Origin of the sequence: Phyllobacterium sp. CCNWLW109, from assembly GCF_037203905.1 — a bacterium.
Classification (GTDB): Bacteria; Pseudomonadota; Alphaproteobacteria; order Rhizobiales; family Rhizobiaceae; genus Phyllobacterium; species Phyllobacterium ifriqiyense.
Window position 1 is genome coordinate 798846 of sequence record NZ_JBBCBK010000002.1, and the last position, 55699, is coordinate 854544.

At 53.0% G+C, this 55699-nt stretch carries 60 protein-coding genes and 3 tRNA genes (2 of these 63 only partly in view); 39 read left to right on the forward strand and 24 right to left on the reverse strand.

The window, feature by feature from the left end; translation table 11 throughout:
- The 5 genes from V9K92_RS09160 to V9K92_RS09180 form a co-directional block, all read left to right on the forward strand.
- On the forward strand, window positions 1-901 hold the 3' portion of the coding sequence (locus V9K92_RS09160; RefSeq protein ID WP_440806483.1) for an AI-2E family transporter. It extends 305 nt beyond the left edge of the window; only the last 901 of its 1206 coding nucleotides appear in the window; its start codon lies beyond the left edge, outside the window; the stop codon is at window positions 899-901.
- A 34-nt stretch (window positions 902-935) separates the two neighbouring features.
- Window positions 936-1628 carry a DnaA regulatory inactivator HdaA gene (hdaA, locus tag V9K92_RS09165; protein WP_337353824.1) on the forward strand — a complete coding sequence of 231 codons (693 nt, stop codon included), beginning with the start codon at window positions 936-938 and terminating at the stop codon, window positions 1626-1628.
- Between the two features lie 124 nt (window positions 1629-1752).
- Window positions 1753-1829: transfer RNA gene (locus tag V9K92_RS09170), tRNA-Pro, on the forward strand.
- 75 nt (window positions 1830-1904) lie between these two features.
- A complete protein-coding gene (locus V9K92_RS09175) occupies window positions 1905-2210 on the forward strand; it encodes an NADH dehydrogenase ubiquinone Fe-S protein 4 (protein ID WP_115051761.1) in 306 nt (101 codons plus the stop codon).
- Between the two features lie 13 nt (window positions 2211-2223).
- Window positions 2224-2300, forward strand: a tRNA-Arg gene (locus tag V9K92_RS09180).
- Window positions 2301-2329: 29 nt separating this feature from the next.
- On the opposite strand, the gene V9K92_RS09185 is transcribed toward V9K92_RS09180, so the two are convergent.
- Both V9K92_RS09185 and V9K92_RS09190 read right to left on the reverse strand, forming a co-directional pair.
- A complete protein-coding gene (locus tag V9K92_RS09185) occupies window positions 2330-2572 on the reverse strand; it encodes a hypothetical protein (protein WP_115051760.1) in 243 nt (80 codons plus the stop codon).
- Window positions 2573-2885: 313 nt separating this feature from the next.
- Window positions 2886-3518, reverse strand: coding sequence for a LysE family translocator (locus V9K92_RS09190; RefSeq protein ID WP_337353949.1), 633 nt, complete (start codon window positions 3516-3518; stop codon window positions 2886-2888).
- On the opposite strand from V9K92_RS09190, the gene V9K92_RS09195 reads away from it, so the two are divergent.
- Window positions 3512-3778: a hypothetical protein gene (locus tag V9K92_RS09195; protein WP_337353825.1), complete on the forward strand. Its 267-nt coding sequence runs from the start codon at window positions 3512-3514 to the stop codon at window positions 3776-3778. The two genes, V9K92_RS09190 and V9K92_RS09195, sit on opposite strands and share 7 nt — an antisense overlap.
- Window positions 3779-3797: 19 nt before the next feature.
- Window positions 3798-4784: an MlaD family protein gene (locus tag V9K92_RS09200; RefSeq protein ID WP_115051758.1), complete on the forward strand. Its 987-nt coding sequence runs from the start codon at window positions 3798-3800 to the stop codon at window positions 4782-4784.
- 8 nt (window positions 4785-4792) lie between these two features.
- Here V9K92_RS09200 and V9K92_RS09205 read toward each other — a convergent pair whose 3' ends face one another.
- On the reverse strand, window positions 4793-4945 hold the full coding sequence (locus tag V9K92_RS09205) for a hypothetical protein (protein WP_162802410.1): 153 nt from the start codon (window positions 4943-4945) through the stop codon (window positions 4793-4795).
- 504 nt (window positions 4946-5449) lie between these two features.
- Window positions 5450-5782 (reverse strand): hypothetical protein, encoded by a 333-nt coding sequence (locus tag V9K92_RS09210; RefSeq protein ID WP_162802409.1) that lies wholly within the window; start codon window positions 5780-5782, stop codon window positions 5450-5452.
- Between the two features lie 499 nt (window positions 5783-6281).
- On the opposite strand from V9K92_RS09210, the gene V9K92_RS09215 reads away from it, so the two are divergent.
- Entirely contained in the window at window positions 6282-6620 is a 339-nt protein-coding gene (locus V9K92_RS09215; RefSeq protein WP_115051756.1) for a hypothetical protein, read from the forward strand.
- A gap of 83 nt (window positions 6621-6703) precedes the next feature.
- On the opposite strand, the gene copM is transcribed toward V9K92_RS09215, so the two are convergent.
- Window positions 6704-7090 (reverse strand): CopM family metallochaperone, encoded by a 387-nt coding sequence (gene copM / locus V9K92_RS09220; protein WP_337353826.1) that lies wholly within the window; start codon window positions 7088-7090, stop codon window positions 6704-6706.
- Between the two features lie 77 nt (window positions 7091-7167).
- Window positions 7168-8337 carry a cystathionine beta-lyase gene (locus V9K92_RS09225; protein WP_337353827.1) on the reverse strand — a complete coding sequence of 390 codons (1170 nt, stop codon included), beginning with the start codon at window positions 8335-8337 and terminating at the stop codon, window positions 7168-7170.
- Window positions 8338-8432: 95 nt separating this feature from the next.
- On the opposite strand from V9K92_RS09225, the gene V9K92_RS09230 reads away from it, so the two are divergent.
- The 5 genes from V9K92_RS09230 to V9K92_RS09250 all read left to right on the forward strand — a co-directional run bounded on the left by V9K92_RS09230 (window position 8433) and on the right by V9K92_RS09250 (window position 13895).
- Window positions 8433-9197 (forward strand): phosphatase PAP2 family protein, encoded by a 765-nt coding sequence (locus V9K92_RS09230; protein ID WP_307284116.1) that lies wholly within the window; start codon window positions 8433-8435, stop codon window positions 9195-9197.
- Window positions 9198-9590: 393 nt separating this feature from the next.
- On the forward strand, window positions 9591-10619 hold the full coding sequence (locus V9K92_RS09235; RefSeq protein WP_115051751.1) for an amino acid ABC transporter substrate-binding protein: 1029 nt from the start codon (window positions 9591-9593) through the stop codon (window positions 10617-10619).
- A gap of 106 nt (window positions 10620-10725) precedes the next feature.
- Window positions 10726-11919 carry an amino acid ABC transporter permease gene (locus V9K92_RS09240; protein ID WP_307284121.1) on the forward strand — a complete coding sequence of 398 codons (1194 nt, stop codon included), beginning with the start codon at window positions 10726-10728 and terminating at the stop codon, window positions 11917-11919.
- A 2-nt stretch (window positions 11920-11921) separates the two neighbouring features.
- Window positions 11922-13079 carry an amino acid ABC transporter permease gene (locus V9K92_RS09245; protein WP_115051749.1) on the forward strand — a complete coding sequence of 386 codons (1158 nt, stop codon included), beginning with the start codon at window positions 11922-11924 and terminating at the stop codon, window positions 13077-13079.
- Between the two features lie 12 nt (window positions 13080-13091).
- Entirely contained in the window at window positions 13092-13895 is an 804-nt protein-coding gene (locus V9K92_RS09250; RefSeq protein WP_115051748.1) for an amino acid ABC transporter ATP-binding protein, read from the forward strand.
- A 133-nt stretch (window positions 13896-14028) separates the two neighbouring features.
- Here the strand turns inward: V9K92_RS09250 and V9K92_RS09255 are convergent, their stop codons facing one another.
- Window positions 14029-15291: an FAD-dependent monooxygenase gene (locus V9K92_RS09255; protein WP_337353828.1), complete on the reverse strand. Its 1263-nt coding sequence runs from the start codon at window positions 15289-15291 to the stop codon at window positions 14029-14031.
- The gene (locus V9K92_RS09260) at window positions 15288-15533 is read right to left on the reverse strand and encodes a zinc-finger domain-containing protein (protein WP_115051746.1); all 246 of its coding nucleotides are present in this window, start codon (window positions 15531-15533) and stop codon (window positions 15288-15290) included. The genes V9K92_RS09255 and V9K92_RS09260 overlap by 4 nt, the downstream gene beginning before the upstream one ends.
- A 181-nt stretch (window positions 15534-15714) precedes the next feature.
- Here V9K92_RS09260 and V9K92_RS09265 point away from each other — a divergent pair, with 181 nt between their 5' ends.
- Window positions 15715-17907, forward strand: coding sequence for an RNA degradosome polyphosphate kinase (locus tag V9K92_RS09265; protein ID WP_115051745.1), 2193 nt, complete (start codon window positions 15715-15717; stop codon window positions 17905-17907).
- Window positions 17908-17965: 58 nt separating this feature from the next.
- A complete protein-coding gene (gene ppx, locus V9K92_RS09270; RefSeq protein ID WP_115051744.1) occupies window positions 17966-19477 on the forward strand; it encodes an exopolyphosphatase in 1512 nt (503 codons plus the stop codon).
- Between the two features lie 52 nt (window positions 19478-19529).
- Here ppx and V9K92_RS09275 read toward each other — a convergent pair whose 3' ends face one another.
- Window positions 19530-20723, reverse strand: a complete 1194-nt coding sequence (locus V9K92_RS09275; RefSeq protein ID WP_337353829.1) for a TCR/Tet family MFS transporter — start codon at window positions 20721-20723, stop codon at window positions 19530-19532.
- Between the two features lie 106 nt (window positions 20724-20829).
- Between V9K92_RS09275 and V9K92_RS09280 the strand changes: the two genes are divergently transcribed.
- Window positions 20830-21480 (forward strand): TetR family transcriptional regulator, encoded by a 651-nt coding sequence (locus V9K92_RS09280; RefSeq protein ID WP_336441898.1) that lies wholly within the window; start codon window positions 20830-20832, stop codon window positions 21478-21480.
- A gap of 90 nt (window positions 21481-21570) precedes the next feature.
- Window positions 21571-22632 (forward strand): serine hydrolase domain-containing protein, encoded by a 1062-nt coding sequence (locus V9K92_RS09285; RefSeq protein ID WP_337353830.1) that lies wholly within the window; start codon window positions 21571-21573, stop codon window positions 22630-22632.
- On the opposite strand, the gene V9K92_RS09290 is transcribed toward V9K92_RS09285, so the two are convergent.
- A complete protein-coding gene (locus V9K92_RS09290) occupies window positions 22633-23547 on the reverse strand; it encodes a DMT family transporter (protein ID WP_337353831.1) in 915 nt (304 codons plus the stop codon).
- A 217-nt stretch (window positions 23548-23764) separates the two neighbouring features.
- Entirely contained in the window at window positions 23765-24925 is a 1161-nt protein-coding gene (gene rnd / locus V9K92_RS09295; protein WP_115051740.1) for a ribonuclease D, read from the reverse strand.
- Window positions 24926-25066: 141 nt separating this feature from the next.
- Here rnd and aspS point away from each other — a divergent pair, with 141 nt between their 5' ends.
- On the forward strand, window positions 25067-26857 hold the full coding sequence (gene aspS / locus V9K92_RS09300; RefSeq protein ID WP_115051739.1) for an aspartate--tRNA ligase: 1791 nt from the start codon (window positions 25067-25069) through the stop codon (window positions 26855-26857).
- 76 nt (window positions 26858-26933) lie between these two features.
- On the opposite strand, the gene V9K92_RS09305 is transcribed toward aspS, so the two are convergent.
- Window positions 26934-28130, reverse strand: a complete 1197-nt coding sequence (locus V9K92_RS09305) for a hypothetical protein (protein ID WP_337353832.1) — start codon at window positions 28128-28130, stop codon at window positions 26934-26936.
- Window positions 28131-28356: 226 nt separating this feature from the next.
- Here V9K92_RS09305 and parC point away from each other — a divergent pair, with 226 nt between their 5' ends.
- A complete protein-coding gene (gene parC, locus V9K92_RS09310; RefSeq protein WP_307284148.1) occupies window positions 28357-30672 on the forward strand; it encodes a DNA topoisomerase IV subunit A in 2316 nt (771 codons plus the stop codon).
- An 8-nt stretch (window positions 30673-30680) separates the two neighbouring features.
- On the opposite strand, the gene V9K92_RS09315 is transcribed toward parC, so the two are convergent.
- From V9K92_RS09315 to hemB, 5 genes are all read right to left on the reverse strand, one after another.
- Window positions 30681-31580 carry a DMT family transporter gene (locus V9K92_RS09315; protein ID WP_337353833.1) on the reverse strand — a complete coding sequence of 300 codons (900 nt, stop codon included), beginning with the start codon at window positions 31578-31580 and terminating at the stop codon, window positions 30681-30683.
- Window positions 31581-31659: 79 nt separating this feature from the next.
- Window positions 31660-32409 carry an arginyltransferase gene (locus tag V9K92_RS09320; protein ID WP_307284154.1) on the reverse strand — a complete coding sequence of 250 codons (750 nt, stop codon included), beginning with the start codon at window positions 32407-32409 and terminating at the stop codon, window positions 31660-31662.
- 102 nt (window positions 32410-32511) lie between these two features.
- A complete protein-coding gene (locus tag V9K92_RS09325) occupies window positions 32512-32928 on the reverse strand; it encodes a hypothetical protein (protein WP_162802406.1) in 417 nt (138 codons plus the stop codon).
- Window positions 32929-32973: 45 nt separating this feature from the next.
- Window positions 32974-33444 (reverse strand): RDD family protein, encoded by a 471-nt coding sequence (locus V9K92_RS09330; RefSeq protein WP_115051733.1) that lies wholly within the window; start codon window positions 33442-33444, stop codon window positions 32974-32976.
- A gap of 69 nt (window positions 33445-33513) precedes the next feature.
- Window positions 33514-34551: a porphobilinogen synthase gene (gene hemB / locus V9K92_RS09335; protein WP_115051732.1), complete on the reverse strand. Its 1038-nt coding sequence runs from the start codon at window positions 34549-34551 to the stop codon at window positions 33514-33516.
- A gap of 183 nt (window positions 34552-34734) precedes the next feature.
- On the opposite strand from hemB, the gene V9K92_RS09340 reads away from it, so the two are divergent.
- The 10 genes from V9K92_RS09340 (at window position 34735) to nusB (ending at window position 43467) form a co-directional block, all read left to right on the forward strand.
- On the forward strand, window positions 34735-35790 hold the full coding sequence (locus V9K92_RS09340) for an enoyl-CoA hydratase/isomerase family protein (RefSeq protein ID WP_115051731.1): 1056 nt from the start codon (window positions 34735-34737) through the stop codon (window positions 35788-35790).
- Window positions 35787-36215: a DUF6163 family protein gene (locus V9K92_RS09345; protein WP_115051730.1), complete on the forward strand. Its 429-nt coding sequence runs from the start codon at window positions 35787-35789 to the stop codon at window positions 36213-36215. Before V9K92_RS09340 ends, V9K92_RS09345 begins: the two co-directional genes overlap by 4 nt.
- Window positions 36216-36376: 161 nt before the next feature.
- Entirely contained in the window at window positions 36377-36892 is a 516-nt protein-coding gene (ldtR, locus tag V9K92_RS09350) for a transcriptional regulator LdtR (RefSeq protein ID WP_115051729.1), read from the forward strand.
- Window positions 36893-37264: 372 nt separating this feature from the next.
- Window positions 37265-38557: a L,D-transpeptidase family protein gene (locus tag V9K92_RS09355; RefSeq protein WP_370878863.1), complete on the forward strand. Its 1293-nt coding sequence runs from the start codon at window positions 37265-37267 to the stop codon at window positions 38555-38557.
- Window positions 38558-38701: 144 nt separating this feature from the next.
- Window positions 38702-40021, forward strand: a complete 1320-nt coding sequence (gene glyA, locus V9K92_RS09360; protein WP_307284166.1) for a serine hydroxymethyltransferase — start codon at window positions 38702-38704, stop codon at window positions 40019-40021.
- Window positions 40022-40142: 121 nt separating this feature from the next.
- Window positions 40143-40625, forward strand: coding sequence for a transcriptional regulator NrdR (gene nrdR / locus V9K92_RS09365; protein WP_115051727.1), 483 nt, complete (start codon window positions 40143-40145; stop codon window positions 40623-40625).
- Window positions 40626-40630: 5 nt separating this feature from the next.
- The gene (gene ribD / locus V9K92_RS09370; RefSeq protein WP_115051726.1) at window positions 40631-41725 is read left to right on the forward strand and encodes a bifunctional diaminohydroxyphosphoribosylaminopyrimidine deaminase/5-amino-6-(5-phosphoribosylamino)uracil reductase RibD; all 1095 of its coding nucleotides are present in this window, start codon (window positions 40631-40633) and stop codon (window positions 41723-41725) included.
- A 10-nt stretch (window positions 41726-41735) separates the two neighbouring features.
- On the forward strand, window positions 41736-42350 hold the full coding sequence (locus V9K92_RS09375) for a riboflavin synthase (protein WP_115051725.1): 615 nt from the start codon (window positions 41736-41738) through the stop codon (window positions 42348-42350).
- Between the two features lie 145 nt (window positions 42351-42495).
- Entirely contained in the window at window positions 42496-42957 is a 462-nt protein-coding gene (gene ribH / locus V9K92_RS09380) for a 6,7-dimethyl-8-ribityllumazine synthase (protein ID WP_115051724.1), read from the forward strand.
- A 3-nt stretch (window positions 42958-42960) separates the two neighbouring features.
- On the forward strand, window positions 42961-43467 hold the full coding sequence (gene nusB, locus V9K92_RS09385; RefSeq protein WP_307284173.1) for a transcription antitermination factor NusB: 507 nt from the start codon (window positions 42961-42963) through the stop codon (window positions 43465-43467).
- Here nusB and V9K92_RS09390 read toward each other — a convergent pair whose 3' ends face one another.
- On the reverse strand, window positions 43468-43800 hold the full coding sequence (locus V9K92_RS09390; RefSeq protein ID WP_337353834.1) for a hypothetical protein: 333 nt from the start codon (window positions 43798-43800) through the stop codon (window positions 43468-43470).
- A 234-nt stretch (window positions 43801-44034) separates the two neighbouring features.
- Between V9K92_RS09390 and V9K92_RS09395 the strand changes: the two genes are divergently transcribed.
- The gene (locus V9K92_RS09395) at window positions 44035-46191 is read left to right on the forward strand and encodes a sodium-translocating pyrophosphatase (RefSeq protein ID WP_115051721.1); all 2157 of its coding nucleotides are present in this window, start codon (window positions 44035-44037) and stop codon (window positions 46189-46191) included.
- A gap of 82 nt (window positions 46192-46273) precedes the next feature.
- On the opposite strand, the gene V9K92_RS09400 is transcribed toward V9K92_RS09395, so the two are convergent.
- Window positions 46274-46780, reverse strand: a complete 507-nt coding sequence (locus tag V9K92_RS09400; RefSeq protein ID WP_370878817.1) for an outer membrane protein assembly factor BamE — start codon at window positions 46778-46780, stop codon at window positions 46274-46276.
- Window positions 46781-46904: 124 nt separating this feature from the next.
- On the opposite strand from V9K92_RS09400, the gene V9K92_RS09405 reads away from it, so the two are divergent.
- From V9K92_RS09405 to V9K92_RS09430, 6 genes are all read left to right on the forward strand, one after another.
- Complete coding sequence (locus tag V9K92_RS09405; protein ID WP_337353835.1) at window positions 46905-47468, forward strand: ubiquinol-cytochrome C chaperone family protein; 564 nt, start codon at window positions 46905-46907, stop codon at window positions 47466-47468.
- 10 nt (window positions 47469-47478) lie between these two features.
- Window positions 47479-48045 (forward strand): YceD family protein, encoded by a 567-nt coding sequence (locus V9K92_RS09410; RefSeq protein WP_337353836.1) that lies wholly within the window; start codon window positions 47479-47481, stop codon window positions 48043-48045.
- Between the two features lie 189 nt (window positions 48046-48234).
- Window positions 48235-49323, forward strand: coding sequence for a phosphate acyltransferase PlsX (gene plsX, locus V9K92_RS09415; protein ID WP_115051717.1), 1089 nt, complete (start codon window positions 48235-48237; stop codon window positions 49321-49323).
- Window positions 49320-50291 (forward strand): beta-ketoacyl-ACP synthase III, encoded by a 972-nt coding sequence (locus tag V9K92_RS09420; protein WP_115051716.1) that lies wholly within the window; start codon window positions 49320-49322, stop codon window positions 50289-50291. The genes plsX and V9K92_RS09420 overlap by 4 nt, the downstream gene beginning before the upstream one ends.
- Window positions 50292-50414: 123 nt before the next feature.
- Window positions 50415-50735 carry an integration host factor subunit alpha gene (locus V9K92_RS09425; protein WP_008128366.1) on the forward strand — a complete coding sequence of 107 codons (321 nt, stop codon included), beginning with the start codon at window positions 50415-50417 and terminating at the stop codon, window positions 50733-50735.
- 261 nt (window positions 50736-50996) lie between these two features.
- A complete protein-coding gene (locus tag V9K92_RS09430; protein ID WP_115052180.1) occupies window positions 50997-51554 on the forward strand; it encodes a MerR family transcriptional regulator in 558 nt (185 codons plus the stop codon).
- A gap of 26 nt (window positions 51555-51580) precedes the next feature.
- Here the strand turns inward: V9K92_RS09430 and V9K92_RS09435 are convergent, their stop codons facing one another.
- From V9K92_RS09435 to V9K92_RS09445, 3 genes are all read right to left on the reverse strand, one after another.
- Window positions 51581-51910: a hypothetical protein gene (locus V9K92_RS09435; RefSeq protein ID WP_307284201.1), complete on the reverse strand. Its 330-nt coding sequence runs from the start codon at window positions 51908-51910 to the stop codon at window positions 51581-51583.
- A 17-nt stretch (window positions 51911-51927) separates the two neighbouring features.
- On the reverse strand, window positions 51928-52179 hold the full coding sequence (locus V9K92_RS09440; RefSeq protein ID WP_337353837.1) for a hypothetical protein: 252 nt from the start codon (window positions 52177-52179) through the stop codon (window positions 51928-51930).
- Between the two features lie 152 nt (window positions 52180-52331).
- Window positions 52332-53036 (reverse strand): DUF899 family protein, encoded by a 705-nt coding sequence (locus V9K92_RS09445; protein WP_337353838.1) that lies wholly within the window; start codon window positions 53034-53036, stop codon window positions 52332-52334.
- Between the two features lie 167 nt (window positions 53037-53203).
- Between V9K92_RS09445 and V9K92_RS09450 the strand changes: the two genes are divergently transcribed.
- From V9K92_RS09450 to V9K92_RS09460, 3 genes are all read left to right on the forward strand, one after another.
- Complete coding sequence (locus tag V9K92_RS09450) at window positions 53204-53683, forward strand: DUF982 domain-containing protein (protein WP_337353839.1); 480 nt, start codon at window positions 53204-53206, stop codon at window positions 53681-53683.
- A 180-nt stretch (window positions 53684-53863) separates the two neighbouring features.
- A tRNA-Pro gene (locus V9K92_RS09455) sits at window positions 53864-53940 on the forward strand.
- Window positions 53941-54095: 155 nt separating this feature from the next.
- Complete coding sequence (locus V9K92_RS09460) at window positions 54096-54818, forward strand: pentapeptide repeat-containing protein (RefSeq protein WP_337353840.1); 723 nt, start codon at window positions 54096-54098, stop codon at window positions 54816-54818.
- An 11-nt stretch (window positions 54819-54829) separates the two neighbouring features.
- On the opposite strand, the gene V9K92_RS09465 is transcribed toward V9K92_RS09460, so the two are convergent.
- Both V9K92_RS09465 and V9K92_RS09470 read right to left on the reverse strand, forming a co-directional pair.
- Window positions 54830-55012: a hypothetical protein gene (locus tag V9K92_RS09465; RefSeq protein ID WP_307284217.1), complete on the reverse strand. Its 183-nt coding sequence runs from the start codon at window positions 55010-55012 to the stop codon at window positions 54830-54832.
- 213 nt (window positions 55013-55225) lie between these two features.
- Window positions 55226-55699, reverse strand: partial view of an O-antigen ligase family protein gene (locus V9K92_RS09470; RefSeq protein WP_337353841.1) — the end only. The gene runs 768 nt beyond the window's last position; only the last 474 of its 1242 coding nucleotides appear in the window; its start codon lies beyond the right edge, outside the window; it ends in the stop codon at window positions 55226-55228.

Genomic DNA, 55699 nt, shown 5'->3' on the forward strand with positions numbered 1-55699 from the left:
CCTCTTCATTGTCACGTTCACGGTATTGCTGATCATTCTCGTTCCGGTCCTGGCATCGCAGATGAGCGATTTCATCGCTCGGCTGCCAAGTTATGTCTCGCGGCTCCAGGAGCTGATCGCCAGCCGGGATTCGCAGTGGCTCAAGGATTTCATAGGCGTTGATGCTTCCGTTATTCGCAACAGCCTCGATTCGCTGCTTCAGCAGGGTGCTGGCTTCCTCACTACCTTGCTGCAATCGATCTGGAGTTCGGGCAAGACGCTCATTGATGTTGTTGCACTCTTCGTGGTGACGCCTGTGGTGGCCTTTTATATGCTGCTTGACTGGGATCGCATGGTTTCGAAGATCGACCAGCTGGTGCCCCGCGATCACCTCTATACAGTGCGCGGCATCGCTACTGACATGAACAAGGCTATTGCCGGTTTTGTGCGCGGGCAGGGCACCGTCTGTCTGTTGCTCGGGATGATTTACGCAGTCGGCCTTACTGTTGTTGGTCTTAATTTCGGCCTGCTCATCGGGCTTTTCGCAGGCCTCATCAGCTTCATACCCTATGTTGGATCGCTGGTTGGTCTGGTATTGGCCCTCTGCGTGGCCTTGGTGCAGTTCTGGCCGGAATGGGGTGGTATCGTCGGTGTCGCGATCGCATTTGGTATCGGCCAGTTCATCGAAGGCAATATCCTGCAGCCAAAGCTGGTTGGTCAGTCTGTTGGTTTGCATCCTGTCTGGCTGATGTTTGCGCTTTTTGCCTTCGGCTCGCTCATGGGGTTCACAGGCATGCTGATTGCCGTGCCAACTGCCGCCGCTATTGGTGTGCTGGTGCGGTTTGTCATCAATCGTTATCAGCAATCCCCGCTCTACACAGGCGATTTCCGCAAAACCGACGAGACAAAACAAATCAGGTGACAGTGCGCCGAGCTAGGTTGTATTTGTTCGCGCCATGAATGACACGACAAAGCCCCGCCAACTGCCGCTGGACCTTGGTCACGAGCCTGGCTACTCCCGCGACGATCTCATTGTTTCCGGCACCAACATGGCCGCTGTCGACATTGTGGATCGATGGCCAAACTGGATTTCACCGGTCGTCATACTGGCGGGCCCGACAGGCTCCGGTAAAACCCATCTTGCAGCTGTCTGGAAGGCGGAATCGAACGCAATGGTCATCGATGCGCGCAATATTGCTGCCGCCGCTGGTCAAACAGGGCCTTTTTTGATCGATGATATCGGAACAGGACCAATCGATGAGTCCGCTTTGTTCCATTTGATCAATAATGTCCGACAAAGCGGCAGCAGTCTTTTGATGACCTCGCGCATCTGGCCGGCAAATTGGCCTGTAACCCTGCCGGATCTTGCATCGCGCCTGAAGGCCGCTACCACCGTCGAGATTGGCGAGCCGGATGATCTGCTGCTCTCCGGCGTACTCTATAAGCTTTTCGCAGATCGCCAGATTGCCGTGGACCCGAATGTTATTGGTTTCCTGGTCAGCCACATTGAACGGTCGCTCTCGACCGCGAATCGGGTGGTGGAGCGACTCGACCGTGCCGCCCTTGAGAAAAAATCCAAGATAACCCGCGCTCTGGCGGCGGAGGTCGTTACAGCATTGGACGAAGGGCAGGCGGCTTTCGACCTCTGAGCGCTGCCAAAACCGCTGTCAAACCTGCGACCTTCCGGCACGGTTCAGTTTTTTATTGGATTTGTTGAATTTATAGCTTGCTTCTCGTCTCCGGAAACTCTAGTCAGGCAACCGTTGAAGAACACGGAGCGTAGCGCAGCCTGGTAGCGCATCTGGTTTGGGACCAGAGGGTCGGGAGTTCGAATCTCTCCGCTCCGACCACTTCAACGACGATTGCTGCTGGAACTGAAGCAAAGCCTGTAATATATCGGAATTGCAGACAAAAGGATTTCTTCAATGGCCGCGCGCATTTATCGCCCCGCAAAAACCGCAATGCAGTCCGGCAAGGCCAAAACCGAGGCCTGGATGCTTGAGTTTGAGCCGGAACAACCACGTAAGGTTGAGCCGCTTATGGGTTATACCTCATCGGGCGATATGAAGAGCCAGATCCGCCTTTCCTTTGAAACCAAGGAAGAGGCAATAGCTTACGCCCAAAAGAATGGCATTGCCTATTCGGTGCAGGAACCCAAGGAAACACGCCGTCGCGTTGTATCCTATTCGGAGAACTTCCGATTCGACCGCATGCAGCCTTGGACGCATTGATTTACAACAGATTGGTCCCGTAGCTCAGCTGGATAGAGCACCGGCCTTCTAAGCCGACGGTCACTGGTTCGAATCCAGTCGGGATCGCCACTTCTTCAAAATTCAATATTTATGGATGTTCAGGTTTCTTTGGGCTCGGCAATAAGGCCGTTTTTCTGATCGTGCCGCGATATTATTTCTCGTAAATGATGCGATAGCCGCCGATAATGATCTGCTGTCTGTAAAGATATATCTTCTTTTTGCCCGTCGCGAGACGATCGAAATACTTTTTCTTGGCCGCTTTCCAAACGGATAATCCGCTCCTCGTGTTCCCGGACGGCTTTTCTCAGTCTTTCAACAAACTCGCTATGCATAATTCCCATATAACGGCTCCGAGAAAATCCATTATCCAATATAATCGATTCTGCGCATGACACGGATATTGATGTCATTGCACCGGTCTGCCTGCGAACGCAGATCCCCCGCCCACCTCGATATGACAATTTCCTCCTGGGTACCTTGATGAATATCAAGGCGAGGTGAAAGCTGTTGTCATAATACTTAAAATTGTATGCATTCCATGTCGAGGTTTATTTGACCCCATTTTCACAATGTCCTGCCGCTTGCATTGCTGCGCTATAGAGCGCATTCCCCAGGAATCGCCTTTATGAAGTACCATGAAAACGGCGTTTCGCGTCAGCTTGCGCGTCGATAGAAGGCGAGAGACCCGGCAAGGGCCAACAATGCGCCGCCACAAATCCGGTCCAGCCACAATGCGCCTGATTGCTTCAACAGCTTGACCGCGCGTGACCCAAGCAGTGCATAGCCAAACATGACAATGGCGTCGATCATTGCAAAGGTCAGTGCCAGCGCCAGATATTGTGGAAATTGGGGCTGATCAAGCACAACGAATTGAGGCAGGAACGCCGAAAAGAACAGGTAACCCTTGGGATTGGTAATAGCGACAAAGAAGCTCTTGAGGAGCACCGAGCGGGAAGAGGGGCCTCCGCCAGCCTCCCTATGCGAATTCGTAACCTCGAGCGTTCCTCTGGACCGCAAAAGCATGATCCCGAGGAAGCTCAGGTATCCCACGCCTATCCATTTGACCACGGAAAACCAGAATTCGGATGCAGCCAAAAGCGCGCCCAAGCCAAGGGCCACTGCCCCGATGAGCACGAAGTCTGAAAGAACTGCTCCCACCATGCCCACGCTTGCCGTTCGAAGGCCGTAGCGCGAACCATTGGTCAGTGCCAGTAATACTGTCGGCCCCGGCGTGGCTATGCCTATGAACGCCACCAATGCGAAAGCCAAAATCGTCAAACTTGTCATCATCTATCCCCCATACGTCAGAACATGGTGACCTCATTCTTGCCCGCCATCAACATAAAATTAAGCCAGCCACAACGCTTCCTGTTCGCAAAACCACCAGCGCCGCCATGTCGGAACTTATCGGTATCGGGAGAATTGAAGTCTTCAACAGGGTGCGCAAGCTCTCCGGCAGAACGATACTATTTGAGCAAGAACGCGCTCCGGTGTCCTTCGCCATTGATTTGCCGCGGCTTAAAGCGGTAATGCTGACCGATGAATGACGGAGTTGCCAGATAATACATGGAAACCAAAGCCAATTACTTTATCGTGGCGGTCTTTACGGTCGTGGTGGCGCTTCTGGCGGCAGGATTCTTTTACTGGATCGGCCGTTATGGCGAGCGGCGCGATACGAGCACGCTTGAAATCAGAGTTCCAGGCTCTGTGACTGGTCTTACCGTCAAAAGCCCGGTTTTCTTCAATGGCCTGAAAGTTGGTGGGGTAAGCAGGCTTTTTATTGATCAGGAAAATCCTGATGCGGTTATCGTTCAGACTGAAATTGCTTCCACGACGCCGATCACCCGCTCGACAGTGGCAACCTTGGCTTTCGAAATACTTGCTGGCGCTGCACGTATCGAGCTAACCGGAGGCAAGTCCTATGAGCCAAAGCTGCTTGAAGAAGCTGCCAAGGAGGACACGGTTGCACGCGTCGATGTCGATCCAAGTTCGTTGAAAACGCTTGTCCAGACCGCGCAGGACTGGATCGAGCGTGTGGACAAGGCAACTGACGTTACCGAGCGCTACATAGAACAGGCGCGGGGCCCATTGCTTGAAAGCGTTCGCAGCGCCAAGGCTTTTTCCGAAGATTTGGCCAGCAGCACTGAAACCATTGATGAATACGGCCGCAAAGCGCAAAAGCTGGAAACAACAATGCATGATGCGCGCGATGTAATTTCGCGCGTCAACAAGGCGTCCACGAAGGTCGATGAGACTTTGCTAAAGGTTGATAAACAGCTTTCCAATGACAAGGACAGCATGGTTAGCGAAATACGCGGCAAACTTGAGGATTATCAGAAACAGGCAAAGGAACTGGATGCGCGCCTGCAAGCGATTGCAGGCAATCTTGACACTCTGACCGGTGAAAAGCTCCGCAACGCCCAGAAAGTGATTTCTGAAAGCCGTCGTGCCGTTGAACGTATTGAGAGGGGCGTTACAAACTTCCAGGACGATCCGCAAAAGTTGCTTTTTGGCGAGGACGATACCGTTCCGGAATATACACCAAAGCGCTGACCGAAAGGTTAGGGCTGATTAAAAGAATTCCAGTATCCGCCATATTGGTGGCCCAGATATAATACGATGGGGATGATAATAAGAAAAAGAATGAGATAGCCCCAAACCGGCGTCAGGTAGGGCGCATAATCGTCTTTTTCTTTGTCACCCTCGTCCATCATGGCTTCAGCTGCCTATCCGTAGGTATTACAGCTAACAAATACGTCGAAATAGAAAGATGCGCCGCGCAAACCAAGCCGCACAGCGCACGCTTCTATAATATATCACAATGCTCCTTGAAGCGTATGCGCCACAAGCACCTATAATTATTTAGAATGCTGCTTGAAACGCCGGTGAGTGAAACCACCTTTGGCGCGTTTCAATATATCCGACAGCTTATTGCTGCTAGCCGGCTTGGTAGGCATTTCCGAGCGAACCTTCTGCAATATTTGTGGGGTCGCGCAGCTTGCATTATGGGGCGTATGAAGGGTCACTTCTCCCATGTTTGTCACTCCCTGAAGAAGAGTAAATATTAGCCGGTTTAAGCCGGTACTCTCCACCCGAACAAGCAGAATACGCCCAATTAATTATTGGCACAATAAATTTTGACATAAGGGATCGATCAGCGCCTGCCGATACATTCAACATGCTGTGATAGCGGTATAGGCAGACACGGCTGGGAAGCTTTAGGCTGGCGCTCCGCACTTTCTGCGATCAATCGAACGGCTCATCGACTCAATCTGACCTTGCAGCGCTCCGGCCTTTTTCTGATTTTCGGTACGATAATCCGGCAGGACGGGACCAAGGCCGACAATCACGTCCGGGTCCTGATAGCCTTGGCCATTGGTAAGGCGGCTGACTTCCGCCATGGCCTGGCTGCGCTGTGCAATCAGGGCCGGGCATTGAACCGTGTCATAGCGCAGCGACGAAATTTTCTCGTTATCAAGCTGTCCCTGGATATTCCCGCAACCTGCAAGCAGGGCGGTGAACATGATTACTGGAAAGAGCCTCGTTCTCATATGCCAATATCCTCGATGGTGGGCAGCGGGACATGAATGGGGCAATGAGTTTGTTTTGGCAAGGCGAAACGCGGGTAATCTGCATCAAATTACCAGTTATGGTTGCGTATGTGCCGGAAACACCATCTCGCTTGGTGCATAAATCGATCCCGCAGCGGAAAGCCACTGGTTGATCCTTCGCTGGGTCAGATCGCTTACCCGTCAACTCAAGAGTATAAAGCCCCCGCATTTCTTTAAACATCGTCACACTCAGTCTAAACGATTGAATTATTTGGCGGGTCGAGAAGGAAAACTCAATAATATTAGGCTTTTGGCAAAATTAAATAAGAGTGCAGATTAATAATGAACAGTAAGCCCAGTGCTATTGTTTGATTTAATTAAAAAACTCGATTGAATAAGTATGGATTAACAGTTTTGGCTTGCGGTCCATGGCATGTCGCACGTATGATTCTGTTTCCGGGAGCCCCCGGCAGTGCAACACAAAAGTGAGGAGACAGGAATGCCTGGTTTGCTGCACCCACTTCATGAAGGCCATGCGCCTATCATCTTGCATAACGCCTTTCAGGACGCGATTGACGCCTTGGAAGACTGGGAACTCGGCAGGGACGAACCCGTAATAGACGTCAATGAGAGACAGGTTGCTATCAGCACTGTGTTCCGGCGTTTGGGAACCTGTACGGACATACTCCCAGCGCGCACACTGGCTGTCGTGGAGGATCTTTTGCCTTTGCGTTCAGCCGAATTCAAAGCCGGTACATCGACTTATGCCGATGCCGCCTACAGCCTTTGGGAACTCTGCCTGCAGAAGCGCGCTGCAAGCAATGAAATACGCCAATAGGCTAACCGACAGTTTGCGTAAAAACACCCGCCGGTCAATCCAGACCAGCGGGTGTTTTCTTATGTCGCTGAAAGGATCAGCTATTAGCCGCCATTTTTCTCCAGCCAGGCTTTCATGTCTTTGATTTCGCCTTCCTGAGCGGCAATGATCGTTTCCGCCAGTTTGCGGATTTCGGCGTCCTTGCCATATTCGAGTTCAACCTTTGCCATGTCGATCGCACCTTGGTGGTGGGCAATCATTCCGAGAACGAAATCCTTATCGGCATTGCCTGTGAACTCGATGGCCATATCCTTGTGCATTTTCGTATTGGCTTCCACGAACGCTTTTGAGGAGGGGGACTGATCACCCTTCTGCGCCTTCATGGTATCCTGTTTCATGGCCTCGTGCCCGCTATGCTCCTGCGCCAAAGCAGGCGAGGCAAAAGCGACGAGGCAGATGAGGGCAGCATTTCGGATGAGTTTCAAAGTCATGATTCAGTCTTTCATCTAAATGATAGTGGCGCTGTTTGATAACAGCCGTTGCTCATCACATTGAAATCAACTTCGGGTTATGCGGCGCGCGCGGCCGCTAATCCTTTGGCAATATCGGCAACCAAATCTTCCTTGTCTTCCAATCCGATCTGCAACCGGATAACGGTCCCTGCATAGTTCTTGCCGGTGATCTGCCTGTCGTTGAGCCGGACATGAACAGCCAGACTTGCAAAACCGCCCCATGAATAGCCCAGGCCGAATATCTCAAGCGCATCCAGAAAAGCGTGCGCCTGGGCCTTGCCGCCCTCAATGACAATCGAAAAAACGCCGCCGCCGCCCGTAAAGTCGCGCTTGTAAATTTCGTGTCCCGCATGACTTGGCAGGGCCGGATGCAGAACTTCCAGAACGCCATCCTGCTTTTCCAGCCATTCGGCAATTGCCAGCGCATTTTCTGCGTGCCGTTCCATACGCAGACCCATGGTCCGCAAGCCGCGCAGAACCTGATAGGCATCATCACCACTGACGCATAGACCCAGCGCCGTATAGGTCTGCTCCAATGTTTTGAAGTGTTTTTCATTGGCGGAGACTGTGCCCATTAAAATATCCGCATGGCCGGAGGGATATTTGGTCACGGCGTGAATCGAAATATCAACGCCATAGTCCAAGGCCTTGAAATGAATCGGTGTTGCCCAAGTATTGTCCATCATAACCACGGCCCCGGCTGCGTGTGCCTTTTCGGCAATTGCCGGAATATCCTGCATCTCGAACGTGTTTGAGCCGGGCGATTCGGTGAAGACCACTTTGGTGTTTGGCTTAATCAGCTTTTCAATGCCGGCACCGATGAGCGGATCGTAATATTCGACTTCAACACCCAGTCTTTTCAACGTTGTGTTGCAAAAATAATGTGTATTGCCGTAGCAACTATCGACCATCAGCAGATGATCACCCGGCGAAAGGAAGGCCAAAAGTGGCAGCGTTACCGCCAATAGGCCGGATGGAACGAGCAGCGTGCCAGCCGATCCCTCAAGCTCGTCGATAGCGCGGCAAAGCGCGTCTGTGGTCGGTGTTCCGTGGGTGGCATATGTGTAGGGTTGATTCCCCGTTGCCATGGTCTGCGCGTCCGGAAACAGCACGGTTGAAGCATGCACGACCGGCGGGTTGACGAAACCATGATAGTCGGTGGGATCATAGCCGCCATGTGCAAGTCTCGTATTTATCCCAAGTTTTGAACGAGATTGCTTATCCATGACAGGTCCTCCAAATTATCGGCTTAATTTTAGGCTTGTAGGGTTACGTCGATAATCGCACTGCATGACGGTTGCAACAGGAGAAGGATTTTTGATTGGCTGATACATCGTCCATCGCGCAACGATTGAATCGTTCTCTTGCCCGCTATTTGCATGTCGTCACCGCGCGTCCACATCCGGATGGAGCGGCGGCTTGGACGAGATCGATGTCCATGGCGGTCGCGTTGATCGTCTTTCTTGTACTGTCACTGCATCCTTATGACGAGTATTTGTCGCGCATGTTCACATCGCCGGACAGTGATCTACGCAATCTGCGCTTGATTACAGATATCGGACTGTCAAAATGGTATGTAATTCCGGCCTTCATTATCATTGTCTGCCTGATCGCGATTGATTGGCAGCATTTGCCAGTCCCTCGGCGAAAGCGGCTGCATCTCGTTTACACGCAGGCAACCTATGCCTTTTGGGCAATCTCTCTGGCCGGAACATGTACCGCTATCGCCAAATTCTTTATCGGTAGAGCCCGCCCACCCTTCATTGATACGCTTGGCACGGGTCACTTTTCTCCCTTTGCAGGTGGTGATGATCTTGCCAGCTTTCCTTCCGGCCATTCAACCACCATGGGGGCTGTCGGGGCGATACTGGCTTTATGGTTTCCCCGCTGGCGGGTTCCGATCATCCTTGCCACTATGTTCATCGCTTTTACCCGAATCGTTGCACGGGCGCATTATCCGACTGATACCGTGGCGGGCTATAGTATTGGCTTCCTCGTCGCGATAACACTGGCAAGATTTCTTGCTCGCCGCCACGTCATTTTTCGTTGTGAACGGGGCCGGTTTTTCCCGGTTATAGGCTCGTGAATACTTTGCGGCAGTAGTGATTCCATACAACATCATGGAAATACATCGTGGCATGAGTGCTTTGCGGTCCAATGAGAGCTTGCAATATGCAGTGCTGATCTACTGAGTCCGAATTTCCGGCTTTGGCCGCGAATTTGAAAATTTTGCGCCCGTTTTCATCGAAAAAAGAAAAACTGAGTAGAAAATCAGCGGTTTTTCGCTTCGCGTGCAGCAATTTTGACGTTCTTGCTTCAAAATTGAGCAAATATTCTCCCTTGACCAAACCCTCAGAATGCCCTTCGATAGATAGGTGAATGGGAGAGGCATTGGGGCCCTTTTCGGGGCTGGGGTAAATAAACCGATGTAAACTTACCTCTCTGGGAACGACTACAACAACCAAAGGGCAAATTAATTATGAAAAATCTTGTTTTGAAGGGCGTACTGGCGGCTTCGGCGTTGGTCCTTCTTGCCAACGTCGCTTCAGCAACTGTGCTTGAAGATGTAAAGAAGAAGGGCTTCTTGCAGTGCGGCGTTAACACAGGTCTTCCTGGCTTTGCAGCGCCGAATGACAAGGGCGAATGGTCTGGTTTTGACGTTGACTATTGTAAGGCTGTTGCTGCTGCTGTGTTTGGCGATGCAAGCAAGGTTAAATATACGCCCTTGTCTGCAAAGGATCGTCTTCCTGCTCTGCAGTCCGGCGAAATCGACGTGTTGATTCGCAACACCACATGGACACTCAGCCGCGATACACAGGGTTTTGATTTCCCGGGCGTCAATTATTATGACGGCCAGGGCTTCATGATCAATGCGAAGAAGCTTTCGGGAATCAACTCCGCGCTTCAGCTATCGGGCGCATCGGTATGCGTTCAGGCCGGCACAACGACCGAGCTTAACCTTGCTGATTACTTCCGTACCAACAAGATGGAATACAATCCTGTTGTGTTCGAAAAGGTTGAAGAGGTTAACGCGGCTTACGATTCGGGTCGTTGCGATGCCTATACGACCGACCAGTCCGGTCTTTATGCCTATCGTTTGGCGCTGACTGCTCCAGATGACCATGTTGTTCTGCCGGAAATCATTTCCAAGGAGCCACTTGGACCGGTTGTCCGTCAGGGCGATCCACAATGGGCCGATATCATTCGCTGGACTCATTACGCCCTGTTGACTGCTGAAGAATTCGGCATCACCCAGGCCAATGTCGAAGAGTTGAAGAATGGCGAAAACCCTGAAGTCAAGCGTATCCTTGGTCAGGAAGCCAATACCAAGCTCGGTACAGACCTCGGTTTGACCAATGATTGGGTTATCAACATCGTCAAGGCAGTTGGCAATTACGGCGAGATTTTCGAAAAGAATCTCGGATCCGGTAGCCCGCTCAAGATTGCTCGCGGCATCAATGCTCAGTGGACCAAGGGTGGCTTGCAATACGCGATGCCAATTCGCTAATCGCATATAGCTAATGATGAAATCGGAGAGGGGGCGCTGGCCTCCTCTCAATTTACTATAATAATAAAAATAATAAGAACAAGAACTTAGCAGAAATGAGGGGCCAATGGCATCGCAGGATATTTCGCCTGGCACAGATAGCGGCAAAGTTTCGCTTTTAAACGACCCAAAATTCCGTGGTTATCTTTTTCAGGCTTTAGCACTGCTTATCATCGTTGTGCTGGGGTACTGGATCGTTAACAACACCATCGCCAATCTTCAGCGCGCGCGGCTCGCTACGGGTTTCGGCTTTCTCGATGGCCGCGCTGGTTTTGATATCAGCAGCAGTCCGTATGTCTCCTATTCCAGTGATTCCACTTTTGCCAAGGCGCTTCTGGTCGGTATTCTGAATACGCTGACTGTGGCGATTGCGGGTATTATCACTGCAACCATTATCGGCTTCATTATCGGTATTGGCCGGCTTTCGCATAACTGGCTTATCCGCAAGATTTGTACGGTTTATGTGGAGCTTTTCCGCAATGTTCCGCCGCTTCTGGTTATTTTCTTCTGGTATTCTGGTGTGCTTGCTGTGTTACCCCAGGCACGCCAAAGTATAGCTCTGCCTTTTGGGACATATCTGAACAATCGCGGATTTTATGTTCCGTCATTGATTATGGGTGAGGGTGCCTGGCTGGCGGGTGTCGCTTTCCTGATAGCTGTCGTGGCGACTTTGCTGGTTCGACGCTGGGCCCATAAGCGTCAGATGGCAACAGGTCAGCCGTTTCCGGTTGGTCTGACAGCGATTGCCCTCATTGTCGGTCTGCCGTTGTTGGCGCTGGCCGTCAAAGGCTTTCCCATGACGTTGGACTATCCAATCCTTGGCGCCTTCAATTTGAAAGGTGGCTCGCAGGTCGGACCTGAGTTTATCTCGCTCTATCTGGCTCTGTCGTTCTATACGGCGGCCTTTATCGCCGAGATCGTCCGGGCCGGCATTCGTGGTGTTGGCAAGGGACAGAGTGAAGCTGCCCATGCTCTAGGCTTACGTGCAGGCACGACAACACGGCTTGTTGTTGTGCCACAGGCAATGCGCATCATCACGCCGCCGCTGGCCAGCCAATATCTGAATCTGACCAAGAACTCCTCACTCGCGATTGCAGCCGGTTATCCGGATCTCTTTGCCGTCGGGGGAACGATCCTGAACCAGACGGGCCGCTCGCTTGAAGTGGTCGTTATTTTCATGATCGTTTACTTGAGCCTCAGTATTCTGACGTCGCTGTTCATGAATTGGTACAACGCCAAAATGGCACTGGTGGAGCGCTGATCATGACAGACACCAATATTAGTTTCGTTCGTCAGGAAATGCTGCAGGGTCAAACTCCGCCCTTGGGTGAACGCGGCATTGTGCGATGGGTGCGGGTTAATTTGCTTGCAACGCCGGTCGATGCTGTTCTGACCGTCTTGGCACTTCTCGTTCTGGCATGGTTTTTACCGCCACTGATCAACTGGCTATTTATTCAAGCTGCGTGGGTCGGGCCGAACAGGTCGGTATGTGCGACCGTGGCACAAGGCGGTTTGCAGCCAGATGGCTGGTCCGGCGCATGCTGGGCCTTCGTGAACGCCAAATTCGGCCAGTTCATGTATGGTCCTTACCCCATTGACCAACGTTGGCGAGTCAATCTTGTGGGCATCATGTTCGTTGCCCTCCTGATTCCACTTCTGATTCCAAAAGCGCCCTACAAGGTACTGAATGCGATCGTCTTCTTTTTCGTATTCCCGATCGTCGCATTCTTCCTGCTGGTCGGTGGCTGGTTCGGCCTTCCCTATGTCGAAACCTCCGTTTGGGGTGGTCTGCTGGTTACGCTGGTTATTTCCTTCGTTGGTATTTCCGTCTCGCTGCCGCTTGGCATAGCACTGGCACTTGGACGGCGCTCGAAAATGCCGGTCATCAAGATGCTGTGCGTCATTTTTATCGAAATGGTGCGTGGTATTCCGCTGGTGACGGTCCTGTTCATGGCCAGCTATATGCTGCCATTGTTCCTGCCGCCGGGCGTTTCGTTCGATAAGTTCCTGCGGGCGCTGATCGGTGTTGCGCTGTTCGCTTCGGCCTATATGGCGGAGGTGGTGCGTGGTGGTCTGCAAGCCATCCCGAAAGGGCAGTATGAAGGTGCGGATTCGCTTGGACTCGGTTACTGGCAGAAAACTGGCCTCATCATTCTGCCACAGGCGTTGAAACTGGTAATCCCAGGTATCGTCAACACCTTTATCGGTCTGTTCAAGGATACATCGCTTGTTTCGATCATCAGCATGTTCGATTTGCTCGGGACGGTGCGTCAGCACTTCAACGATACAAATTGGTCATCGCCGCAAACCCCCATGTCCGGTCTGGTTTTTGCCGGTTTCGTCTTCTGGATTTTCTGCTTCGGCATGTCGCGCTATTCCATCTTCATGGAAAATCGTCTCGACACTGGCCACAAACGTTAGGAGCATACGTATATGACAACTGAAAACATTATCGACCCGGAAGAAATCCACGTCGACCATTCGCTCCTGCAAGTCTCCACGACAGACGTTGCCGTTGAGATCATCAATATGAACAAATGGTACGGGGATTTTCATGTTCTGAAGGACATCAATCTCAAGGTGATGCGCGGCGAGCGCATCGTCATTGCTGGTCCGTCCGGTTCAGGTAAGTCGACCATGATCCGCTGCATCAACCGTTTGGAAGAGCACCAGAGCGGCAAGATTCTCGTTGACGGTATCGAACTTACCAACGATCTGAAAAAGATCGACGAAGTTCGGCGCGAAGTCGGCATGGTGTTCCAGCATTTCAATCTATTCCCACATTTGACTATCCTGGAAAACTGCACGCTGGCCCCAATCTGGGTACGCAAGATGCCGAAGAAGAAGGCGGACGAAATTGCGATGCACTTTCTTGAGCGCGTCAAAATCCCCGAACAGGCCAATAAATATCCGGGTCAGCTTTCCGGTGGTCAGCAGCAACGCGTAGCCATTGCCCGTTCGCTCTGCATGAATCCACGCATCATGCTGTTTGATGAGCCGACGTCGGCCCTTGATCCGGAAATGATCAAGGAAGTGCTCGACACAATGGTGCAGCTTGCTGAAGAAGGCATGACCATGGTTTGCGTAACCCACGAAATGGGCTTTGCGCGCCAGGTTGCAAATCGCGTTATCTTCATGGATCAGGGCCAGATCGTTGAACAGAACGCCCCTGCCGAGTTCTTTGATAATCCGCAGCACGAACGCACGAAGCTATTCCTCAGCCAGATTCTTCATTGAGATAGTTTTCTGCAATGTTACCAAACGGCGGCCTTATGGCCGCCTGTTTGATACTGCAATCCATTTTTCTTATATTTGGCCTGCAAGCCCTTTTGGGCGCTCATGACCCTCGCTTCGGCGAGGGTTTTTGCATTCAAATCTGGCCATCATATCCATAGAGCCAATCCAGCCCTTCGATAAACTTTTCGGCAGGGCGTTTGCGCATAATCATATTGCGCGCCATGGCGATTGGCCCTTTGGCATGATAGGCGAGCTGGTTCATCGCTCCGCGCCGCACCACTGCTTTGATACGTTTGCTGCGGGTCTTGTCAAACGCGTCTAAAGCCGATGGCCATGCTGCGATATTTTCCCCCAAGGCAGATGCCAGCGCCCATGCATCCTCGATAGCCATGGCCGCTCCCTGCGCTGCATATGGCGTCATCGCGTGGGCAGCATCCCCGATCAGCACCAGGCGATCCTTTATTCGGTAACGGCATTTACGCTGCTCAAACAATGGCCATGAAGTCCAAGGTCTTCCCGCCAGCATGATGTCGCGAATACCGGGATGCCAAAGATTGAATTCCCGGATAAAATTTTGGCTTGGCGTTTCCGGCACAGCCCCAGCCTCCCATCGCCGTCCGCCTTGGCGATCCGGGGCAACAGCAATGAAATTGAACATTTCACCGGAACGTATCGGGTAGGCGACCAGATGAGCGTTTGAACCAACCCAGGCAACAACATTGATGCCCTGAGGCAGCAGGGATGTGAAGCTCTTTGGCAACTGGTCAGCGGCGATGGTCGAACGCCAGGCAATCGTCGATGTATAGCGCGCGCGCTCCATGTCGGACATGGCAGTGCGCATATTCGACCAGACGCCGTCGGCACCTACGAGCAAAGCCCCGCGATGTTCCTCGATACGATCGTGATATTGAACGCGAACGATAATGCCATCTGCGTCAGGCTTGTACTGTGTCACCGCTGATTGCAGCTGGATAGCTATATTGGGCTGGCTTCGTGCCTGTTCCAGCAAGGCATTTTGCAGATCGGCCCGGTGGCAGACAATATAGGGTGAGCCCCATCTCGTGCGGGCCACATGACCAACATCAAGCGAAAGCAACATTTTGCCGCTCGAACCATCTGCAAGACAAATTGCCTGCGGTTCAACCGAGGATGGCGTCAATTGCTCGAGAACACCGAGCTGCTGCAATATCCGCGTGGCATTGGGGGAAAGCTGCACTCCGGCACCGGCTTCGGCCAGCGTCGCGCTTTTCTCAAATATCTGAACTGAAAAACCTTTGGCACTCAAGGCAAGCGCCAGCGTCAATCCGGCAATGCCAGCGCCGGCGATAATAATCTGGTCAGGATTGGGATCGCGCCTGTTTCGTTCGGTCTTTAAATCGATGAGCGATGCGTTCAAGCGGCCCTGTCCACATAGGTGCAACCTGCTGGGACGGTCTCATCGGCATGCAGCGAAGCGTCATAGCGGTAAAGCGTGGAGCAATAGGGGCAAACTTTTTCATTGTCATCGCCCAGATCGAGAAACACATGCGGATGGTCGAAAGGCGGGTTGGCACCCACGCACATGAATTCCTTCACGCCGATGGCAATGGTCGCATGTCCTGCGCTGTTCTGGAAATGAGGGATGCTGTGGCCAGCCATTTTTCGCTCCTGAATCGTCTTGTCAAATACGCATGTTTGGCATTTGACTTCTCTTTCGCTTCGGTTTGTATCATCCTGATTACGATTTCAAGACGATTGCTATCAAACTGTCAAAAGACTTGTCTATGGTGCGCTCTTAAGTCCGCATTTTGCGGGAAATTTTTTTAGCTGGAGAATATTGATGAACGACCAATCGCCCACCATTCCGCAGCCTGTTGAGAATGTCTCTCTGCCGGATCTGCACACCAGCGTTGATCGCTTCGTCAACCGCGAATTCTCCTGGCTGCAATTTAATCGCCGCGTGCTTGAAGAAGCGCAAAATACCCATCAGCCCTTGCTTGAGCGCCTGCGCTTTCTGTCTATTTCGGCTGCCAATCTGGATGAGTTCTTCATGGTGCGCATTGCCGGTCTGGCCGGGCAGGTGCGCGAAAACGTCTCCAGTCGCAGTGATGATGGACGCACGCCGCAGGAACAGCTGGAATTCGTTCTCGAGGAAGTCGGCAAACTTCAAGCCGCCCAGCAGCTGCGTCTGAGTGCCTTGCGCGAGGAATTGATCAGGGAGAACATCGAGATTGTTCGGCCTGATCGTTTGACCAAAGCTGAGCAGGAATGGCTGGAGGATCATTTTCTCGAAACCATCTATCCTGTGCTAACACCCTTGGCCATTGATCCGGCGCATCCTTTTCCATTTATCCCGAATCTCGGCTTCACCATTGCCATGCTGCTGAACCGCAGCACGGATAACCGCCCAATGACGGCGCTCCTGCGCCTGCCGCAGGCGCTCAAGCGCTTTATCCAGATACCGGATGATAGCGGTCGCTACCGCTTCTTATCTCTTGAAGATGCGATCAGCCTTTTCACCGGGCGGCTTTTCCCTGGCTATGAGGTCAAGGGTGCCGGCACGTTCCGCATCATCCGTGACAGCGATATTGAAGTCGAGGAAGAGGCGGAAGATCTGGTTCGCCTGTTCGAAAGCGCCCTGAAGCGCCGTCGCCGCGGTCAGGTGATCCGCATCGAATTTGATGATGAAATGCCTGAATCCCTGCGCAGCTTTGTGGCTACGGAGCTGGGTGTGCCGGATAATCGTATCAGCGTGCTTGGCGGTTTGCTTGCGCTCAATATGATTTCGGAAATTGTCAGCATTGCTCGCCCGGACCTGAAGTTTGTTCCTTACAATCCGCGTTTTCCTGAACGTGTGCGTGAACATGGTGGCGACTGCTTCGCAGCGATTCGCGAGAAAGACATCATCGTCCATCACCCTTACGAATCCTTCGATGTCGTGGTGCAATTCCTGCGTCAGGCCGCCGCCGATCCGGATGTCGTTGCAATCAAGCAGACACTTTACCGTACTTCAAATGATAGCCCGATCGTGCGTGCGCTGATTGATGCCGCAGATGCCGGTAAGTCCGTCACTGCCTTGATCGAACTTAAGGCGCGTTTCGATGAAGAGGCCAATATTCGCTGGGCCCGCGATCTGGAGCGCGCTGGCGTACAGGTCGTTTTCGGCTTTATCGAGTTGAAAACCCATGCGAAAATGTCGCTGGTCGTGCGCCGCGAAGAAAACAAGTTGCGCAGCTATGTGCATCTGGGCACCGGCAATTATCACCCCATCACCGCAAAGATTTATACCGATCTGTCGTTCTTCACATGCGAGCCTTCAATTGGCCGCGACGTGGCGCAAATCTTCAACTACATCACAGGCTATACGCCGCCTTCCGGCGAAATGCAGCTTGCCGTTTCCCCGATCACGCTGCGTCCTCGCATTCTTCAGCATATTGCCGAGGAAATCGCCCATGCGAAAGCTGGCCGTCCTGCCGCAATCTGGATGAAAATGAATTCGCTGGTCGATGCGAAGATTATCGATGCGCTTTATGAAGCCAGCAGTGCCGGTGTGGAAATTGATCTCGTCGTGCGTGGCATTTGCTGCCTGCGTCCGCAGGTGCCGGGGCTTTCGGAGAATATTCGCGCAAAGTCCATCGTGGGCCGCTTCCTTGAACACAGCCGTATTTTCTGTTTTGGCAATGGTAAGCCGCTCCCATCGGAAAACGCTCTGGTCTATTTCGGTTCAGCCGATATGATGACCCGTAATCTTGACCGCCGTGTTGAAACTTTGGTGCCCATCACCAATCCAACTGTGCATCAACAGGTTCTTTCACAGATTATGCTGGCAAACCTTCTCGACAACCAGCAGAGTTATGAGCTACTTGCAGATGGAACCTCGCGGCGGATCGCTCCCGCCGATGGGGAGGATGCTTTTAATGCGCAGGAATATTTCATGACCAATCCTAGCCTTTCAGGCCGTGGCAAGTCGCTGAAATCTTCTGCGCCTCGATTGATTGCCCATCGCAAGCGGAAAGCGGCGAAAGAAAAATGAATTTAATTGCGACTTTCTCTGGTGACTGCCGATATACCGGTTTGGGAACCCAGACTTTATGATATCGGCAGCACAGGGACGTGTGCAGGGACGCCGACCGGCCGCTGTCATCGACATCGGCTCGAATTCCGTGCGTCTTGTGGTTTACGAAGGTGTCACGCGCTCGCCCACGGTTCTTTTCAATGAAAAGATATTGTGTGGTCTTGGCAAGGGACTGGTCAAAACCAAAAAGCTGAATGCCAAAGCCGTGCAGAGCGCCTTGCGCGCGCTCCGCCGGTTTCGCGCGCTTGCCGAGCAGGCCGGTGCCGTGTCGCTGGATGTGCTTGCCACTGCCGCCGCACGTGAGGCGGAAAATGGTTCGCAATTTATCCGCGAAGCGGAAGCCATCCTTGAAGAACCCATCAAGGTTCTGTCGGGCCGGGAAGAAGCCTATTATTCGGCGCTTGGCATCATTTCCGGTTTTCATGATCCTGACGGCATTGCGGGCGATCTTGGCGGCGGCAGTCTGGAACTTGTCGACGTCAAAGGCCGTAAGATCGGTGATGGCATAACCTTGCCCCTTGGTGGTCTGCGCCTGCAGGATATGTCTGAAGGCGATTTGACCGAAGCGCTGAGCATCGCTCAAAAAACCCTGGGCACAGCCAAGCTTCTTGCCAATGGCAAGGGCAGGGCCTTTTATGCGGTTGGAGGAACGTGGCGAAACCTTGCCAAGCTGCATATGAGTGCGGAACATTATCCGCTCCACGTCATGCATCATTATGAAATTCCGTTCGAAGAAGCCCAGCGCTTCCTCAAGCGCGTTGCTGTCGGTGATGTGGACAATATGCGCGGCATTGAGGATGTCTCAAAAAACCGCCGGGCGCTCTTGTCCTACGGCGCCATTGCATTGCTTGAAACAATCAAGATCATGAAGCCGTCGAAAGTAGTCTTTTCGGCACTTGGCGTGCGTGAGGGCTTTCTCTATTCGCTCTTGCCCGAGAGCGAGCAGTTGAATGACCCGCTCATTTCTGCCGCCGAGGAACTGGCGACACTGCGTGCACGTTCGCCTGCCTATGCGCGTGAACTTGCCGACTGGAGCGGCGATGCTTTCGCGGCGCTGGGTTATAAAGAGACTGATGATGAGAAGCGCTACCGGCGCGCGGCCTGCCTGATTGCAGATATAAGCTGGCGGGCGCATCCCGATTATCGCGGCAGTCAGGCGCTGAACATGATCTCCAATGCCGCTTTTGTCGGCATTGATCATCCTGGCCGCGCCTATATAGCGCTTGCCAATTTCTTCCGTCATGAAGGGGTTGCCAATAGCGTACCGGACCCGGAGCTTGCGGCGATTGCCAGCCCGCGACTTTTGGAGTTCTCGCGTCTTCTGGCCGCCATCATGCGGATTACCTATCCATTTTCGGCTTCCATGTCCGGCGTCGTGCCGTATCTTTCGTGGAAAAACACCTCTGATGGCATCAGCCTTGTGGTGGATAAATCGAAAGCTGATCTCATCGGCGATGTCACCGAAGGACGCTTGCAACAATTGGCAAAGCTCATCGGCAAGCCGCTTAAAATGGAAGTCGGCAAGTAGGCGGCTTTCATTTTTGACTTTTACCGGACCGTCGTTTCTCAATGGCTGAAGATCAAGTGGCTGCGGCCATTTTTGCTTGGGGAATATGCAGATTTAGAACCAACGGTACCGTGATTGCGTAAACTGCTATGGCGGAGAGCCAGATTGCGCCCGGCCATTGTTTCTGCACGACAAAGTAGAAGCTTGAAAAGGCAAGCGGGGCGATGATTGATGCGAGGCTTATTGCAGAGGCCAGCACGCCCTGGAATTGGCCCTGTCGGTCATTATCGACCATGCGAGTGGCGAGAGACTGGAGCGACGGCACGCCAATCCCGCCAAGGACAAACACCGGCATGATGGCGAAGACCATCCAAGGATGTGTCGTCAAGCTCATGACGATCAATGCGAGAGATGTACCTGCGACGCCAACCAGAATTGTAGCCCGCTCCCCGAGAAGTTTTACGGCGGGTCCAGGCAAAAAAGCTTGAGCCAATGCTTGGCAAACACCATAGGTTCCCAGCGAGAGGCCGATCCATAAACCGTTCCAACAGAATGCGTCGTGGCCCCACAAGGCCCAGCAGGTGCCGTAAACTTCGCCGACGCCGCTGAAAATGAAAAACACTACGATGATCGGCATCAGTCCTTTCATCGAGAAGATCCAGCGGAATGGGCGAAGCGGATTGAGTGCGGCAAAGTCGATAGGCTGGCGGCTTGGTTTGCGCGACTCCGGCAGCATCAAAAAAGCGAGCAGTAAATTGCTCCCATTGAGAATCGCAGCAGCGATGAATGGAAGTCGCAGCCAGTAATCGCCGAATATCCCGCCAAGAACCGGCCCAATGATGAAGCCTGCGCCAAAGGTGGCGTTGAAAAGACCAAAGCGGCGCGCGCGTGTGTCCTCGGCCGAGATGTCAGTGATATAGGCTGTAGCAACGGAGATATTGGCACTAGTCAGCCCTGCAATGGCGCGACCGATCAGGAGCATCCATAGTTGCGGCGCAAAGGCCATAATCAGATAGTTGATGGCGGCTCCACCCATTGAAATCAATAAGACCGGTCGGCGCCCAAGCCGGTCACTAAGTGCGCCAAGCATGGGGGCAAAGACGAATTGCATCATGGCATAAAGGGCGGCCATGATCCCGATCCAGGAGGCCACGTTGCTGGCATGTGTAACCTCTTGGATCAGTCGCGGCAGAATGGGGAAGACCAAGCCAATCCCGACAGCATCGAGGCCTACAGTCGCAAAAATGATGAGAAGAGATCTATTCATCTATTTATACCGAGATTAAAAATGTACTTGGTACATAAATCTACAAGCAATTGCGATATGTCAACGGAAATATGTACTCAGTACAGAAAATGCGTTATCAAGCGGCATGAACCAGCCATCCGAATCAAAACCCGATCTTCGATCGCGTAAGCGCCTTGCCACCCGTCGTGCTATCTCGCGGGTGGCCGATCGCCTGTTTCTCGAACGTGGTTTCGACAACGTCACAGTGGACGATATTGCGGCAGCTGCCGATGTGGGCAGGATGACGGTGTTCAACTATTTTCCCCGCAAGGAAGACATGTTCTTTGATCGTGACGAGGAGGGACGCGAAATTTTGCGCAATGCCTTGCTACAGCGCGATCCCGGGGTTTCTCCGATTGAGGCTCTGCGCCTGCTGGCCCATCGGCTGGTAGCCGAGCAGCGCCCTTATGTTGAGTTTTCGAGCAGGAGCCAGGGCTTTACCAAGACGATTGAGGGCAGCGAAACTCTGAAAGCTCGCGCTCGTGCAATACGAGACGAGCTTGCGCATGTCGTGGCCGTAGAATTATCGGAAGGCGCAGGGCGCGGGCACACAGATGCTGACGCCAATCTGGCCGCGGCGCTTCTATTGGCAGTTTGGAGCGTGGCCTTTATTGAGGCGCATAAGGCCTATCGGCAAAGCGGAGATACCAAGGCAGCGGAAGCCACTTTTCTCGGTATTGTCGATAAGGGGACCATCGGACTGCAAGCCGCCTTGGCGGGTACGCCTTATATCTGACAATCCAGTTTCTGCGATATGCCGGTATGATCACACGCATGTGAGCGGAGTTGAGTTGCCGTACCGCCTCATGCTCGTCAAAGTCGTCGCATGAAAACCTATCCGGTTAATCGCCGCAGCTTCATCTTGGCCACCCTTGCCGGTGGAGCGGGCGCTTTGGCCCCTTCGTTCTCTCTTGCGCAGGTTCCAAACAAAGCTGTGGCTTTGGACAATGTTGCGACGAGCCAGATCATTGAACAGGCTTCGTCTTTTCCGGCACTCCAGACGATGATCGTATATGCCGGCGGGCAGACCCAGATTGAGCACCGTTTCCATGGTCCCGCCATAGATCGTCCCGTCAATGTCAAATCGGTTTCCAAGACAATCATTGCGACCTTGGCTGGCATAGCCATTGAGCGCAAAGTTTTTTCCGGATTGGACGAGCTTGTCGCGCCAATCCTGTCGAATAAGCTGCCGCAGGATCGTGATCCTCGGCTGGCGCGAATAACGCTCGGCAATCTGCTTTCCATGCAGGCGGGGCTTGATCGTACATCCGGCCCCAATTATGGCCGCTGGGTCGAGAGCTCCGATTGGGTTCGTTATGCGCTCGCTCGAGATTTCGTCGATGAGCCGGGCGGGCGCATGCTTTACTCAACCGGCAATTCGCATCTCATATCCGCAATGCTCACCCGCAAGACGGGTCGAACGACATTGCAGATTGCGCGCGATTGGCTGGGCGAACCGCTGGACATCACTATTCCACCTTGGCCACGTGATCCGCAGGGCATTTATTTCGGCGGCAATGACATGGAATTGTCGCCGCGGGCCATGCTCGCCTTTGGCAAAATGTTTCTTGAGGGCGGAAAGAGCGGCGGCAAGCAAATCGTGCCAGCTGCCTGGATCGAAGAATCGTGGAAGCCTCGAACCAGCTCGCCATTTACTGGCGATAGCTATGGTCTGGGCTGGTTCATCTCTTATATGCCGGATAGCAAGCCGTTCTATTATGCCTGGGGCTATGGCGGCCAGATGATCTATGTCGTGCCCCATGCATCCGTGGTAGCGGTGATGACCTCAAACACCGCAGCGCCTTCCGGTCGCTCCGGCTATGTGCGCCAACTGCACGATCTTTTGGCCACCCGAATTGTCCCGGCAGCAGAAGCTGCCATAGGTTGATCAGACGGGCACAGTCTTCTTGCGCGATGGAAATGTCATGGCGGCAACGCCTATGACAACGAATACAAGTCCGATCCATGCGGTCGAGGCCAAAGTTTCACCAAGGAAAATAACGCCGATTCCTACACCAATCGGAACGCGCAGATAGGCCTGCGATGTCGTACTCACCGAGCCAAGTGTGTGGATAAGCCGGAAATAGATAACAAAGGCGAGGGCGGTCGAAAACACCGAGAGACCGAGCAGTGCTAGCAGCGAGTCAGCCGATGGCGCAATGGTCCATGGCTGATCCACAATAAAGCTGATGGGGATAAGTATCACCGCGCCGCAAACCATTGAACCAGCGGCTGGCATCATCGGGTCAAGCCCCTTGAAGCCCCGTCCGAATATGGCAGCGGCGGCATAGGAGATTGTTGCAGCCACAATTGCCAGTTGCGCTATCAGTTCCTTGCCGACCCCCTGAAAGGCTTCCATTCCGATAATCAGGCTGATCCCGATGACACCGGCAATTGTTCCCAAAAGCTTGCGCATCGTCACCGCTTCATGCCGCGTAATCAGCACCGTCAGCAGAAAGGCGAAAATTGGCGTGGTCGAATTGAGGATAGTCGCCAGTCCGGCATTTACCGTCTGCTCGGCCCAGGCAATCAGGGTAAAGGGGATAACACTGTTGATACAGGCTTGAATGAAAAAGCGCTTCCAGATCGCCGGGTCCTTAGGCAGCGAAAGTCCACGCATTTTAATGATCGCCACCAACAGCCCTCCGGCTATCAATGTGCGTGCAGCAATAAAGGTGATCGGCGGGATGGTTTCGACACCAATTCTGATGAAGGTGTAGGAGGCACCCCATAAAGTTGCGAGTACAGCAAGGAGCGCAACCTCTTTGGCGAGAGCGGGCGTTGTAGTGGAGGAAGCAGTCATAGTTTAAACCTTCGCGGCATGGATCATAGCAATGATCAATGTCCTGAATTCTCAGCCCGATGCTTCGATGATGGCCGAATTATCGAAACTCAATAGGGTTGATTGGCCGAATTGAGTAATTTGCAGGAAAACAGCCGGATCTTCACAGAAAAACCGGCTGTTTTGACTGAATTTTTGTAACTATGGGCTGCAAAATGAGTGCAGTCAGTTGCAACCCTCATTCACTGGGAAGAACCAGCGCCCGAATTTTCTTGTTTTCGAATTTCAGGCAAAGCTCGCCATTGATCAGTTGAAGCGCCTTTTCTCCAAAGACTTCGCGACGCCATCCTTGCAATGCCGGAATGTCATCAACATCACCTTCCGAAGCGATCCTGTCGATTTCATCGGAGGTAGCCACCACCTTTGCGGCAACGCCATGCTCTTCGGTAACAAGCCGAAGAAGCACCTTCAAAAGCTCCGAAGCTGCTCCAGCGCCTTCCGGGGAAGCGCTTTGTTTCGGCAAGCGGGGCATCTCATCCTTCGGCAGGTCGAGTGCCAGATTGACAGCGTTGAGCAAGCCTGTTGCCATGCTGGAGCGTTCCCAACCCTTTGGAATCGTTCGCAAGCGTGACATTGCTTCCGCATCGCGCGGCTGCTGTTGTGCGATCTCGTAAATCGCGTCATCCTTGATGACACGCCCGCGCGGCACATTGCGTTCGCGCGCTTCGCGTTCGCGCCATGCTGCCACACTGCGTAGGACGGCAAGTTCCACCGGCTTGCGCAGGCGCATCTTCAGCCGCTTCCAGGCATCGTCCGGATGCATGTCATAGGTTTCGCGCGCGGTGAGAATTTTCATCTCGTCCAGAACCCATTCGGTGCGGCCCTCGGCTTCAAGGCTTTCCTTCAAATGGAGGTAAATATCGCGCAGATGTGTCACGTCCGCCAAAGCATAGTCGAGTTGCTTTTCGGAAAGTGGACGCCTGCGCCAATCGGTAAATCGTGAAGATTTGTCGATTTGTGCCCCAACCACCTTTTGCACCAATTGGTCATAAGCAATGGCATCGCCAAAGCCGCAAACCATCGCCGCAACCTGTGTATCGAACACCGGGTGCGGGATCAGATTGCCAAGATGGAAGATGATTTCAATGTCCTGGCGGGCCGCATGAAACACTTTCACGATTTTCTCGTCAGCCATCAGCTTAAAAAACGCTGCAAGATCAAGGCCAGGGGCCAGCGCGTCAACAATCGCCGTATGATCAGGCGATGCCAATTGGATAACGCAAAGCTCCGGCCAGAACGTGGTCTCGCGGATGAATTCCGTGTCGACAGTCACGAAGTCTGATTGGGAAAGGGCGGCAACAGCCTGTTCAAGCTGATCTGTGGTTGTAATCATGGTCATGATTTTTCTATAGCGAATGAGAATGGGTTTGTCTCGGTTCTTGACAAATCAGCTCCAAAATGCGCTTGTCCGCCCAAATTCTTTGGCGTGTCGAGGGCTTATCCTCGGTCTTTTCGCCATATTTAATCAGAGGCACATATCATGCACCGTTACCGCAGCCATACCTGCGCCGCCTTGCGTAAATCGGACGTTGGTTCGACAGTTCGTCTTTCAGGTTGGGTCCACCGCGTCCGCGACCATGGCGGAATTCTCTTTATTGATATCCGCGACCATTATGGCCTGACGCAAATCGTCGCCAATCCCGATTCGCCAGCTTTCAAGCTTGCCGAAACCGTACGGGGCGAATGGGTTATCCGCGTTGACGGTGAGGTGAAGGCACGTACCGAAGATACGGTAAACGCCAACATGCCGACCGGCGAGATCGAAGTTTTCGCGCGTGAGATCGAAGTTCTCTCGGCTGCGAAGGAACTACCTTTGCCGGTGTTTGGCGAATTGGATTATCCGGAAGATATCCGCCTGAAGTACCGCTTCCTCGATCTGCGCCGCGATACACTGCACAAGAACATCATGCAGCGCACGAAGATCATCGCTGCGATGCGCCGCCGTATGAGTGAGATCAACTTCACGGAATTCTCGACGCCAATTCTGACAGCTTCTTCGCCGGAAGGCGCGCGAGACTTTCTCGTGCCAAGCCGTATTCATCCCGGCAAGTTTTATGCTCTGCCGCAAGCGCCGCAGCAATATAAGCAGTTGATCATGATGTCCGGTTTCGACCGATACTTCCAGATCGCACCCTGCTTCCGCGATGAAGATCCACGTGCGGATCGTTTGCCGGGCGAGTTTTATCAGCTCGACGTTGAAATGAGCTTCGTTGAACAGAACGACGTTCTGACTACCATGGAACCTGTTCTGCGCGGCGTTTTCGAAGAATTTGCTGAAGGCAAGCGCGTTACCAAGGAATTTCCACGCATCGCCTATGACGATGCCATGCGTAAATATGGTTCCGATAAGCCGGACTTGCGTAACCCTATCGAAATGCAGGCAGTGACCGAGCATTTCGCCGGTTCAGGCTTCAAAGTCTTTGCAAACATGATCGCCAATGACCCAAAGGTCGAGGTATGGGCGATTCCTGCCAAGACCGGCGGCTCACGCGCATTTTGTGACCGCATGAACTCCTGGGCGCAGAGCGAAGGCCAGCCAGGTCTTGGCTATATTTTCTGGCGTAAGGAAGGCGAAAGCCTTGAAGGCGCTGGCCCTCTCGCCAAGAATATTGGACCGGAACGCACGGAAGCCTTGCGTGTGCAGCTTGGCCTTGATGACGGCGATGCAGCCTTCTTCGTTGCCGGCGATCCTAAGAAGTTCGTGTCCTTTGCAGGCGCTGCGCGTACGCGCGCTGGTGAAGAGCTGAACCTTGTTGACCGCGATCAGTTTGCGCTTTGCTGGATTGTCGATTTCCCCTTCTTCGAATGGCTTGAAGATGAAAAGAAGATCGACTTTGCCCATAACCCATTCTCAATGCCGCAGGGCGGCATGGATGCGCTCGAAAATCAGGATCCTCTGACGATCAAGGCATTCCAGTATGATATGGTTTGCAACGGTTTCGAAATTGCCTCGGGCGGTATTCGTAACCATCTGCCGGATACAATGGTCAAAGCATTTGAAGCTGTCGGTCATTCACGCGAAACCGTGGAAGAACGCTTCGGTGGTCTTTATCGTGCATTCCAGTATGGCGCACCGCCCCATGGCGGCATGGCAGCTGGTGTTGACCGCATCGTCATGCTGCTGGTCGGTGCGAAGAACTTGCGTGAAATCACCATGTTCCCGATGAACCAGCAGGCGTATGATTTGCTGATGAACGCTCCATCGGATGTTTCGCAGGCGCAATTGCGCGACCTGAATATCCGTCTTAACCCGGTGAAGAAGGAAGTTTAGAGACCTTCTCTAACCGACTCTGGACAAACAAAAATCCCGGCATCGCTGCCGGGATTTTTTCGTTTTATCGCCAGGATTACTGGTTCGCAATAACCGTAACGCCGAGTGTCTTGAGCAGAGACTTTGGATCGGCCATGCCGCCCGCTGCAATGATTGCGAATGGAACTGACTTTGGCGGAGCTGCCTTGATCTCGAGGGTCTTTGGATCGTCGAGATATTCGCCGACTGCCGTGCCGAGTGTCTGGGCGAATTCTGCATCGCCCAATTGTGCCGCAGCCATTGGCACGATTGCCTTTGCCTGATTGATCAGGTCTTCGCGCTTGGCGTTCTGCTGCTTGGCAACATAGTCGAGCGCCTTGTAGGTGACTGAGTCGTCCTCAAAACGGATCGAAGCGCCGGTAAAGCTCAACTGCTGCATAAGGCCGAGCATCGCCATGCCTTGTGCGTCGTCAGGCTTGCCTTCCATATTCTTGGTGGCTTCCTGCAGACCCTTGATGAAGTCCAGCGTGTAACCGGAAATGTCGAGCTTAACGCCGAGTGTACCAGCATCATCGGTGATGAAATCCATCTTTTCGATGTTCAACCGGCCATCTGCAACATTCCACGTGCCGTTCATATCGATTTTCCCGGTCAGTGTCTCATAACCAAGAGCGGTCAATGCTTCCTTGGTCTTTGGATCTTCGACTTCTGACAGATCGGCTTTGAAGCTTTCAACATTTGTCGTGAAAGCTACAGGTGACGTTTCAGTCAGCGGGGAAATCGTTGCGGTAAGCGCGTCGGCAACGAAAACATCCTTGCCTTTAGCATTAAAGGCGACGTGCTTTATTTCCGCTTTTTCATACTGCAAAAACTTTGCCAATGGCTCAGTTGCGCCTTCCGCCGGAAGGGTGATCCCTTCAAACGCTATGCCTTCCAGCTTAATTGTTCCCTTGTCTTCGCCTTCAGGAGAAAAGCTGACATCGGGGACCGTCAACGATCCAACCTTGAAGCCACCACCGGAAACGTCGCTCACATCGGAAAGCGTGACGTCACCGGCATTGAATGTTTCTTTAATGCCTGTTGTTGAAACCTTGGCATCCTTCAACACGACTGTCGTGCCGTTGGTTTCAACATTGCTGTACTCAAGGACACCGCCCTGTTCGGTATAAACAGCCTTCAGGCGCGCAGCGACAGCGTTTCCGTCGATGGCATAGGCTGAACCGGCAAATACGACAACGAGAGCAGAGGTTGCAGCCAGCAGACGCAAGCCGAACTTCACAGGGTTTGGACGCATAATTTGTTCCTTGTTGAGATCAATGATCATACCTATTGCATGAGGCGCGGCAAAACTGTGACAGCCATCAACCAAGCGGCAATATTTACGATTCGGGCGCTAGAAAGTCAGATTTGCCGTTCGAAGGCAAGCTTTGTTCAGCAGAACGGTGATTATGGGGCTATCAGCCTGTGATCTGGGCGAATCATTGCTTGCCCGCGAATCCTTGTCTTGATAGTCCATTCACATGGGAAAAAGCCTGATTCCGCCAGACAATGGCGATGATAATGTCGAACCGGTTGATCTGAAGGCAGCGCTGGAAGAGCGCTATCTTGCCTATGCTCTGTCAACGATCATGCATCGTGCCTTGCCGGATGTGCGGGACGGGCTAAAACCCGTTCATCGCCGCATCATGCATGCCATGCGTTTGCTGCGCCTGTCGCCTGATCAATCCTATGCCAAATGCGCCCGAATCGTCGGCGAGGTGATGGGTAAATTTCATCCCCATGGCGACCAGTCGATCTATGACGCGCTCGTTCGCTTGAGCCAGGATTTTGCCGTACGCTATCCCGTGGTCGACGGGCAGGGGAATTTCGGCAATATTGATGGCGATAACCCGGCAGCGATGCGTTATACCGAAGCGCGCATGACCGACGTTGCCATGCTGCTCCTAGAGGGCATTACCGAAGATGCCGTCGATTTCCGCCCGACCTATAATGAGGAAGACGAAGAACCAATCGTTCTTCCCGGAGCCTTTCCAAACCTGCTTGCCAATGGTTCGTCGGGCATTGCGGTCGGCATGGCCACCTCGATTCCACCGCACAACGTATCGGAACTCTGCGCTGCGGCACTGCATCTGATCAAGCATCCTGACGCGACGGTGGAAGAGCTCATGACTTCCCCGGAGGAATGGGCGGCCATCGAAGCTTTGGCGAAAGACGACCCTAAAGCCCTGCTTACCTGCAAGGTGCGTGGTCCCGATTTCCCGACGGGCGGCATTCTTGTCGAAAGTTGGGAAGCAATTGTTGAAGCCTATAAAACCGGCCGCGGCGGTTTTCGTCTGCGTGCCCGCTGGGAAACGGAAGATCAGGGCCGAGGCACGTGGAACATCGTCATTGGCCAAATCCCTTATCAGGTTCAAAAGTCACGGCTCATTGAAAAGATCGCGGAACTCCTGATCGCCAAGAAGCTGCCATTGCTGGATGACGTACGCGATGAGTCGACTGAAGATGTCCGCCTTGTGCTTGAGCCCAAGAGCCGAAGCGTCAATCCGGACATTCTCATGGAGTCGCTGTTTAAGCTGAGCGAACTTGAAACGCGCTTTCCGCTCAATATGAATGTTCTGTCGCAAGGCAAGGTGCCGAACGTTCTCTCCTTGCGTGAAGTTCTCAAACAGTGGCTTGAACACCGCAAGGAAGTGCTTATTCGCCGCTCGCGCCATCGTCTTGGTGAAATAGAGCGGCGTCTTGAAATTCTGGGCGGCATGCTCATCGCCTATCTGAATATTGATGAAGTTATCCGCATCATCCGCGAGGAGGACGAACCGAAGCAGGAGATGATCCGCCGCTTCGAACTCACCGATAATCAGGCGGAAGCTATCTTGAATATGCGCCTGCGCTCCTTGCGCAAGCTTGAAGAGTTTGAAATCCGCAAAGAATTTGACGGATTGAGCGCCGAAAAGAAGCAGATCGAGGAATTGCTGGGATCAGAGCCAAAACAATGGCAGACGATTTCGTGGCAGATCGCTGAAATGCAAAAGAAGTATGGACCGGAGACCTTGGTTGGCAAGCGTCGCACAACCTTCGCCAATGCGCCGACACATGACCTGACCGACATTCATCACGCCATGATCGAGCGCGAGCCGGTGACGGTCGTCGTGTCGGAAAAGGGCTGGCTGCGCGCCATGAAGGGGCATCTGGCAGACTTTGCTACCTTGACCTTCAAGGAAGGCGACAAGCTGAAGCTGGCATTCCACGCTGAAACAACAGACCGCATCCTCGTTCTGACTACCGGCGGCAAGTTCTACACCATCGGTGCAAACAGCCTTCCCGGTGGGCGTGGTCATGGCGAGCCGATCCGCATCATCGTCGATATGGAGAACGACCAGGATATTGTCACCGCTTTCGTGCACAATCCCGAGCGTAAGCTGTTCCTGTCATCGCATGTCGGCAATGGCTTTATCGTTCCTGAAGCAGATGTCATTGCCAATACGCGCAAGGGCAAGCAGGTGATGAACGTCAAGTCTCCGGACGAAGCGCGCCATTGCGTGCCGGTCATCGGCGATAGCGTTGCCATTGTTGGTGAAAACCGCAAGCTGCTTGTCTTCCCGCTGGCCGATGTACCAGAGCTCGGTCGCGGCAAGGGCGTGCGTCTGCAACGCTACAAGGATGGTGGCGTTTCCGATATCCGCATCTTCACAATGGAGCAGGGATTGACGTGGCAGGACGCTTCCGGCCGCAGCTTCACGCGTGGAAAACTGGAGCTTTTGGAATGGGTCGGCCCGCGCGCCACGGCCGGCCGCATGGTTCCAAAGGGTTTCCCGCGCTCGGGCAAGTTCTCGTAAGTCGGGCCCTAGATCGGATGGCGGATTGCCGTCGTCCGGGCTCGCCTGCGTGAATGGACCATCTGCCACAGCGAATGACCGATCAATGCTGAAATGATGATAATGCCTCCCAAAAGGGTTGCGTCGGTTGGGCGTTCGGAAAATACCAGCCAGACCCAGATGGGCGTCAGCACTGTTTCAAGCAGATAAAACATCGCGACTTCCGGTCCTGAAAGAAAGCGCGGACCTGTTGCAAGGCAGATGAAGGCGATTGTGGTGACCACCGCGCCGTTGAAGATGATCCAGCCAGGAACGGCGACGTTGAATCCATTTTGCGATACCATGAATGCAGCAACGGCTATAGGCACTGCGGTGCCCATCATTGCAGCAAAGCTCATATCCTTGCCGGATGCGCGCGTGACCGTGATGGCCGATGCGAGAATGAAAGTCGACAACAGCCCCATCAAATCGCCGAAGACATGACCTGCCGATAAGCCTTCATACACGATGATTCCGACGCCGATCAGCATCAGGAACATGGCAATGAAAGTGATCGCCTTGGGCCGTTCTTTCAGAAATACCCAGGACAAAAGCGCAGCGAATACGGTGTTGAACGCCAAAATGAAAACAAGATTGGCTGTTTTCGTATTATAAACAGCAGTCATGAAGGCGATTGAAGCCAAGCCATACAGCGCTGCAACCAGATACCCGATCTTGCCCGGAAGGACTTTTCGGCGCTTTCCGGTGACGAGATTCCAAACGGCCCAAATGATGAGCGCGCAGATGAAGGTTGTCGAGCTGCGCAGCAGCAGCGTTGACCATGTTTCCCCTTGGCCAAGGCGCAACAAAGGAATGTCTGCCGAAAGCACCAGACCTCCGATGCCGGTGATGAGCAAACCTTTGCGATGGTCGAGGTGAAGCTGGGACATGCGGCAGATTTCCGGGGGGATTCATTTGAATTATGCCGCGTTGTCTAGCGGTAGAACAGGCTGCCGTCCAGCGTACCCATCAGGGCGCGCGGCGCTCCCAGCCTTTCATGCCCAGATGTTCCTGCGGCTGGTAGCGGATTTTATATTGCATCTTGCGCGAGCCCTCGACCCAATATCCAAGATACACATGCGGCAGGCCTGCGGCAGCTGCGCGCTGAATATGGTCGAGGATCATAAAGGTGCCAAGAGAGCGGCTTGCATGGTCCGGATTGAAGAATGAATAAACCATGGAAAGCCCGTCACCCATGATATCGGTCAATGCCACGGCAATCAGTTCACCTTCGCCCTTTTGCGTAATGAAGCTATCGGGGCCGCGCCGGCGATATTCGATGATCTGGGTGGGCACGTGGGTGTCTTCCACCATCATGGCATAATCGAGGACGGTCATTTCCGACATGCCGCCTTTATTGTGGCGCGCATTGAGATAATGCCTGAACAGTGAATATTGTTCGGTCGATGGTTCGGCGTGATGAATATTGCCGATCAGGTCACGATTGCGATTCCATACACGTCGCATGGATTTATCCTGCGTGAACTCACCGGCGAGAATGCGCACGGAAACACATGCCCGGCAATTCTCGCAGGCTGGCCGGTAAGCGATGTTTTGCGAGCGCCGAAAGCCACCTTGAGTCAGCAGATCATTCAGCTCACTGGCTCGCCCGCCCACAAGGTGGGTAAATACCTTGCGTTCAAGCTGTCCCTCAAGATAAGGGCATGGCGAGGGGGCTGTCAGAAAAAACTGCGGTGATTGCTGCGGTTGATGGGTCATCCAAGTTCCTGGCACGCTCTGTAACAACTATAGAATCGTATGACCGCCTAAAACGTCAATTCAATTATATTGCATTGCAGAGTGAATGTCGCGTGTGTCGTATCAGTGCACGGGTCTTTCGGGGCAGCGTGACCCACTCCATGAATGGATGGGCGGATCGAAACGGCCATTGGTTGAACCACCCCACGCCGCTTTGAAACTTTGATAATCGCTGCTGAAATGTAAAGAGACGAGGCCCGTGCCATCCTTGTCCGTCCAAATCAGCGTGCGGTCTGTCGGGCTGGTTTGGTCTTTTTCGATGACATTGCCATCGGTGCGTCCGGCCAACCCATCTATTTTATACGTCCCGGTAATTCGCCCGTCACGGTCCACGCTCAGATTGGTTTGGATATCCTGGTAATCGCCATAGGAAATAACTTCGCCGCAGAATTTTCCCGCAGGCGAAGCCGCATAGCTCACGCCGCCTGACAAAACGAGCAAGGCAGCTGCTACAGCAACGGATTTGTGTCTGTTCATCATTTCAATGCCGAAGAAGAAAGGCTCCCGGACGGGAGCCTTCAATGTTTAATTATATGCCCTGACGACAACCGTTCCGAGCAGAAGGTCATGCAATGTACGTTTGCGGTCAAGGAAGAAGGTTGCGAGCAGAATAAATGGGGTCAACACGACATTGAGGCCCCAGAAGAGCACAGTATGAACGATTGCGAGCAGTCCGTCCACTTTCCCGCCATCCAGGCGTTCAAGCTTCAGCCCCATCATCTGCATACCTTTGGTAGCCTGACGCGGTCCGCCAAGGGTGCCGTAAATATAAATCAGGGCAACAGCTGGAAACATTATGCCGTAAAGCATCCAACCAAGGCCCAGCGTCGCGATCCCCAGAATGAAAACGAGGATAGCTACCGGAATGCAAAGCAGAAACACGATCGCATAGTCGATCAGGAAGGCAAATATGCGGCTGGTGCGCACGCCCTGATACAAGCGCCAATCGTCGAAACGATCAGTAATTATTTCGCCATCAAGGGTTTTCGCGTTCATTTTGTTTCCTGTTTTCAAGTGATAGCCAAATGGCCATTACCCTGAAATTGGGAATTCAGGCAGATAAATTCAAGCGCCAGCCTTCAATCGTTCTGCAACAATGGGTGCGAAGTAGGTGAGAATGCCATCGCAGCCAGCGCGTTTGAAAGCCAGCAGCGTTTCCATCATCACCCGTTCTTCGTCGATCCAGCCATTGGCGCCGGCGGCTTTGATCATCGTGTACTCACCCGAAACCTGATAAGCGAAGGTCGGCACAGAAAATGTGTCCTTCAACCGGCGGATAATATCAAGATAGGGCAGGCCGGGCTTTACCATGAGCGAATCTGCGCCCTCGGCGAGATCCTGCTCTGCCTCGCGCACCGCTTCATCGGTGTTGGCAGGGTCGATATAATAGGTTTTCTTGTCGCCCTTCAGCCGACCGGACGTGCCGATTGCTTCGCGGTAGGGGCCATAAAACGCCGAAGCGAATTTGGTGGCATAGGCCATGATCGCGACATCTTGAAAGCCATTTTGATCCAAGGCATCACGAATGGCACCAATGCGGCCATCCATCATATCCGATGGCGCAATAATATCGGCGCCTGCAGCAGCTTGCAACACTGCACCTTGCGTAATTTGAGCAACAGTCTCGTCATTGATGATGATACCGTCGCGCAAAATACCATCATGGCCATGGCTGGTGAACGGGTCGAGCGCAACATCGGTAATCATGCCAATTTCAGGCACGGCATCTTTGATCGCGCGCGTAGCCCGGTTGATCAAATTGTCAGGGTCAAGAATCCCTGAACCCGTATCGTCGCGCAGATCAGCGGCAATATTGGCAAATGTAGCTATGGCAGGAATGCCAAGCTTGGCGGCCCGTTCTGCTTCACGCACAGCCATATCCACTGAAAAACGCTGTACGCCCGGCATGGCGGCAATGTCTTCTCGTCGGTTCTCACCTTCGCAAAGGAATATCGGCCAGATCAGATCATTGACTGTCAGCTGGTTTTCCTGAACCAGACGACGCGACCAGTCGGCCTTGCGCATGCGGCGCAAACGGCGGCTCTGGGTAATTTCATCAACGGTTCTTGGCGCGTGCCTTTGAAATGCGGGATGTTTGTTCATGTTTTCTGCCTGCTGTTTGGAATAGTTTTAACAGGATCGCCACAATAGCATAACCCCAAAATTGCGGCTCGTTCTTGGACCAAATGCCCAAGCTGCCAGCTCTACCTTTGTCCTGAACCACGTCATCCATTGACGCGCCCCGCCGGAGTTTCCTACCTTCGCTTGCAAATAACGGAGAAATGCATGGAAATCGATTTTGGCGGGATGGGTGAAATCGCATTTGAGCGGCGCGGCAAAGCTGGTCTGGTTCGCCTGACGCGGCCAAAAGCGCTTAACGCGCTGACGCGGATTATGGTCAGTGCATTGCATCGTGCGCTGATTGCCTGGTCTACCGACGAGGCGGTCCATTGCATTATCGTTGAAGGCGAGGGACGGGCCTTTTGCGCTGGTGGCGATATTCTCGCCGTTTATCATGCGGGCCGTTCCGGTGCCCCGCTCTATGATTTCTTTGCCGACGAGTATCGACTCAACGCCTATATAAGACACTATCCCAAGCCGTATATCTCGCTGATTGATGGCATTGTCATGGGCGGCGGTGTTGGCATTTCGGTGCATGGCTCGCATAGGGTCGTCACGGAAAACGTCACTTTTGCCATGCCCGAAGTTGGCATCGGCTTTTTCCCGGATGTCGGCGGCAGTGCTTTCCTGCCGCATCTGCCGGAGCATTTCGGCACTTATCTCGCTTTGACCGGCAATAGAATCAAGCAGGGCGACTGCCTGCAAAGCGGCATTGCCACCCATGCGATCAAGGCGGAAGACAAGGAAAAACTCAAACGCAGCCTGATCCGGTCGGGTGATCCTGAAAAGGCGTTAAAGGGCAAGACGATCAATCCTGACTTTGAAACACCCGAAGCAATGCGCGACATGATAAGCGTTCTCTTTGACTCGCCAACATTAAGCGGTTGTCTCATCCGGCTTGCTGCCGCAGGGGTGAATGGCAGTGAAGAAGCACAAAAACTTCTTGATCTGATCAAGACTCGCTCGCCCACAAGTCTGCATGTCAGTTTCCGTCAGATAGAAGAGGGCCGCGAACTTGATATGGACCAGTGCATGCAGATGGAATACCGCATTCTTTGCCGTATGCTTGAAAATCACGACTTTTATGAAGGTGTAAGGGCACTTCTTGTGGACAAGGATAATTCGCCCGTGTGGAGTCCCGCAAAAATCGAAGATATAACGCCTGAAATGGTCGATGCCTATTTTGCATCATTGGGCGAGCGGGAATTACAACTGACATGAATGACAAGCCCACCCATTTGCCTTTCGACCCGACTATGGCCCAAACAGGCTTTGTCTGGTTGCTGCGGCTTGTAGCGATCTACTCACTTGTCGCCGGGGTAGGCTACTGGGCGCAGATCAGTGGCTATTATGAAGGGCTGCTCTGGCGCTTCGACCTCATGCCATGGCAATGGAAAGTCGCCTCCGTTTCGCTGGCAATGCTTTATCCCGTTGCTTCAACCGGTCTTTGGATGATGGTGTCCTGGGGGCCGGTTATCTGGTTTGTCGCCGCACTCGGCGAAACGCTGATGTTTACAGTATTCTCGGAGTTCTTCTTTTACAGGCCCCAAATTGCTATTATTCATGGCTGCGTTGCACTGCTTTACATCGTCTTCCGGATAGTGCTGTTTTTGCAGAAACGTCAGCAGGCCATGCCAATCCGCTAATTCTCAAAATATGCTGGCGGTAAGTCTTCATTAAGGTAGAAATTGATTCTGTGATGGTAAGATACTGTTAAGTCTATGTTTTAAGTCGAATTTTATGCGTATTCGATAGTGTCTGCTCAACGGTGAGAAAAATACACCGAAACAACAGTGAGGCAGGTATTATGAACAGCATACAGAGAAAGTCTGGCGCAAGCTCGCATTCTACAGTAAATGACACAGCATTGCGTACATTATATCTTGAAGCACTTCAGTTGGTCGAGCGGTTACATCGCCGGTTGCTTGACGTAGTCAAGGATGAATTCGATCGTAATGGCCGCAGTGACATCAACGCCATTCAGGCATTGCTGCTTTTCAACATCGGCAATGCGGAACTGACAGCCGGAGAACTTCGCAGTCGCGGCTATTATCTGGGATCGAACGTTTCCTACAATCTCAAGAAACTGGTCGAACTCGGCTTTATCTCCCACGAACGCTCACGCACAGACCGTCGTTCGGTTCGCGTCAGCCTCACGGAGAAGGGTTCTGAAGTGGCCGAACTGGTTGCCGGCCTCTATGAGCGCCACGTTGCATCGATCGAGCATGTTGGAGGCATAAAGGCTGAAGAATTCCAGTCCATGAACAAGGCACTTCAGCGTCTTGATCGCTTCTGGAACGACAGCATCGCCTACCGCATGTAATTTTGGGGTAGCTGCAATAACAAAAGCCCGGCTTTGCGCGCAGCAAAGGCGGGCTTTGTCTATTGGTTCACAATACTTGAAGTCCACACGGGGGCAATTCGACTTTGGGCCGAGTTAAGACAGGTTCTGCATCTCGGTGACTGCTCTAGCCCAAGTCATTAATCCGCCATAATGGAATGCAACTGCACGATCCTATACTCAAGTCAGTGCAGCATCATTATCGCCTCAATGGGCGCATATCGCGTAATCATCACAATCGCGCTATACTTCGCGGAAAGTTGATGTTTGTTAACGATGTTCCTGATATTTTTGGAAACCATATCTGCTCGCGCGCATTGCTGTGAGCAGCTTGACTGCGAAGCTTCCAACAGGTTGGACAAGAACATGAAAAAATTTGGATCGTCAGCGCTGGACCGCCGCGCATTTTTGACCGGTGTCGCAACAGCAGGCATGGCGGCCGTTGCTTCGTCTGCCTTTGCGCAACAATCCGATATTGGTGACATTCTCTCCGCTCCAAAACGCGGCAACTGGGATGATCAGTTTGATGCGCGCTCGACAAGCCGTGGCAAGGTCGCAAGCTTCCAGCCTATCGCCAGTCCTGAAACAGTGTCCTTCATCGAGAATGCCATCAACACCTATAGCCAGATTGTCGGCAATGGTGGTTGGCCGACCGTCCCCGGCAATGTGAAAATGCAGCTCGGCGTGGTCGATCCCGCCGTTTCGGTCATGCGCAAGCGCCTGATCATCGCGGGTGATCTTTCGCAGAGCGCCGGCGTTTCCAATTCTTTTGATACGTATGTCGATGCGGCGGTCAAGCGCTTCCAGTCGCGCCATGGTCTGCCCGCCGACGGCGTCATGGGCCAATATTCATTGGCAGCAATGAACGTTACGGCTGACGTTCGTCTCGGCCAGTTGCAGACAAATCTGGAGCGCGTCCGTAAGCTTGCTTCTGAGGATCAAGGCGCCCGTTATGTCATGGTCAATATTCCTGCCGCGCAGATTGAAGCAGTTGAAGCGGGCAGGGTTGCCCAGCGTCACACGGCCATTGTCGGCAAGATTGATCGCCAGACACCCATCCTCGACTCCAGGATTCACGAGGTCATCCTTAATCCATATTGGACAGCGCCGAAGTCGATTATCCAGAAGGATATCATTCCGCTGATGCGTAAGGACCCAACCTATCTGGAGAAGAACAAAATTCGCCTGTTTGACGAACGCACCCGCGAGGAAGTTTCGCCGGAGAGCGTTGACTGGTCAACCGATGATGCTGTCAAGCTGATGTTCCGTCAGGATCCAGGCAAGATTAACGCCATGTCCTCGACCAAGATCAACTTCGCAAATCCCTATGCGGTCTATATGCATGACACGCCCTCGCAGGGCCTGTTTAACAAGCTGATGCGTTTCGACTCGTCAGGTTGTGTCCGCATTCAGAACGTACGCGATCTCAATGTCTGGCTGCTGCGTGACACCCCGGGCTGGGATCGCCAGACAATGGAGGCGACAATTGCCTCCCGCGTCAACACACCGATTGCCGTGACTAACCCTGTTCCCGTGCATTTCGTCTATGTGTCGGCATGGTCCACGGGTGACGGCGTTGTTCACCTGCGTGACGATATTTACGAGATGGATGGTCAGAAAGCCCTGTCGATCGGCACCAACACCTAATCCTGTCTGACTGAGAATTGAAAAAGACCGCTAGTAGCGGTCTTTTTTATGATGGCGGTTTCAAACCATTGGTTTTCGTCCATCGGCCATTGGCCTCTGCCATTTAAGTATGATAATGCGCGGCAACTACCCACGAATATCCAAATGGCAAATGAGGGTTCAGGCACCATGTCGAATGCAGATACATTTTTCAACGCATCGCTCGAAGATATCGATCCGGAAATTTTCAGCTCGATCCGCAAAGAGCTGGGCCGTCAGCGCCATGAAATCGAATTGATTGCATCGGAAAATATCGTGTCGCGCGCTGTTCTTGAAGCGCAGGGTTCGATCATGACCAACAAATATGCCGAAGGCTACCCGGGCAAGCGCTATTATGGCGGCTGCCAGTTCGTTGATATTGCTGAAGAACTTGCTATCGAACGCGCCAAGAAACTGTTTGGATGCAATTTTGCCAATGTGCAGCCTAATTCCGGCAGCCAGATGAACCAGGCCGTGTTTCTGGCCCTGTTGCAGCCCGGCGACACATTTATGGGCCTGGATCTGAATTCTGGCGGTCACTTAACCCACGGTTCTCCGGTCAACATGTCCGGAAAATGGTTCAAGGTCGTTTCCTATGGCGTTCGTCAGGACGATCATTTGCTGGATATGGATGCCATTGAAAAGCAGGCACAGGAAACCAAGCCGAAGCTGATCCTTGCTGGTGGTACTGCCTATTCCCGCATTTGGGATTGGGAGCGGTTCCGCAAGATTGCCGATAGCGTCGGCGCCTATCTGATGGTTGATATGGCTCATATTGCCGGTCTGGTCGCTGCCGGTGTTCACCCTTCGCCGATACCGCATGCCCATGTTGTTACCACCACCACGCATAAATCACTGCGCGGCCCTCGCGGCGGCATGATCCTCACCAATGACGAGGATATTGCGAAGAAGATGAATTCAGCCGTATTCCCCGGTTTGCAGGGTGGCCCCTTGATGCACGTCATCGCTGCAAAGGCAGTTGCCTTCGGCGAGGCGCTCAAGCCTGAATTCAAGGTCTATGCCCAAAACGTTGCTGACAATGCCAAGACCTTGGCCGCGACATTGAAAAAGAACGGCCTCGACATCGTTTCCGGCGGTACAGACAACCATCTTATGCTCGTCGATCTGCGTCCAAAGAATGCAACCGGCAAGCGGGCGGAACAGGCACTTGGCCGCGCAAACATCACCTGCAACAAGAACGGCATTCCCTTCGATCCGGAAAAGCCATTCGTCACGTCCGGTGTCCGTCTTGGAACGCCAGCAGGCACTACGCGCGGATTTGGCGCAGCAGAGTTCACCGAAATCGGTAATCTCATCTCGGAAGTACTTGATGGTTTGAAGGTCGCCAATTCCGATGAGGGCAATGCAGCTGTGGAAAAGGCAGTTCAGCAGAAGGTTATTACCCTGACTGACCGCTTCCCTATGTACTCCTATCTGGGCCAATAAGCCTGTTTTGCCTTGGCGATACGCACTTCATTGACAGTGCGTTTCGCCGAGGCGCTTTAATCTCGCTTCGAAAAACACTATCTTCGCGGTGATCTCAGAATCATCTTCGGAAAGTTCCTCGATGCGTTGTCCATATTGCCAGTCTGAAGATACTCAAGTGAAAGATTCCCGTCCTGCGGAGGATGGGGCTGTCATTCGCAGGCGACGTATTTGCACGGTGTGTGGTGGAAGGTTCACGACCTTCGAACGCGTGCAGTTGCGCGATCTTTCCGTCATCAAGAAAAGCGGCCGCCGCGTTCCATTCGACCGGGATAAGCTTATGCGTTCCGTCGAAGTCGCCTTGCGCAAGCGTGAGGTGGATCAGGAACGGGTTGAGCGGGCTGTCTCGGGCATTGTACGCCAGTTGGAAAGCTCGGGTGAACCGGAAGTAAGCTCCGACGAGATTGGCCGTCTTGTCATGGACGCGCTCAAAGGCATTGATGACATTGCCTATATCCGCTTTGCCTCGGTTTATCGCAATTTCAGCGAAGCCAAGGACTTCCATGACGTCATCGATGAAATTACCGCGAGCGATATCGCAACTGGCCCGATTGAGGACGATTGATCCCCATGGCAGCAACTGCACTTGATCGCCGCTATATGGCTGCGGCTATTCGTTTTTCGCGCCGCCATCATGGACTGACCGGCACCAATCCTTCTGTCGCCACGCTTATCGTCAAGGACAATGTCATTGTCGGGCGCGGTGTCACGGCAATTGGCGGACGTCCCCATGCGGAAACGCAGGCCTTGCTTGAAGCAGGCGAACATTCACGCGGCGCAACAGCTTACGTTACGCTTGAACCTTGCGCTCATCACGGGAAAACGCCGCCCTGTGCGAATGCGCTGGTCACTGCGGGCATAACCCGCGTTGTATCGGCCGCGAATGATCCTGACGATCGGGTGGCCGGCAAAGGCTACGCTATTTTGCGGGATGCGGGCATTGAGGTAGTAACGGGTGTGCTCGCCGAAGAAGCAGCTGATGAACTGGCCGGATACTTGATTCGATCTTCCAGGAAACGCCCGGAAGCGACTCTAAAACTTGGGCTTTCTACCGATGGATTCATCGGGAGGAAAGGTGAGGGTCAAATAGCGATAAGTGGTCCCATTTCCAGAGCACAGGCGCATGTCATGCGTGCCGAGACTGACGCCATCCTGGTTGGCATCGGAACTGTGCTCGCGGATAACCCGCAATTGACCTGCCGCTTGGCTGGGCTGGAACATCGCTCGCCGATCAGGATTGTCCTCGACAGCCATCTGCGGATTCCGATGGACAGCGAGTTGGTTAAAACAGCTGCAACTGTACCGGTGTGGATTGCCGCCAGAGCAGATGCGGACCCTGCCAAACGGCAAGCGCTCATTGCAGCAGGATGCAAAATTCTAGCAACTGAAACCGATTGCGGAACAACAGCTCTCCCGGAATTGATGGATGATCTTGCCGCGCAAGGCATTTCGACATTGATCGTCGAGGGCGGGGCAGTGGTGGCTGCCTCGTTCCTCGAAGAAAAACTGGTTGACCGCATCGTGCTGTTTGAAGGTCCCGTGGAGCTTGGTGAGGGTGGGGTTGCAGCCCCCGACCTGCGCTCCCATATGGCTCATGAATTCAAGCTGTTGTACGAATCCCGCTTCGGCGACGACCGCTACAGCGAGTATGTAAGACCGCTTTAAGGAGCCGCGAATGTTCACGGGAATTGTTACCGATATTGGCAAGGTCGGACAGATCAAGCCACTTAATGAAGGTGTATTGCTGCGTATTGAAACCAATTACGATCCCGAGACGATCGAGATCGGCGCATCCATTTCCTGTTCGGGTGTTTGCCTGACCGTAACAACATTGCCGGAAAAAGGCTCCAATGCTCGCTGGTTTGAGGTTGAAGCGTGGGAAGAAGCGCTACGCCTGACCAGCATTGCCGATTGGAAGACTGGCACGCGCATCAATCTGGAGCGCTCGCTAAAGCTTGGCGATGAAATGGGTGGTCATCTCGTTTCAGGCCATGTAGATGCCATGGCTGACCTGATCAAGCGTGAAGAGGAGGGCGACGCCGTTCGCTTTACCTTGCGTGTCCCGGAACACCTTGCACGCTTCATTGCACCAAAAGGTTCCGTGGCGCTCGACGGCACGTCGCTGACAGTCAACGCGGTGAATGGCAATGAGTTTGACGTTCTCCTCATCCGTCACTCACTGGAAGTTACCACCTGGGGCGACCGTAAGGTCGGAGACAGAATTAATATCGAGATTGATCAGATGGCTCGATATGCTGCCCGACTTGCAGAATATCCTAAATCAGCCTAAAGCATCGAACCGAAAAGTGGAATCCGGTTTTCGGATCATCCGATGCGACAAACAAAAGCCAGATCGCCACTTTGCGCCCGTAAGGGCGTATAGCGATCTGGGACGACACAATCGGCCTTAGCCGATCAAAATTCCTGGAGCGAGCATGTCCAAAAACAAGGCGCGTGCGCCACATCTACTGATTGTGGAAGCACGTTTCTATGAAGAACTGTCCGATGCATTGCTGAACGGCGCCAAGCTTGCGCTGGATGAAGCCAATGCGACCTATGATGTTGTGACTGTTCCAGGCGCGCTTGAAGTGCCCGCCGTCATTTCTTTTGCCCTTGATGGTGCCGAAGATGGCGGCAAGAAATATGATGGCTTCGTAGCGCTTGGCACCGTTATCCGCGGCGAGACTTACCATTTTGATATCGTCGCCAATGAATCATGCCGGGCTCTGATGGATCTGGCTGTGGCTGAAAGCATCGCCATTGGCAATGGAATCCTGACTGTTGAAAACGAGGAACAGGCTTGGGTTCGCGCGCGCCGCGAAGACAAGGATAAGGGTGGCTTTGCCGCCCGCGCAGCGCTGACAATGATTGCCCTCAAGGATAAGCTCGGAGCCTGAACCATGGTCAACTCTAACGATGGACAGACCCCGGCGGTAAAGACCGCAAACAAGCGTGGCGTTGCGCGGCTTGCAGCTGTACAGGCGCTTTATCAGATGGATGTAGCCGGAACCGGCGTGCTGGAAGTTGTTGCTGAATATGAGGCGCATCGGCTTGGCAAGGAAGTAGACGGAAAGCAATATCTGGATGCTGACCCGCAATGGTTCAGAGGTATTGTATCCGGCGTTGTGGCCGATCAAACGATACTAGATCCCATGATCAGGCAGGCATTGACCGAAGACTGGCCGCTATCGCGGCTTGATTCCACATTGCGCGCTATTTTGCGTGCCGGAATTTGGGAACTTCGCGGCAAGGCCGATGTGCCAACTGCCGTTATCGTTTCGGAATATGTTGACATCGCCAAGGCATTCTATTCGGAAGATGAGCCGAAGCTGGTCAATGCCGTTCTGGATCGTCTTGCTTTTGAGCTTCGAGGCGAGAGCAAGGGCGTCAAAAGCCCGAAACGCTGACTACTTCATATCGCGGCGATGCTGATGCTTTGCCGGATATCTCCAGTCATATAAAAAGACAGCACCTGCGAGCAACAGGCCAGCCGCAGGCATAATCATAAATGAGATCATTTGGAAGGTTGTCACTGTTTCATCCTCTTCAGGAAGCGGCTTGCTATGTAAGGCAATAGCAGTCAGAAAACTAACGGCGCTCATAAAAGAAATAAATAATGTCGGGCCGGTTTGCCCGTTGAGGCTGGTTATCAGGGGTGCCAATCCTCCTACAGCCAATATCGCCACACCCACACTATTCAGGAATGTAGCAAATAGTTTGATCCGTTCATTGTAGATCACGCTAATGGATACCCTTCCTAGCCATTTCCCCACATAGATTGCCGCGCCATTTCCCTGCCAGCAATCCCTACTTTGGTCTATCGTTTTGATCCGGATACGAAAGACCTTGACGTTTTCGCATTTGCTTCGTTACTCCTTACACATGCGGTCGCGTTTCTGCCGGCCTGGCAGCTGCGTGTGCCGTACTGAACCTGACCCGGGGAGGGGTTTTCCGGTCAAATCTGAGGGAGTGGCATGACAATACTGTTTTTGGTCATTGCCTGCGGTCTGCTGTCCATCGTCTATGCGGTTCTAGCTACCAAATCGGTGCTTGCTGCGGACCAGGGCAATGCGCGCATGCAAGAAATCGCCGGTGCAATTCGAGAAGGCGCACAGGCATATCTCACACGTCAATATACCACGATCGCCATTGTCGGCGTGGTCGTATTCATAGCGGTCTGGTTCCTGCTTACAGGTACAGCCGCTATCGGCTTCCTCATTGGAGCGGTGCTCTCGGGTCTGGCAGGTTTCATAGGCATGCACGTCTCGGTTCGCGCGAATGTGCGAACGGCACAGGCGGCTTCGCGCAGCCTGGCAGCAGGGCTTGAGATCGCGTTCAAATCAGGTGCTATCACCGGCATGCTGGTTGCGGGCCTCGCTCTGCTTGGCGTTGCAGTCTATTATTGGGTGCTCACCGGGCTTCTCGGCTATTCTCCGGCAGACCGCACAGTCATCGATGCACTGGTATCGCTGGGCTTCGGGGCTTCTCTCATCTCTATCTTTGCGCGTCTCGGCGGCGGTATTTTCACCAAGGGTGCGGATGTCGGCGGCGATCTTGTTGGCAAGGTTGAAGCCGGTATTCCGGAAGACGATCCACGCAACCCGGCAACCATCGCCGATAATGTTGGCGATAATGTCGGCGATTGCGCTGGTATGGCCGCTGACCTGTTTGAAACCTATGCGGTAACGATTGTTGCGACAATGGTTCTCGGTGCGATCTTCTTTGCAGCAACACCAGTATTGAGCAGTGTCATGCTCTACCCGCTGGCGATCTGTGGAGCCTGTATACTCACTTCAATTGCGGGTACTTTCTTCGTCAAGCTTGGAGCCAATAATTCCATCATGGGCGCCTTGTATAAGGGGCTGATCGTGACAGGTCTTCTGTCGATTGTCGGTCTTGCATTGGCGACGTGGGCAACTATCGGTTGGGGTGAGGTTGGTACGGTAGATGGCCAGAGCATTACAGGGCTCAATCTGTTCTATTGCGGCATTCTTGGTCTGGTCGTCACGGCGCTGATCGTCGTGATTACCGAATATTACACCGGGACTAACAAACGCCCCGTCAATTCAATCGCTCAGGCTTCGGTTACGGGTCACGGAACGAACGTGATCCAGGGTCTTGCCGTATCGCTTGAATCGACTGCTCTGCCGGCATTGGTTATTGTTGGCGGTATCATCTGGACCTACCAGCTGGCCGGTTTGTTTGGGACGGGTATTGCGGTAACTGCCATGCTCGGCATTGCTGGCATGATCGTTGCCTTGGACGCATTCGGCCCTGTGACAGACAATGCTGGCGGCATCGCTGAAATGGCCGGACTTGACCCGGAGGTTCGCAAATCCACTGATGCGCTGGATGCGGTCGGCAATACAACGAAGGCTGTCACCAAGGGCTATGCCATTGGCTCGGCAGGTCTGGGTGCGCTTGTCCTCTTCGCTGCCTACTCCAATGATTTGAAGTTCTTCATTGCTGAGGCCGATAAGGCTGGATCAACTGCTTTCTCTTACTTCAAGGGAATCGGCGCAGTATCGTTCGAGCTGTCCAATCCCTATGTGGTGGCCGGCCTGATCTTCGGTGGTCTTATCCCTTACCTCTTCGGTGGTATTGCGATGACGGCCGTGGGGCGTGCAGCGGGTTCTGTTGTCGAAGAGGTTCGTCGCCAGTTCCGCGAAAAGCCAGGTATCATGGCAGGCACCGAGCGTCCCGATTATGCCCGTGCGGTGGATATCCTGACGCGTGCTGCCATCAAGGAAATGGTGATCCCGTCACTTCTGCCGGTTCTTGCGCCGCTCGTCGTTTATTTCGGCGTGCTGCTCATTTCCGGTTCGAAGGCTTCAGCTTTTGCTGCGCTCGGCGCTTCTCTTCTGGGTGTGATCATCAATGGCATCTTCGTGGCCATCTCGATGACTTCCGGTGGTGGCGCTTGGGATAATGCGAAAAAGTCCTTCGAGGACGGTTTTGTCGATAAGGACGGTGTCCGGCACCTCAAGGGCTCCGATGCCCACAAGGCATCTGTCACGGGTGATACTGTCGGTGATCCTTACAAGGATACTGCCGGTCCAGCCGTCAACCCGGCAATCAAGATCACCAATATCGTGGCTTTGCTTTTGCTTGCGGTGCTCGCACACGGCTAGCTTTGATTTGAAACGCTTCAAATCTTGATAATAAAAAACCCGCGAAACATGCTGTTTCGCGGGTTTTTGTTTGCTTGAAATTCTATTGACCGGTTGGTCCGCCACCGCCAAGGGATGGCGGAGCCTTGCCTACGCCTTGCAGTAGCTGACCGAGGAAGGTCAGGTCTTTACCGCCTGTCGGTGTGGTTCTGCTGATGAAGTCAAAAACCTTGCCATCCTGCAGACCGTAATTGGCGATGCTGGAAACCTTGCTATCCTTGTCAAAGTAGACAGCAAGGATGCGCCGGTCCGTAACCTTGGGCTGCATGAAAGCCACGCTGCGGTGCCGCTTCTGTGAAATATAGTAGAATACTTCATTGTCGAAGGTCGCGGTTGTCGACGGGCTGCCGAGCGAGAGAATGACTTGTTCGCGGCTTGATCCGACAGGAACGAACTCAAGCGTCTTCTCGTCGAGGACATAGCCTTGGCTCAATGTTTCCGAAGGATTGAGGCTTGCGGTATTGCAACCGGCAAGTCCTGTAGCCAAAACGAAAGTTCCCGCGAGAAAATATCCGCGTGAACTATGGGTCTTGAAAATCCGCTGCAGCAACGACATCTCCATTTCAAAGTGGGCGCAAGTCTTTCGCTGCCCGCAGAACTTCGGTAAACCACCTTGAAGTCCGATGCAACACGCGACTCGTGTTGTGTCCCCGGTTCAAGCGAAAGCCCAATTAATGATTCTCAGTTTATTCAGCCGCAAGGCCAAGGCAAATGAGGCGATAACGATTGCCATCTACGAAACAATCGTGGCGGCGGCGCGGCAGCCCTATTTTTATTCGGACATTGGCGTGCCCGATTCACCCTTAGGCCGCTATGAAATGCTGTCTCTGCACATTTTCCTGTTTATCCGGCGCATCAAGGGCAGGAATGACGCGTTGAAATCAATCGGGCAGGAAGTCACCGATGAGTTCTTCCGCGATGTTGATCATTCGTTGAGAGAACTCGGAATTGGCGATTCCGGTGTGCCAAAACGCATGAAGAAACTTGCGCGAATGTTTTATGGCCGTGTCGAGTCTTATGATAGGGCGCTCGAAAACAACGATCAGACCGAGCTGGCAACTGCCCTGGCGCGCAATATACGTCCAGATAGTGCTGATTGGATTGGCGGTGGCGCGGCGCTGGCAAATTACGTGGAACAGGTGGTATTACTGCTGGAAACGCAGCCAGACGACGTTTTGGCGAGTGGAAAAGTTATATTTCCCGATGCCGCGACCACGCTGCCCGGACAGAGAGATTAAGGAGACCTCAATGGCTAGAAAAATGGATGGGGCTTTGAGTTTTCCGGTTCAGGTCAAGCGATTGCCGCAAAAGGGCCTGACAATTAAAATCGAAGCGGACAGCAAAGAGCGCGATGCGTTGCGCGATTTTCACGAACTCGAGGATGTAAAATCCTTCAAGGCAGATTTGCAGATCGTTCCTTGGAAGAAGGACGGTATCCGTATTCGCGGCAGGGTTAAAGCCGATATTGTTCAATCCTGCGTGGTTACCCTTGAGCCTATCGACGCAAAAATCGATGCGGAGATTGATAGCCTTTTCGTTCCGCAGGACTCGCGCCTGGCCCGCCTGCCGCTCGATGAGAATGGTGAGTTGATAATCAGCGCCGATGGTCCGGACATACCGGAGACATTTTCTGGCGATAGTCTGGATGCTGGAGCTATCGCCGAGGAGTTTTTCGAGTTGGCAATCGACCCTTACCCACGTAAGCCCGAGGCGGAAGCCGCCCCGCCAGTGGAGGTAACGTTTGGCACGGAAGGAACCGAGGAAAAGCCCATCAATCCATTTGCTGGCTTGAAAGACTGGAAACAAAAAACTTGATTGGCATATCCGTGACGATTTTGTTCGCCCGCGTGCAAATTCAATGAAGGTGTGAGGGGAAACTTGACGATTATTGTCGCCAGCAAGCCGGTTGCGATTAGAATCCGGTTGTGTCTGCGAGCAAAATGGCTATTTTCGCCGAGTCTTTTCAAAAAACATTAAGAACTGAACAGGACAGGACAATCAAGAGTGATTAGAATTTCTATTGACGCCATGGGCGGCGATTTCGGTCCTGAGATCGTAGTTCCCGGCATGGCGACGGCGCTGGAGCGCCACCCCGATATCCACTTTGTGATTTTCGGGCGCGAAGAAGAAGTTCAGCCGCTCTTGGCAAAGCATCAAGCCTTGTCCAAAGCGTCCACGTTTCATCATTGCGATGTCTCGGTACGGATGGATGAAAAACCCAGTCAGGCCTTACGCAATGGCCGCTGGAAGTCATCCATGTGGCGTTCGATTGAAGCGGTCAAGACGGGCGAGTCGGATGTTTGCGTTTCAGCAGGCAACACCGGTGCTCTGATGGCCATGTCAAAATTTTGCCTGCGTACCATGGCAAGTGTTGAAAGGCCGGCGATTGCAGGCATTTGGCCAACACTTCGCGGCGAAAGCATTGTTCTGGACATTGGTGCAACCATTGGTGCTGATGCCCAGCAGCTTGTTGATTATGCCGTCATGGGATCTGCCATGGCGCGCGCACTGTTCGAGATCAAGCGCCCGACGATTGGTCTTTTGAATGTTGGCGTTGAGGAGATAAAAGGCCAGGACGATGTGAAGGATGCAGCACGCATCTTGCGTGAGATACCCTTGCCAAGCCTGGAATATTACGGCTTCGTTGAAGGCGATGATATTGGCAAGGGCACCGTTGATGTCGTTGTGACTGAAGGTTTCACCGGTAATATCGCGTTGAAAGCAGCGGAAGGCACGGCAAAACAGTTTGCCCAATATCTTCGCGAAGCCATGAGCCGCACGCTGATGGCAAAGATCGGTTATATTTTCGCCAAGGGCGCGTTTGACCGCCTGCGGGAGAAGCTCGACCCGCGCAAGACCAATGGCGGCGTGTTTCTCGGGTTGAACGGAATTGTTATCAAGAGCCATGGCGGCACGGATGCTCTCGGCTTTGCTGCTGCCATAGACGTAGGTTACGACATGGCCAAGAATGGGTTGCTGGATAAGATTGCTGCCGATCTGAGCCACTTTCACAAGAGCCCGGTCGGTGTTGCCTTCAAAGGTGAGGGTGATGCCGAGGCGGACGTTGAAATAGACCAACAGGAAATTAAATGATCCGCTCCGTTGTCAAAGGGATAGGGTCGGCCAAGCCGGCTCGTCTGGTAAAAAATGCCGATCTTGAAGGCGTTGTCGAAACCACTGATGAATGGATCGTACAGCGTACAGGCATCCGTCAGCGATATATTGCAGGCGAGGGCGAGACAACTGTAACGCTGGGCGAAGCAGCGGCTCGTGCTGCGCTCGACAATGCGGGAATGACGCCCGACGATATTGATCTCATCATTCTGGCAACATCCACGCCGGACAATACGTTTCCAGCCTCCGCTGTCGACATTCAGGCCCGTCTTGGCATGACCCATGGGTTTGCCTTCGATATGCAGGCTGTATGCTCCGGCTTTGTCTATGCCGTCACAACAGCCGATCTCTATATTCGCGGTGGCATGGCCAAGCGTGTTCTGGTGATAGGCGCTGAAACATTTTCGCGCATCCTGGATTGGAATGACCGCACCACCTGCGTGCTCTTTGGAGATGGCGCTGGTGCTCTGATTCTTGAGGCCAATGAAGGACGCGGCTTGACCTCTGACCGTGGCATACTGACAGCCAATCTCCGGTCGGATGGCTCCCACAAGCAAAAGTTGTATGTCGATGGCGGACCGTCCTCGACGCAGACTGTTGGTCACCTTCGCATGGAGGGCCGCGAGGTTTTCAAACATGCCGTGGGCATGGTCACGGATGTTATTGAAGCATCGCTTTCCGATGCAGGAATTACAGCAGCGGATATCGATTGGTTTGTTCCACACCAGGCCAATAAGCGCATTATCGATGCCACCGCAAAGAAGCTGGATTTGCCTTCCGAAAAGGTCGTCATAACTGTTGACCAACACGGAAATACTTCTGCTGCTTCAGTACCCTTAGCGCTTGAGACGGCTGTTTCGGACGGTCGAATCAAAGAGGGTGATGTTGTGCTGCTTGAAGCCATGGGTGGGGGCTTTACGTGGGGTGCAGTTCTGCTACGTTGGTAGTAATCCGGTTGGGTTGGCAGATTAGGTAACGAAGTTCCCCATCCTGCTTGCCCGATCAGTTTTCATCCTATAACTTCCGCTGTCACCGATAGTTTTGCAATAAAACGAGAGCTTTGAGATCGTATGGGGGGTAAAACCATTACGCGCGCTGATCTGGCTGAAGCAGTCTATCGCAAGGTAGGGCTTTCACGCACCGAGTCAGCGTCACTTGTCGAAACCATTCTTGACGAGGTTTGTGATGCAATCGTCCGCGGCGAGACCGTAAAACTGTCGTCTTTTGCGACATTTCAGGTCCGGGACAAGAATGAACGGATCGGGCGCAACCCGAAAACAGGTGAGGAGGTTCCGATCCTGCCGCGTCGCGTCATGACATTTAAGGCGTCCAATGTGTTGAAGCAGCGCATTTTGCGTTCGCATCAAACCCGGAAGAAAAAGTCGGCCTGATCGGTATTATCATGCATGCTTGGACGAGATTGCTGTGGGCCGATCTCGGACTGAGCTTGAAAAATTGCTGATAAACCGCTGAAATACACGTCGAATCAGAATTCTCCTTAACGCACCATGCGCTGTAGCATCGGCCAAAAGTGGAATCCGGTTTTCGGGTAAGCCGATGCGAAAATAAGGATGGATTGGGACCTTGCGAAAGCAAGGCTTGGTCTATCTGGCGCAAAGGGTGCAGTAACGCTTTGGCTCAAAGGTGGAATCATGGACAAGAGTCCCGACGCATTTAGAACCATCAGCGAAGTTGCCGAAGATCTGGATTTGCCACAGCACGTCCTGCGCTTTTGGGAAACCAGATTCACGCATATCAAGCCAATGAAGCGGGGCGGTGGACGACGTTATTACCGTCCGCTCGACGTCGATCTGCTCAAGGGCATCCGTCATCTTCTTTATGATCAGGGTTATACGATCAAGGGCGTTCAGCGTCTTCTGCGCGAGAATGGCACGCAATTCATCATAGCTCTCGGCAGCGGTGATATTGCAGCGGCAGAGACGATCAGTCAGCAGAAACAGGCTCATGCACGCCAGGAAGAAGCCTTGGCGGCGGAACAGAGCAGGGCAGATGCTGATGAAGAAGCCGCTGTTATGGGCGCGCCAAAAGCGGCGCCACATGGGCGCCGCCTGTTCGGATTGATCAAGGGCGATGATGAAGGGCCTGTAGCCGCCGATGGCAAGCGCTTGTCGAAAGATAATCGCGCTCTGTTGCAGGAAACATTGTTTGATCTTCTTGAATGCAAGCGCCTGCTCGATCAGGTTCGTTAAAGTTTGCCTGTCATATGAACCCGGCACTAGGGCCGGGTTGCCAGCATTCCGATGATAACGCCGAGACCGGCGATCATTACCAATGTCGAAATTGAATTTTGGGTCGGAATGTCACCGATCCGTTTGGCCTGATGACCGATTGCTCCGGCAGCTTGAATACCTCGCCGCCGGATTGTGTGCGCGGTCGAGGAATAGTCTTCATCGTCATCATCTTCGGTAAGGTCATCGAAAACCCTGGCTCCCTTATCCGCCAGCGTTTTCGTTATTGCAGCAAGATCGCGTTTCAACTGGGCGATCTCGCTTTTCAGGCGAGCCTTGTCTGCCTCACTTTGAATTGCATCGGCTATATCGTCCATGATGCTGATCCTTCAAATTAACGGCGTGAGAAGAAACCGATCAACAATGCTGCCCCTGCTACGATGGCGAGGGTGGCAACCGGGTTTTGCTTTGCGGTATCGGCCGCGTAACGTGCTTGTTTAGCCGCAACGCGGCGAACCTCGTCAAACCGCTCGGAGCCCAAATCCGACAGACTTGAAGAAATCTTGGAGATTTCCTTGCGTAATGCAGCAATCTGCGCCTCTACGTCACCCTGCACATCGTCTGCGTTCTTGGAAAATATCGCCATAGTTGAATGCTCCTGTTTAACACACGAGCTATAACGGTGTGGTTCGGCGAATGTTCCGATTTTAATCACCTGGATTAATGCATAGCTTTAGCGGCCATGTTTCGCCATGGCGCTACTGGTCCGTTTGTACCGGTTGATAAGGCCTGTGAGCCTTAGGTTCTGTAGTCAAGTTTGGGATACCAGTCGCTACCCCTTCCTTCGGGTGTCATATCCAGAATGGTCCAAAGCGGCATGGGATCGGGTGCACCTCGCGGATCTTGCCCCGGATCAGCTGTTGCTCCGCCCATTTCGGCACTCCAAAAATGCCGGATGGTGCCGTCCCGCCGGGTAAAAACGTTGATGGCTGTATCGTCCTCGTCATCCGCGCTGACATAGTCCCGGCTGTAGTCTCCTGTCAGATCAGTATAAAGATTGAGGCCCTGCCAGCCGCGCTCTTTCTTGAAAGTGAGCAGCCGGTCAATCGGTGATCGTGCGACGACAGCAAGTGCAGCGCGTTGGCCGACATCCTTTGCCTCGCCATCCCAGGATGACAGAAGTGATGTGCACATGGGGCAGGGTCTTTGGCGTTGGGGACCGAACATATAGCTGTAAATGATCAATGTTTGTTTGTCGCCAAACAGGTCGGCGAAGTCCGCAGGCCCGTTTTCTCCCTCAAATTTGTAGAGCCCCGTCACTGTTCCTCCCAGTGGCAAGGCCCGGCGTTGTTGAGCTACGCGTTCAATATGCCTGCGAAGTTCGATCTCCTCCGCAAGCAGGGCATTGCGGGCTTTTCGATATTCTTCGCTTTCATTGGGATAGCGTGCACCATTTTTCAGGGCCAATTCCTGTGCTGGTACGAGCGTTTCATTGCTGTTCATTAGGCATCTCCTCACATGCGTCAAAAACTGCTGTCTGCTGGAAAGGTGAGTTCAAACCCGGTTGGGCCGTCATGCGATTCATCAGCCCACAATAGGTTGATATCAACTTATTGGCAAGTTTCGATAGGAGCAATGTCAGGCAGCCACCCGGTTACTGCGAAAAATCCTTGCAAAATAAGCGTTTGGGGTTGTGGCATTGGACGAAAATGGGCCGGCAATTTGATTACAATTACGCGTCACTCTCGCGTCACGCTGGCCCGCGTATTGGCGGATATATCGACTCACCAATGAGAAAATCAGTTCAGTCTTGGCCATCTGCCAAGGATGGAAGCCCTTTACTGAAAAGAAGGGGATTAAATGGGGTCCCAATGGTTAACCTTGAATTTCTTCCTGTCATCCTGGAAAATAATCAGACCGGTCGGAACGAAACTATTTCGTCAATAAGTGAGGCAGCTGCGTTTTTGCTCAATGGTTGGCCGAAAAAGAGATCTTCTTTGCATCTGGAAGCGCGTGTGGCGTGCTATGAAGCGCAATCCGGCATTGTCTCGGTGAGTGCCGCGCGGACGATATTCGTTGAAGCCGCAATTGAAGCCAATATCTATGTCGGTCAAGAACCTCCTGCCATCCTCGACCAGCGCCGGAACTGACGCAAAATTGCCGGGCATCCGGCGCCAAGCTCCTTGGATGGCATGCATTGTGTGGAGTTTGTCTTATTTCTTTGGCTTTAGGTATTGCTATAAAAAGCTCAGTAATCTAGGGATTTCGCCGTGATTGCGTATCTTGCATCTGAGCAAAGCTTGGTTGCACCACGCACTTATAGAAAATGTCGGAGTGTAGCGCAGCCCGGTAGCGCACTTGACTGGGGGTCAAGGGGTCGTCGGTTCGAATCCGGCCACTCCGACCATTTTCTGTAGGAATCACAAAAGCCTGGTATAGTTTCAAAGCGGAATAAGGTTCGGCATTGCTTGCCCGCCCTTTTTTGCCATTTGCACTGTTATTCTGTGACACTCAGCGCTACTTAAATAATATGACTGGTAAATGGGTCATGGGAGCGAATGAATGCGTATTGTCACCAATCCTCAAATTGCGCGTCGTCTATTGGCATTGCTTGCAGTTATTGCTGGCTTGGCAGTGGCGGGCAGCGCATCAGCTGCACAATGCGGAAGCATGGCGGAGCCGGGGCTTGACTGGAGTGAATGCAACAAGCGCAGCATCATTATCCCTGGAAGTAACCTTGAAGGTGCAAATCTTTCGGGAACCGATTTCACCGGCACGGATTTGAGCACCGCCAATGTGAACAGCGCCAATTTTGAAAAGGCCACGCTGATAAGAGCTTCGCTCGCCGAGGCGTCCGCCGCGAAAGCCAACTTCAATCGTATTGAAGCCTATCGCTCAAATTTCACCAAACTGTCCGCCGCCAGTGCCACATTCGCCAGTTCGGAGTTGCAGCGCGCAAATTTCTCGCAGGCGGATTTGTCATCGGCCAATTTGGCCAAGGCCGAGCTTGGGCGTGCCATTTTCCAGAAGGCCAATCTTTCAGGCGTCAATTTCAGTCTGGCCAATCTGTCGCGCGCTGATCTGACGGGTGCGACGACCGAAGGAACGCTGAACTTTGACAAGGCGTTCATGTTTCGCACGCGAATAGAAGGACTTGATCTTTCATCATCCAAGGGTCTGCAGCAGGCACAGCTTGATCTGGCATGTGGCGATAGCGCGACGAAGCTACCACAAGGGCTGACCGCACCAGCCAATTGGCCTTGTCCGCCCGAGCAACCCGATTAGGCAAGCAGGCGTCAGCGATGTGAGTTTTTGCGCCTGATAAGAATTGCGTTCACAGTGAAACTTGCGATGGCATCCACATCGCGGTTGCCGATGATAAAGGCAGCGCGAACAAACCGAATGAGTGAACTGCGCTCATGTTTGTTCTCTTCGCAAATTCCCAATTTTGCAGCGGCAATATCGAGCGCCTGCTGCATAAGTTCACCATCAGAAGTGGAATAGTTTGGGTTATTCTTTTTTAAAAAATCGACTATGGCCTTCATCCTGTTTCTGGATTTTGCTGATAGAAATGCCTCATTGAACTAAAAAACCAGCTGAAGTCGATTCATTCAATTGCAGAAAACGACAGAAATTCATTAAAAACGCGTGCATTGTACTATTTTCAGTTGCAGGACATGGCAGTATTACTGTCATTTTTCTTGGCGTTTATTTGCCACCTCAAGCGCAACGCATCCCCATATAACCCCGACCAGCAGATAAAAATGGCGCCAATGGTCTATATCGATAACGTTTCCCACCACCACATGTGTGAGGTAGGCAAGATAGGCGCATAGGAGATATGGCTGCCAGGGCCGGTCACGGAAAAGGATGCGTAACCCAAGTCCGAGAGTGAGCATGGTGAGCAGCAAATAACTGGCAAAACCGATCCAACCATAATCCAGCAGTGCTTTAAGCCAGATATTATGTGTGTCTTCGCCATAGATGGGGCCAAACTCCAACGGCCCAATGCCGAGAGGGTGGTCGATAGACATTAATAAACCATACCAGTGGCGGGCGAAGCGACCGAACTGCGCATCATCATAATCCTGAACCAGTTGTGCGCGCGCATTGAAAAGCTCGGCCACGCTGGGGATCTGCAATGCGATGACAATTGCAATCAATGC

Bases quoted from the DNA above. Each gene is read 5' to 3' on its own strand.
- V9K92_RS09460 (WP_337353840.1), top strand. From the start codon at position 54,096: ATGCGTATTGTCACCAATCCTCAAATTGCGCGTCGTCTATTGGCATTG.
- V9K92_RS09280 (WP_336441898.1), top strand. From the start codon at position 20,830: ATGAACCAGCCATCCGAATCAAAACCCGATCTTCGATCGCGTAAGCGC.
- hdaA (WP_337353824.1), top strand. From the start codon at position 936: ATGAATGACACGACAAAGCCCCGCCAACTGCCGCTGGACCTTGGTCAC.
- ribH (WP_115051724.1), top strand. From the start codon at position 42,496: ATGTCCAAAAACAAGGCGCGTGCGCCACATCTACTGATTGTGGAAGCA.
- ldtR (WP_115051729.1), top strand. From the start codon at position 36,377: ATGAACAGCATACAGAGAAAGTCTGGCGCAAGCTCGCATTCTACAGTA.
- V9K92_RS09205 (WP_162802410.1), bottom strand. From the start codon at position 4,945: ATGATGGACGAGGGTGACAAAGAAAAAGACGATTATGCGCCCTACCTG.
- V9K92_RS09215 (WP_115051756.1), top strand. From the start codon at position 6,282: ATGCCTGGTTTGCTGCACCCACTTCATGAAGGCCATGCGCCTATCATC.
- ribD (WP_115051726.1), top strand. From the start codon at position 40,631: ATGGCAGCAACTGCACTTGATCGCCGCTATATGGCTGCGGCTATTCGT.
- V9K92_RS09200 (WP_115051758.1), top strand. From the start codon at position 3,798: ATGGAAACCAAAGCCAATTACTTTATCGTGGCGGTCTTTACGGTCGTG.
- parC (WP_307284148.1), top strand. From the start codon at position 28,357: ATGGGAAAAAGCCTGATTCCGCCAGACAATGGCGATGATAATGTCGAA.
- V9K92_RS09340 (WP_115051731.1), top strand. From the start codon at position 34,735: ATGGAAATCGATTTTGGCGGGATGGGTGAAATCGCATTTGAGCGGCGC.
- V9K92_RS09320 (WP_307284154.1), bottom strand. From the start codon at position 32,409: ATGACCCATCAACCGCAGCAATCACCGCAGTTTTTTCTGACAGCCCCC.
- V9K92_RS09275 (WP_337353829.1), bottom strand. From the start codon at position 20,723: ATGAATAGATCTCTTCTCATCATTTTTGCGACTGTAGGCCTCGATGCT.
- ppx (WP_115051744.1), top strand. From the start codon at position 17,966: ATGATATCGGCAGCACAGGGACGTGTGCAGGGACGCCGACCGGCCGCT.
- V9K92_RS09430 (WP_115052180.1), top strand. From the start codon at position 50,997: ATGGACAAGAGTCCCGACGCATTTAGAACCATCAGCGAAGTTGCCGAA.
- V9K92_RS09330 (WP_115051733.1), bottom strand. From the start codon at position 33,444: ATGAACGCGAAAACCCTTGATGGCGAAATAATTACTGATCGTTTCGAC.
- V9K92_RS09440 (WP_337353837.1), bottom strand. From the start codon at position 52,179: ATGGCGATATTTTCCAAGAACGCAGACGATGTGCAGGGTGACGTAGAG.
- nrdR (WP_115051727.1), top strand. From the start codon at position 40,143: ATGCGTTGTCCATATTGCCAGTCTGAAGATACTCAAGTGAAAGATTCC.
- V9K92_RS09345 (WP_115051730.1), top strand. From the start codon at position 35,787: ATGAATGACAAGCCCACCCATTTGCCTTTCGACCCGACTATGGCCCAA.
- V9K92_RS09435 (WP_307284201.1), bottom strand. From the start codon at position 51,910: ATGGACGATATAGCCGATGCAATTCAAAGTGAGGCAGACAAGGCTCGC.
- V9K92_RS09260 (WP_115051746.1), bottom strand. From the start codon at position 15,533: ATGGCTGGCCACAGCATCCCTCATTTCCAGAACAGCGCAGGACATGCG.
- V9K92_RS09465 (WP_307284217.1), bottom strand. From the start codon at position 55,012: ATGCAGCAGGCGCTCGATATTGCCGCTGCAAAATTGGGAATTTGCGAA.
- aspS (WP_115051739.1), top strand. From the start codon at position 25,067: ATGCACCGTTACCGCAGCCATACCTGCGCCGCCTTGCGTAAATCGGAC.
- hemB (WP_115051732.1), bottom strand. From the start codon at position 34,551: ATGAACAAACATCCCGCATTTCAAAGGCACGCGCCAAGAACCGTTGAT.
- V9K92_RS09425 (WP_008128366.1), top strand. From the start codon at position 50,415: ATGGGGGGTAAAACCATTACGCGCGCTGATCTGGCTGAAGCAGTCTAT.
- V9K92_RS09225 (WP_337353827.1), bottom strand. From the start codon at position 8,337: ATGGATAAGCAATCTCGTTCAAAACTTGGGATAAATACGAGACTTGCA.
- V9K92_RS09285 (WP_337353830.1), top strand. From the start codon at position 21,571: ATGAAAACCTATCCGGTTAATCGCCGCAGCTTCATCTTGGCCACCCTT.
- V9K92_RS09265 (WP_115051745.1), top strand. From the start codon at position 15,715: ATGAACGACCAATCGCCCACCATTCCGCAGCCTGTTGAGAATGTCTCT.
- V9K92_RS09210 (WP_162802409.1), bottom strand. From the start codon at position 5,782: ATGAGAACGAGGCTCTTTCCAGTAATCATGTTCACCGCCCTGCTTGCA.
- glyA (WP_307284166.1), top strand. From the start codon at position 38,702: ATGGCAAATGAGGGTTCAGGCACCATGTCGAATGCAGATACATTTTTC.
- nusB (WP_307284173.1), top strand. From the start codon at position 42,961: ATGGTCAACTCTAACGATGGACAGACCCCGGCGGTAAAGACCGCAAAC.
- copM (WP_337353826.1), bottom strand. From the start codon at position 7,090: ATGACTTTGAAACTCATCCGAAATGCTGCCCTCATCTGCCTCGTCGCT.
- V9K92_RS09375 (WP_115051725.1), top strand. From the start codon at position 41,736: ATGTTCACGGGAATTGTTACCGATATTGGCAAGGTCGGACAGATCAAG.
- V9K92_RS09315 (WP_337353833.1), bottom strand. From the start codon at position 31,580: ATGTCCCAGCTTCACCTCGACCATCGCAAAGGTTTGCTCATCACCGGC.
- V9K92_RS09190 (WP_337353949.1), bottom strand. From the start codon at position 3,518: ATGACAAGTTTGACGATTTTGGCTTTCGCATTGGTGGCGTTCATAGGC.
- V9K92_RS09185 (WP_115051760.1), bottom strand. From the start codon at position 2,572: ATGGGAATTATGCATAGCGAGTTTGTTGAAAGACTGAGAAAAGCCGTC.
- rnd (WP_115051740.1), bottom strand. From the start codon at position 24,925: ATGACCATGATTACAACCACAGATCAGCTTGAACAGGCTGTTGCCGCC.
- V9K92_RS09410 (WP_337353836.1), top strand. From the start codon at position 47,479: ATGGCTAGAAAAATGGATGGGGCTTTGAGTTTTCCGGTTCAGGTCAAG.
- V9K92_RS09395 (WP_115051721.1), top strand. From the start codon at position 44,035: ATGACAATACTGTTTTTGGTCATTGCCTGCGGTCTGCTGTCCATCGTC.
- V9K92_RS09420 (WP_115051716.1), top strand. From the start codon at position 49,320: ATGATCCGCTCCGTTGTCAAAGGGATAGGGTCGGCCAAGCCGGCTCGT.
- V9K92_RS09245 (WP_115051749.1), top strand. From the start codon at position 11,922: ATGACAGACACCAATATTAGTTTCGTTCGTCAGGAAATGCTGCAGGGT.
- V9K92_RS09325 (WP_162802406.1), bottom strand. From the start codon at position 32,928: ATGATGAACAGACACAAATCCGTTGCTGTAGCAGCTGCCTTGCTCGTT.
- V9K92_RS09290 (WP_337353831.1), bottom strand. From the start codon at position 23,547: ATGACTGCTTCCTCCACTACAACGCCCGCTCTCGCCAAAGAGGTTGCG.
- V9K92_RS09305 (WP_337353832.1), bottom strand. From the start codon at position 28,130: ATGCGTCCAAACCCTGTGAAGTTCGGCTTGCGTCTGCTGGCTGCAACC.
- V9K92_RS09235 (WP_115051751.1), top strand. From the start codon at position 9,591: ATGAAAAATCTTGTTTTGAAGGGCGTACTGGCGGCTTCGGCGTTGGTC.
- V9K92_RS09240 (WP_307284121.1), top strand. From the start codon at position 10,726: ATGGCATCGCAGGATATTTCGCCTGGCACAGATAGCGGCAAAGTTTCG.
- V9K92_RS09405 (WP_337353835.1), top strand. From the start codon at position 46,905: ATGATTCTCAGTTTATTCAGCCGCAAGGCCAAGGCAAATGAGGCGATA.
- V9K92_RS09250 (WP_115051748.1), top strand. From the start codon at position 13,092: ATGACAACTGAAAACATTATCGACCCGGAAGAAATCCACGTCGACCAT.
- V9K92_RS09175 (WP_115051761.1), top strand. From the start codon at position 1,905: ATGGCCGCGCGCATTTATCGCCCCGCAAAAACCGCAATGCAGTCCGGC.
- V9K92_RS09445 (WP_337353838.1), bottom strand. From the start codon at position 53,036: ATGAACAGCAATGAAACGCTCGTACCAGCACAGGAATTGGCCCTGAAA.